At 72.7% G+C, this 57671-nt stretch carries 51 protein-coding genes (2 of these 51 running past the window's edge); 22 read left to right on the top strand and 29 right to left on the bottom strand.

Annotated features, from left to right (window positions below; genetic code table 11):
• The 3 genes from F8568_RS24765 to F8568_RS24775 form a co-directional block, all read left to right on the top strand.
• Positions 1–242, top strand: partial view of an aldehyde dehydrogenase gene (locus tag F8568_RS24765; RefSeq protein ID WP_151596087.1) — the 3' end only. Its footprint begins 1237 nt before the window's first position; 242 of the gene's 1479 nt are visible here — the last part of the coding sequence; its start codon lies off the left edge, out of view; it ends in the stop codon at positions 240–242.
• Positions 243–398: 156 nt separating this feature from the next.
• A complete protein-coding gene (locus tag F8568_RS24770; protein WP_151596088.1) occupies positions 399–773 on the top strand; it encodes a hypothetical protein in 375 nt (124 codons plus the stop codon).
• Positions 774–792: 19 nt separating this feature from the next.
• The gene (locus tag F8568_RS24775) at positions 793–1872 is read left to right on the top strand and encodes a phosphotransferase (RefSeq protein WP_202125301.1); all 1080 of its coding nucleotides are present in this window, start codon (positions 793–795) and stop codon (positions 1870–1872) included.
• Positions 1873–1941: 69 nt separating this feature from the next.
• On the opposite strand, the gene F8568_RS24780 is transcribed toward F8568_RS24775, so the two are convergent.
• From F8568_RS24780 to F8568_RS24795, 4 genes are read right to left on the bottom strand one after another with little or no spacing between them, the layout of a single operon-like run.
• Positions 1942–2262, bottom strand: coding sequence for a DUF4286 family protein (locus F8568_RS24780; protein ID WP_151596089.1), 321 nt, complete (start codon positions 2260–2262; stop codon positions 1942–1944).
• 32 nt (positions 2263–2294) lie between these two features.
• Complete coding sequence (locus F8568_RS24785; RefSeq protein ID WP_151596090.1) at positions 2295–5834, bottom strand: indolepyruvate ferredoxin oxidoreductase family protein; 3540 nt, start codon at positions 5832–5834, stop codon at positions 2295–2297.
• Entirely contained in the window at positions 5831–7081 is a 1251-nt protein-coding gene (locus F8568_RS24790) for an amidohydrolase family protein (RefSeq protein WP_151596091.1), read from the bottom strand. The genes F8568_RS24785 and F8568_RS24790 overlap by 4 nt, the downstream gene beginning before the upstream one ends.
• A gap of 37 nt (positions 7082–7118) precedes the next feature.
• Positions 7119–8372 (bottom strand): cytochrome P450, encoded by a 1254-nt coding sequence (locus F8568_RS24795; RefSeq protein WP_151596092.1) that lies wholly within the window; start codon positions 8370–8372, stop codon positions 7119–7121.
• A gap of 261 nt (positions 8373–8633) precedes the next feature.
• On the opposite strand from F8568_RS24795, the gene F8568_RS24800 reads away from it, so the two are divergent.
• Together F8568_RS24800 and F8568_RS24805 are read left to right on the top strand one after the other, a co-directional pair.
• Positions 8634–10136, top strand: coding sequence for an aldehyde dehydrogenase family protein (locus F8568_RS24800; RefSeq protein ID WP_151596093.1), 1503 nt, complete (start codon positions 8634–8636; stop codon positions 10134–10136).
• A 170-nt stretch (positions 10137–10306) separates the two neighbouring features.
• Positions 10307–13090, top strand: a complete 2784-nt coding sequence (locus tag F8568_RS24805) for a branched-chain amino acid ABC transporter permease/ATP-binding protein (protein WP_202125302.1) — start codon at positions 10307–10309, stop codon at positions 13088–13090.
• Between the two features lie 91 nt (positions 13091–13181).
• Here F8568_RS24805 and F8568_RS24810 read toward each other — a convergent pair whose 3' ends face one another.
• From F8568_RS24810 to F8568_RS24820, 3 genes are all read right to left on the bottom strand, one after another.
• Positions 13182–13898: an ABC transporter ATP-binding protein gene (locus F8568_RS24810; RefSeq protein ID WP_151596095.1), complete on the bottom strand. Its 717-nt coding sequence runs from the start codon at positions 13896–13898 to the stop codon at positions 13182–13184.
• The gene (locus F8568_RS24815) at positions 13895–15079 is read right to left on the bottom strand and encodes an aromatic ring-hydroxylating oxygenase subunit alpha (RefSeq protein WP_151596096.1); all 1185 of its coding nucleotides are present in this window, start codon (positions 15077–15079) and stop codon (positions 13895–13897) included. Before F8568_RS24815 ends, F8568_RS24810 begins: the two co-directional genes overlap by 4 nt.
• Positions 15080–15283: 204 nt before the next feature.
• The gene (locus tag F8568_RS24820) at positions 15284–16456 is read right to left on the bottom strand and encodes an ABC transporter substrate-binding protein (protein ID WP_151596097.1); all 1173 of its coding nucleotides are present in this window, start codon (positions 16454–16456) and stop codon (positions 15284–15286) included.
• A 214-nt stretch (positions 16457–16670) separates the two neighbouring features.
• Between F8568_RS24820 and F8568_RS24825 the strand changes: the two genes are divergently transcribed.
• Genes F8568_RS24825 through F8568_RS24835 form a run of 3 tightly spaced genes read left to right on the top strand, consistent with a single transcriptional unit; the run spans position 16671 to position 19863 of the window.
• On the top strand, positions 16671–17846 hold the full coding sequence (locus F8568_RS24825) for an amidohydrolase family protein (RefSeq protein ID WP_151596098.1): 1176 nt from the start codon (positions 16671–16673) through the stop codon (positions 17844–17846).
• A 3-nt stretch (positions 17847–17849) separates the two neighbouring features.
• A complete protein-coding gene (locus F8568_RS24830; protein ID WP_202125303.1) occupies positions 17850–19013 on the top strand; it encodes an NAD-dependent epimerase/dehydratase family protein in 1164 nt (387 codons plus the stop codon).
• On the top strand, positions 19003–19863 hold the full coding sequence (locus F8568_RS24835) for an SDR family NAD(P)-dependent oxidoreductase (RefSeq protein ID WP_202125304.1): 861 nt from the start codon (positions 19003–19005) through the stop codon (positions 19861–19863). Before F8568_RS24830 ends, F8568_RS24835 begins: the two co-directional genes overlap by 11 nt.
• Positions 19864–19890: 27 nt before the next feature.
• Here F8568_RS24835 and F8568_RS24840 read toward each other — a convergent pair whose 3' ends face one another.
• The 4 genes from F8568_RS24840 to F8568_RS24855 form a co-directional block, all read right to left on the bottom strand.
• The gene (locus F8568_RS24840) at positions 19891–20526 is read right to left on the bottom strand and encodes an EthD domain-containing protein (RefSeq protein ID WP_160573743.1); all 636 of its coding nucleotides are present in this window, start codon (positions 20524–20526) and stop codon (positions 19891–19893) included.
• A gap of 95 nt (positions 20527–20621) precedes the next feature.
• Positions 20622–21551: a VOC family protein gene (locus F8568_RS24845; RefSeq protein ID WP_160573744.1), complete on the bottom strand. Its 930-nt coding sequence runs from the start codon at positions 21549–21551 to the stop codon at positions 20622–20624.
• A gap of 200 nt (positions 21552–21751) precedes the next feature.
• Positions 21752–22681, bottom strand: coding sequence for a LysR family transcriptional regulator (locus tag F8568_RS24850; protein ID WP_151596101.1), 930 nt, complete (start codon positions 22679–22681; stop codon positions 21752–21754).
• A gap of 90 nt (positions 22682–22771) precedes the next feature.
• Complete coding sequence (locus tag F8568_RS24855) at positions 22772–24019, bottom strand: FAD-dependent oxidoreductase (RefSeq protein ID WP_151596102.1); 1248 nt, start codon at positions 24017–24019, stop codon at positions 22772–22774.
• A 206-nt stretch (positions 24020–24225) separates the two neighbouring features.
• On the opposite strand from F8568_RS24855, the gene F8568_RS24860 reads away from it, so the two are divergent.
• Positions 24226–24888: a TetR/AcrR family transcriptional regulator gene (locus F8568_RS24860; RefSeq protein WP_151596103.1), complete on the top strand. Its 663-nt coding sequence runs from the start codon at positions 24226–24228 to the stop codon at positions 24886–24888.
• A 110-nt stretch (positions 24889–24998) separates the two neighbouring features.
• On the opposite strand, the gene F8568_RS50580 is transcribed toward F8568_RS24860, so the two are convergent.
• On the bottom strand, positions 24999–25268 hold the full coding sequence (locus F8568_RS50580; RefSeq protein ID WP_202125305.1) for a helix-turn-helix domain-containing protein: 270 nt from the start codon (positions 25266–25268) through the stop codon (positions 24999–25001).
• 175 nt (positions 25269–25443) lie between these two features.
• On the opposite strand from F8568_RS50580, the gene F8568_RS50585 reads away from it, so the two are divergent.
• The 10 genes from F8568_RS50585 (at position 25444) to F8568_RS24915 (ending at position 36504) form a co-directional block, all read left to right on the top strand.
• Positions 25444–25755, top strand: a complete 312-nt coding sequence (locus F8568_RS50585) for a hypothetical protein (protein ID WP_151596104.1) — start codon at positions 25444–25446, stop codon at positions 25753–25755.
• Entirely contained in the window at positions 25752–25949 is a 198-nt protein-coding gene (locus F8568_RS50590) for a hypothetical protein (RefSeq protein ID WP_151596105.1), read from the top strand. Before F8568_RS50585 ends, F8568_RS50590 begins: the two co-directional genes overlap by 4 nt.
• Before the next feature lie 335 nt (positions 25950–26284).
• Positions 26285–26641: an ArsR/SmtB family transcription factor gene (locus F8568_RS24880; protein ID WP_151596106.1), complete on the top strand. Its 357-nt coding sequence runs from the start codon at positions 26285–26287 to the stop codon at positions 26639–26641.
• Between the two features lie 209 nt (positions 26642–26850).
• The gene (locus tag F8568_RS24885; RefSeq protein WP_151596107.1) at positions 26851–27336 is read left to right on the top strand and encodes an NADH-quinone oxidoreductase subunit B family protein; all 486 of its coding nucleotides are present in this window, start codon (positions 26851–26853) and stop codon (positions 27334–27336) included.
• Positions 27333–29408, top strand: coding sequence for a proton-conducting transporter transmembrane domain-containing protein (locus tag F8568_RS24890; protein WP_151596108.1), 2076 nt, complete (start codon positions 27333–27335; stop codon positions 29406–29408). Before F8568_RS24885 ends, F8568_RS24890 begins: the two co-directional genes overlap by 4 nt.
• Positions 29405–30361 carry a respiratory chain complex I subunit 1 family protein gene (locus F8568_RS24895; RefSeq protein WP_151596109.1) on the top strand — a complete coding sequence of 319 codons (957 nt, stop codon included), beginning with the start codon at positions 29405–29407 and terminating at the stop codon, positions 30359–30361. The genes F8568_RS24890 and F8568_RS24895 overlap by 4 nt, the downstream gene beginning before the upstream one ends.
• The gene (locus F8568_RS24900) at positions 30358–31035 is read left to right on the top strand and encodes a hypothetical protein (protein WP_151596110.1); all 678 of its coding nucleotides are present in this window, start codon (positions 30358–30360) and stop codon (positions 31033–31035) included. The genes F8568_RS24895 and F8568_RS24900 overlap by 4 nt, the downstream gene beginning before the upstream one ends.
• Complete coding sequence (locus tag F8568_RS24905; RefSeq protein ID WP_151596111.1) at positions 31035–32516, top strand: proton-conducting transporter transmembrane domain-containing protein; 1482 nt, start codon at positions 31035–31037, stop codon at positions 32514–32516. Before F8568_RS24900 ends, F8568_RS24905 begins: the two co-directional genes overlap by 1 nt.
• Complete coding sequence (locus F8568_RS24910; RefSeq protein WP_151596112.1) at positions 32513–34081, top strand: hydrogenase large subunit; 1569 nt, start codon at positions 32513–32515, stop codon at positions 34079–34081. The genes F8568_RS24905 and F8568_RS24910 overlap by 4 nt, the downstream gene beginning before the upstream one ends.
• Positions 34082–34176: 95 nt before the next feature.
• Positions 34177–36504, top strand: a complete 2328-nt coding sequence (locus F8568_RS24915; RefSeq protein ID WP_151596113.1) for a glycosyl hydrolase family 95 catalytic domain-containing protein — start codon at positions 34177–34179, stop codon at positions 36502–36504.
• 82 nt (positions 36505–36586) lie between these two features.
• Here the strand turns inward: F8568_RS24915 and F8568_RS24920 are convergent, their stop codons facing one another.
• From F8568_RS24920 to F8568_RS24975, 12 genes are read right to left on the bottom strand one after another with little or no spacing between them, the layout of a single operon-like run.
• Complete coding sequence (locus F8568_RS24920) at positions 36587–37624, bottom strand: LacI family DNA-binding transcriptional regulator (protein WP_151596114.1); 1038 nt, start codon at positions 37622–37624, stop codon at positions 36587–36589.
• Positions 37621–38697, bottom strand: a complete 1077-nt coding sequence (locus F8568_RS24925) for a Gfo/Idh/MocA family protein (protein WP_151596115.1) — start codon at positions 38695–38697, stop codon at positions 37621–37623. Before F8568_RS24925 ends, F8568_RS24920 begins: the two co-directional genes overlap by 4 nt.
• Positions 38698–38710: 13 nt before the next feature.
• Complete coding sequence (locus F8568_RS24930) at positions 38711–39589, bottom strand: amidohydrolase family protein (protein ID WP_151596116.1); 879 nt, start codon at positions 39587–39589, stop codon at positions 38711–38713.
• The gene (locus F8568_RS24935; RefSeq protein ID WP_151596117.1) at positions 39586–39933 is read right to left on the bottom strand and encodes an L-rhamnose mutarotase; all 348 of its coding nucleotides are present in this window, start codon (positions 39931–39933) and stop codon (positions 39586–39588) included. Before F8568_RS24935 ends, F8568_RS24930 begins: the two co-directional genes overlap by 4 nt.
• Positions 39930–40421, bottom strand: coding sequence for a VOC family protein (locus tag F8568_RS24940; protein WP_151596118.1), 492 nt, complete (start codon positions 40419–40421; stop codon positions 39930–39932). The genes F8568_RS24935 and F8568_RS24940 overlap by 4 nt, the downstream gene beginning before the upstream one ends.
• 4 nt (positions 40422–40425) lie before the next feature.
• Positions 40426–41691, bottom strand: a complete 1266-nt coding sequence (locus F8568_RS24945) for an ABC transporter permease (RefSeq protein ID WP_202125306.1) — start codon at positions 41689–41691, stop codon at positions 40426–40428.
• Positions 41681–43321 (bottom strand): sugar ABC transporter ATP-binding protein, encoded by a 1641-nt coding sequence (locus tag F8568_RS24950; RefSeq protein WP_151596119.1) that lies wholly within the window; start codon positions 43319–43321, stop codon positions 41681–41683. The genes F8568_RS24945 and F8568_RS24950 overlap by 11 nt, the downstream gene beginning before the upstream one ends.
• Positions 43322–43359: 38 nt before the next feature.
• Positions 43360–44349 (bottom strand): sugar ABC transporter substrate-binding protein, encoded by a 990-nt coding sequence (locus F8568_RS24955; protein ID WP_151596120.1) that lies wholly within the window; start codon positions 44347–44349, stop codon positions 43360–43362.
• A 45-nt stretch (positions 44350–44394) separates the two neighbouring features.
• Entirely contained in the window at positions 44395–45417 is a 1023-nt protein-coding gene (locus tag F8568_RS24960) for an alpha-ketoacid dehydrogenase subunit beta (RefSeq protein ID WP_151596121.1), read from the bottom strand.
• The gene (locus tag F8568_RS24965) at positions 45410–46369 is read right to left on the bottom strand and encodes a thiamine pyrophosphate-dependent dehydrogenase E1 component subunit alpha (RefSeq protein ID WP_202125307.1); all 960 of its coding nucleotides are present in this window, start codon (positions 46367–46369) and stop codon (positions 45410–45412) included. Before F8568_RS24965 ends, F8568_RS24960 begins: the two co-directional genes overlap by 8 nt.
• Entirely contained in the window at positions 46369–47727 is a 1359-nt protein-coding gene (locus F8568_RS24970; protein WP_202125308.1) for a lyase family protein, read from the bottom strand. The genes F8568_RS24965 and F8568_RS24970 overlap by 1 nt, the downstream gene beginning before the upstream one ends.
• A complete protein-coding gene (locus tag F8568_RS24975) occupies positions 47727–48500 on the bottom strand; it encodes an SDR family NAD(P)-dependent oxidoreductase (RefSeq protein WP_160573745.1) in 774 nt (257 codons plus the stop codon). The genes F8568_RS24970 and F8568_RS24975 overlap by 1 nt, the downstream gene beginning before the upstream one ends.
• 213 nt (positions 48501–48713) lie before the next feature.
• Here F8568_RS24975 and F8568_RS24980 point away from each other — a divergent pair, with 213 nt between their 5' ends.
• Positions 48714–49631, top strand: coding sequence for an NADP-dependent oxidoreductase (locus tag F8568_RS24980; RefSeq protein ID WP_151596123.1), 918 nt, complete (start codon positions 48714–48716; stop codon positions 49629–49631).
• A 148-nt stretch (positions 49632–49779) separates the two neighbouring features.
• Here the strand turns inward: F8568_RS24980 and F8568_RS24985 are convergent, their stop codons facing one another.
• Complete coding sequence (locus tag F8568_RS24985; RefSeq protein ID WP_160573746.1) at positions 49780–50394, bottom strand: MFS transporter; 615 nt, start codon at positions 50392–50394, stop codon at positions 49780–49782.
• A 159-nt stretch (positions 50395–50553) separates the two neighbouring features.
• Here F8568_RS24985 and F8568_RS24990 point away from each other — a divergent pair, with 159 nt between their 5' ends.
• On the top strand, positions 50554–51147 hold the full coding sequence (locus F8568_RS24990) for a TetR/AcrR family transcriptional regulator (protein ID WP_151596125.1): 594 nt from the start codon (positions 50554–50556) through the stop codon (positions 51145–51147).
• Between the two features lie 60 nt (positions 51148–51207).
• Here F8568_RS24990 and F8568_RS48555 read toward each other — a convergent pair whose 3' ends face one another.
• Complete coding sequence (locus F8568_RS48555) at positions 51208–51969, bottom strand: FAD-dependent monooxygenase (RefSeq protein WP_202125309.1); 762 nt, start codon at positions 51967–51969, stop codon at positions 51208–51210.
• 404 nt (positions 51970–52373) lie between these two features.
• Here F8568_RS48555 and F8568_RS25000 point away from each other — a divergent pair, with 404 nt between their 5' ends.
• A complete protein-coding gene (locus F8568_RS25000) occupies positions 52374–53081 on the top strand; it encodes a PCRF domain-containing protein (protein WP_202125324.1) in 708 nt (235 codons plus the stop codon).
• A 55-nt stretch (positions 53082–53136) separates the two neighbouring features.
• On the opposite strand, the gene F8568_RS25005 is transcribed toward F8568_RS25000, so the two are convergent.
• From F8568_RS25005 to ileS, 3 genes are all read right to left on the bottom strand, one after another.
• Positions 53137–53871: a hypothetical protein gene (locus F8568_RS25005; RefSeq protein WP_151596127.1), complete on the bottom strand. Its 735-nt coding sequence runs from the start codon at positions 53869–53871 to the stop codon at positions 53137–53139.
• A 107-nt stretch (positions 53872–53978) separates the two neighbouring features.
• Positions 53979–54620, bottom strand: coding sequence for an MFS transporter (locus tag F8568_RS47000; RefSeq protein WP_151596128.1), 642 nt, complete (start codon positions 54618–54620; stop codon positions 53979–53981).
• Between the two features lie 168 nt (positions 54621–54788).
• Positions 54789–57671, bottom strand: partial view of an isoleucine--tRNA ligase gene (gene ileS / locus F8568_RS25010; RefSeq protein ID WP_160573747.1) — the 3' portion only. Its footprint extends 318 nt past the window's final position; the window shows 2883 of its 3201 coding nt (coding positions 319–3201); its start codon lies off the right edge, out of view — the gene reads right to left on this strand; its stop codon occupies positions 54789–54791.

Consider the following 57671-nt stretch of genomic DNA (forward strand, 5'->3'; position numbering starts at 1 on the left):
ACGGGCTCTCGGGCGGCGTGTGGACGGGCGATCCCGCGCGCGGCCTGAGGGTCGCCCGGCGCATCCGTACGGGGAGCATCGCGGTGAACGGCTCGTACCCGCCCTTCCCGCTGGTGCCGTTCGGCGGCTTCAAGGAGTCCGGGCTGGGCCGCGAGCTCGGCCCCGAGGGCCTGCGGAGCTTCCTGGAGCCGAGGAGCATCGGGGTCCCTTCGTCGCTCCGCTCCCGGACCATGGCCTCCTGATCGGCTCCCCTTCCCCGCCACCGCCCCGCGATCAGCCGGATCGCGGGGCGGTGGCGCGTCCGCGAGCGGACATGGCCGGGCGGTGCCCCTGGCCCCGCGTGCCGGCCGGTGCTACGCTCTTAATGAGTGAGCATTTACTTGTGATTGGTGAGGATCATGACGCAGGCGCCCCTTCGATGCGGTCCGCGCCCGGCGGACGCGTTCCGGCCGGCCGACGCGCTGCTGCCGGCCGCGCTCGACCTGGTCCGGCCCTGCCCCGCCAGGGCCGACTTCATCGAGCTGTGCTTCACCACCCCAGAGGGACCGTTCCAGTGGTGCTTCTCCGACCCGGCGCGGGACGAGGAACCGGTCGAGGAGCACGGCGACGGCCCGCTGGCGCTGGCCATCGGGCCGTACGGCGTCCAGGCGCACCACGTGCGCGGTGGCGGCCCGGCCCTCGGCCCCGCGATCCAGCCCGGTGCCGCGCTGCCCATGATCCTGGCGGGCGCGGAAGTGCTGATCATGAGCCGGCTGGTCACCGCGAACCGCTGACCCGACGATTGGAGACCGGATGCCGAGGCGGATACCCAAGAGCTGGGAGGGCATCACCCCCGGGTGGATGACATCGGTCCTGGCCGACCACCACCCTGGTGCCGAGGTCGGTGAGGTCACCGTCGTCACGCACGACGACGGCAGCAACCGGCGGGCCCGCCTCAAGCTCGGCTACACGGCCGGGAGCGGACCCGAGACCGTCTTCCTCAAGGCCCACAACAAGGCGCACCGGATCGTCCACCTGCGCAACGGCAACCTGTGGGGTGAGGCGCGGCTGTTCGCCTCGGGCGTCTCCCTGCCGCTCGAGCATCCGACCGTCTACCGGGCCGTCGTCGACCGCCCGCACCTGGACTTCCTGCTCGTGATGGAGGACCTCAGCGCCCGCCACGTGGACCCGCGCGACTCCACCCGCCCGATGACGGTCGAGCAGGTGGCGAACGGGCTCCGCGCGCTGGCCGCCCTGCACGGCAAGTACTGGGGCCTGTCACGCGACACCCACCCCCGGCTCGGCTGGGTGAAGACCTGGAAGGCCACCAGGGGCTGGCGGACCAGCCTCGCCAAGCGCACCCCGGCGGGCGTGGAGAAGGCGGCGCCGCGGCTGCCGGCGGAGGTGACCCGCTACAGCGGAGAGCAGCTCCTCGAACTCTGGACGCGCTACGTCGCGACGCTCACCGACGGCCCCATGACCCTGCTGCACGGTGACACCCACATCGGCAACACCTACCTGCTGCCCGACGGCGACGTCGGCTTCCTCGACTGGCAGGTCGTCAGGCGCGGCAACTGGTCCCAGGACGTGGGTCACTTCCTCATCGGCTCGCTGACCGAAGAGGACCGCCGGGCCTCCGAGGCCGAGCTGATGGAGGAGTACCGGCGGGCGCTGAAGCTGCCCGCCGACCGGCTGCCCTCGGCCGAGGAGGCGTGGCTGCGCTACCGGGCGTCCGCCCTCTACGGCCTGGTCATCTGGCTGTCGACGCTCGGCTCGGTCGGGTACCAGACCGCGGAGATCTCGCAGGCGCTCGTCGAGCGGTTCGCCGCCGCGACCGCCGAACTGGACGCCGTCGCGGCGCTCGATCAGCTCGCTCTCGGCCGCACGGCCTGACGCGGCTCGGCCCGACACGGCTCGGCCCGCCGCGGACGCGAATCCGTCCGCGGCGGGCCGCTCCATCCGCTACTCGATGGGTTCGTAGAACGCGACCGCGGGCGGCGGGTCCATCCGCAGCACGTCGCTCGTCTCGATCTCGCCCGCGGCGGAGCGCCTGCGCAGCTCCTTGAGGGACTCGTCGGGCTCGTCCGCCTCGATCTCGTAGATCGCCAGGTAGGGCGGGAGCGACGGGTCGGCGTCCCCCTGGAGCTTGAACCGGCGGGCGCTGACGAAACCCGGCACGGCGCGCACCTGGGGCATGTGGGTGCCGCTGTACCACTCGTTGTACTCGTCCTCGCGCGCCGGATCGCTCGGACCGGACTGGACGACCATGATCCGCTTCGGCATGGGCCACCTCCTGAGTGTTCGGGCGGGTAAGGTCAGCCGGTCCGCCCGCCGACCGGTGCGCGGCGCAGCTCGGCCACCCGCTCGCGCCAGGCGACCACGGCGGCCTCCTTGATCCCCGCGTATCCCTTGATCGACAGCGCGGAGCCGGCGAGGCCGACGAGCGCGTCGTAGGGCAGCTCGCACGACGGCGCGACGATCTCGCCGATCAGCCGCTCGTACTCCGCGGCGACGGCCCGCTCCATGCGCCGGTCCCGATCCCAGCCGAAGACGTCCAGCGGCGTCCCGCGCACCCGCTTCATCCGGCGCAGCACGCGGAAACCCAGCGCGTACGGCTTGCCCATCGGGAGCTTCTTCTTGCGCCCGAGCCGGCGCAGGAAGGGGGGGTGGAGCTGGTAGGCCACCGAGTAGGGGCCCTCGATCCCGAGGTCGCGCGCGACCTGGTCGTAGTCGACCTTGAGGTGCAGCCGGGCGACCTCGTACTCGTCCTTGTAGGTGAGCAGCTTGAACCACGCCTCCGCGACCGCCTCGGTGAGCCGCCAGCCGTGCTCGGCGCCGTCGCGGGCGGCGGCCCGCTCCACCAGGCCGAGGAACCGCTCGGCCCGCCGCGCGTTCTGGTAGTCGACGGCCTGGGCCGCACGCCGGGTGAGAAGGTCGCGCAGCTCGTCCGGCAGGTCGCGGGCGGCGACCAGCCGGGCCGCCGTCTCCAGCGCGGTGGCCGACGGGTCGAAGACGCCCTCGGCTGCCTTCCCGTCCTCGTTCGCCGCGGCGGCGGCGAGGGCCGCCTCGACGGCCGCGGGGTCGTGCACCGCCCAGCGGCCCCACTCGAACGCCTCCCGGTTCGTCGCGGCGGCCTTGCCCTGCTTCTTGATCGCCAGCTCGACGTCGGCGAGCGCGACGGGCAGCCCGCCGAGCTGGAACGCGGCGCCGAGCAGCACCACGTTCGCCAGGAGGTGGTCGGCGAAGACGGCCTCGGCGACGCGCTGGGAGTCGAGGAGGGCGACGCGTCCCCCGGCCACCCGCTCGGTGATCGCCGCTTCGAGGCTCCCGAGGTCGGGCGGCGCGACGTCGCTCTGCAGCATCGCGGTGGTCGGCGTGACGTTCCGGTCGATGACGGCGACCGTCCGTCCGGGGCGGACCTTGGCGAGGTGGGCCGGGCCCGCGGCCTGGAGGATGTCGCCGGACAGGTACAGGTCGGCGCCGCCGCCGCTGACCGTCGCCGCGCCGAGGGCGCCGCGGTCGGCGGCCAGGTGCAGGTGCGAGACGACCGCGCCCGCCTTCTGCGACAGGCCCGTCTGGTCCATGCCGCCGATGACGAATCCGGCGGCCTCGGCGGCGGCGGCGATGATGCGGTTCGCGGTGACCACGCCGGTGCCGCCGATGCCGGTGAAGTAGATGCCGTACTGCCCGTCGACCGGCGGCGTCTCGGGCTCGGGCAGCGTGCCCGGCGGCGGCGACGGCCGGGCCGTCCGGCGTCCGGCGGGCTCGGGCGGCCTGCGCCGTCCGCCGCTCTTCGGCGTGATCGTCACGAACGACGGGCAGTCGCCCTCGATGCAGGTGTAGTCGCGGTTGCAGGACGGGTCGTGGATCTGCCGCTTCTCGCCGAACTCGGTCTCGAGCGGCAGCACCGAGAGGCAGTTGCTCTTCACGCTGCAGTCGCCGCAGCCCTCGCACACGGCCTCGTTGATGACGACCCGGCGCGGCGGGTCGGGCAGCTCGCCGCGCTTGCGCAGCCGGCGCGCCTCGGCCGCGCACCGCTGGTCGTAGATGATCGCGGTGACGCCGGGCACCTTGCGCAGCTCCTCCTGCACGTCCGGGAGCCGGTCGCGGCTCAGCACCCGGACGCCGTCGGCCCAGCGCGCCCGGCGGCCGTAGTGCCCGGGATCCTCGGCGCACACGACGATCTTCCGGACGCCCTCGGCCTCCAGCGCCCGCGTCATGGCGGGCACGTCCATCAGCCCGGTGACGTCCTGGCCGCCGGTCATGGCCACCGCGGCGTTGTAGAGGATCTTGAAGGTGACGTCGGCTCCGGCGGCGACGCTCGCGCGGATGGCCAGCGTCCCGGAGTGGCTGAGGGTGCCGTCGCCCAGGTTCTGGATGACGTGCGGCTCGGCGACGAACGGCTGCAGCCCGATCCAGGGGACGCCCTCGGCGCCCATCGGGGTGGGCGGGAGGCTGCGCATGCCCTCGTGCCGCGCCTCGAAGTACATGATCCCGTGGCAGCCGACGCCGCCGCCGACGAGCGCGCCGTCCGGCGCGACGGTCGACCGGTTGTGCGGGCAGCCGCTGCAGAAGCCCGGCGCGCGGGACGGCGGCTGGAGCAGTGGCAGGCCGATCCTCGTCGCGGATGCCGCCTTCTTCGCCTGCTTCTCCGGTGCCTTCTCGTGCCGGGGCTCGAGGTCGGGCAGCAGCCTGGTGAGGATGCCGGCGATCGCCGTCGCGTCCAGCTCGCCCACCGACGACGCCAGGGTCCGCCCCGAGCCGTCGCGCTTGCCGAGCACGGGGACGCGGCTCGCGGCCTCGTGCAGGATGCCGCGCAGCCGCGTCTCGACGAACGGCCGCTTCTCCTCGATCACGACGAGCCGCTCGACGGAGCCGGCGAACTCCAGGACCGTCTCCTCCACCAGCGGATAGGTCATGCCGAGCTTCAGGATCCGCACGCCCGCACCGGCGAGGTCGCCGGCGCGGACCCCGAGGTCGGCGAACGCCTGCACCACGTCGAAGTACGTCTTGCCCGCGCAGACCACGCCGAGCCGGGCGCCCGGCTCTGCGCCGACGACACGGTCGATGCCGTTGTGCCGGGCGTACGCCTGGGCGGCGCGGAGCCGATGCTCCACCACCAGCGCCTCCTGGCCGGGAACGGCGTGCGGGCCGATGGTGGCGAGGGGCCGGTGCCGCCACGGGCCGCCGTCGATGACAACGCCGTCGGGGAGTTCCGGGCGGTGCCGGGCGGGATCGAGGTCGACGGTGCCGACGCCGTCCGCCACCGATGTGACGATCTTCAGCCCGGCCCAGCAGCCGGCGTACCGGGAGAGCCGGAAGGCGTGCACGCCCAGGTCGAGGACGTCCTGCTGGTCCCCCGGGTACAGCACCGGGACGCAGGCGTCCTCGAAGGTGAACTGGCTGTCGCAGGCCAGCGTGGACGACTTGGACAGCGGATCGTCGCCGCAGAACATGACGACGCCGCCGTTCGGGCCCGCGCCCATCGCGTTGGCGTGCTTGATCGCGTCGCCGGCCCGGTCCAGGCCCGGCCCCTTGCCGTACCAGGCGCCCGCGACGCCGTCGACGCCGTCGTACTCGATGACGGCGCCCATCTGGCTGCCCCAGACGGTCGCGGCGGCGAGCTCCTCGTTGAGGCCGGGGCGGTGGACGATCCGGTGCTCGGCCAGGACGTCGCCCATCCGGTCCAGGGTGAGGTCGAAGCCGCCCAGCGGCGACCCCGGGTACCCGGAGACCATCGTGGCCGTCGTCAGGCCGTCCCTCTCGTCGAGCTGCTGCCTGAGCACGAGCAGGCGCGCGAGCGTGTCGACCCCGGAAAGGATCGCCTCCGCCGGGGATCGATCGGAGTCCGTCACGGAAAGACCTCGGGGTTGACGTAGGCGAAGGCGCCGTCCTTCAGGACGGCCCTACGGAGTTCCGGGCGCTGCAGGACGGTGATGTCGGCGGTGGGGTCGCCGTCGACGATCAGCAGGTCGGCCAGGCCGCCCTCGCGGACCTGCCCGGTGTCGAACCCGGCGGCCGGCCCCATGTTGCGAGTGGCGGTGTGGATCGCCTCGACCGGCGTCATGCCCGCCAGCTCGACGTACCGCTGCAGTTCGGCGGCATAGGTGCCGTGGTGGGTCCACTGGTGGCCGAAGTCGCCGCCCGCCAGGATCTTGATGCCGGCGTCCCGCAGCATCCCCATCCCCTCGACCTGGGAGCGGAACTCCTCGGGGTACCCGGCCGCCTCGACCTTCTCCGGCGCGATGCCCCACGGCTCGGCGTGACCGCTCACCATCGCGTAGAGGTAGTGCAGGCCGGGGCACACCCAGACGTCGTCGCGCCGGGCCTCCAGCGCCTTGACCGCCTCGCCGTCGAGGAAGCACGCGTGGTGGATGATGCGGACGCCGGTGCGCGCCGCCATGGCGACGCTGGCCGAGCCGCGCGCGTGCGCGGTGATGAACGCGCCGTGCCTGTCGGCCTCCTCGACGGCGGCGGCCAGCATCTCGTCGTTCATGTAGACGTCTTCGGAGGGGTACTCGGGCACGACGCCGTCGCCGGAGATGAACAGCTTGAGCGCCTTCACTCCGGTGTCGCACTGGCGGGCGACGACCTCGCGCAGGTCCTTGGCGTTCGTGACGACGTCCATCAGCCCGCCGTCGCCGCCGAGGCCGCCCTCCTCGGCGACCATGGGGCCGCTCGGGACGATCCGCGGCCCGGGGATGAGCCCGCGGTCGATGGCGTCCTTCGCGAGCAGATCGTCCTCGGGCTGGGTGACGCCCGCGCCGATGACGGTGGTGTAGCCGCTCTCCAGGAACGTGCGCGCCACGGCCGCGACGTCGAGCATGTGCTTGTTGGGCGGCGTGGTGGCGATGGCCCCGTGGTCGAACACGAAGTCCAGGGGCCAGCTGGTGTGCACGTGGGCGTCGCCGAGGCCGGGCAGCACGGTGGCGCCCTTCAGGTCGACGATCCGGGTCGACGCCGGATCGGCGTCGAGGCGGTGCGGCGCGACCTTGGCGACCCGGTCGCCCTCGATCAGGACGTCGCCGTCCCGCGGCCGCTCCTCCGGGTCGCCGGAACAGGCGAGCACGCGGGCGTTCTTCAGCAGTGTCCGCTCGGGCACCTTCGACCTCCTGGATCGGGCGAACGGTGGCTGCACACTAGGCGAGCGCCGATCCGGATCGCGGACCGGGGGCGAACCTGATCGGCAGGTCCGCCGGGGAGCGGGTCATGCCGCGGTGGTAGCGGACCTCCGCGCCCTCCTGCAGCCGGATGTCGTCGAGGCGCCGCACCAGCTCCTCCAGCGCCACGCGCAGGTTGAGCCGGGCGAGGTTGGACCCGGCGCAGCGGTGCGGGCCGACGCCGAAGCTGAGGTGCCGGTTGCGCTCGCGGTCGATGACGAAGGAGTCGGGGTCGTCGAACTCGTCGCCGTCCCGGTTGGCCGAGGCCCAGTGCAGCAGGATCTTGTCGCCCTTCTTGAGCTCGCGTCCGCCGAGCTCGTAGTCGCGCATCACGGTGCGGCCGACCGAGACGAACGAGGGCCCGAGGCGCAGCAGCTCCTGGACGGCGCCCGGGATCAGCTCGGGTCGGGCGCGCAGCGTGGCGGGGATGTCCGGCTCGTTGCAGAACCGGGCGAGCATCAGCCCGAGCGCGCCGGCCGTGGTGTCCAGCCCGCCGAGGATCAGCAGCTGGACGGTGCCGATGATCTCGTCCTCGGTGATGGGGCGGCCGTCGATGTCGGCGTTGATCACCGCGTCGACGACGTCCCCGCGGGCCGGACCGCGGGCCCGGTCCCGGATGAAGTCCTTGACCCACTGGTGCAGGCCGCGCCAGGACTCCCCGGCGTCCGGGGCGTCCGGGGTCGACGACGTGGAGGCCAGGCGGGCCACCTCCTCCAGGTCCTCGGCGGGCGCGTGCAGCACGAAGTCGAAGAACGCCAGGCTGGGCAGCGGCCGGGCGAACGCCTCCATGAAGTCGCAGGCGCCGTCCTCGATGAAGCCGTCGATGAGGCGGGTCACCAGCGCGCGGGTCCGGTCCTCGTACGCGGCGACCGCGGTGGGCGTGAAGTACGGGTTGATCAGGCGCTTGAAGATGCGCGCCTCGGGCGGGTCGGCCTGGACGGGGAGGTTGCGGATCACGGTCGGGGCGTCGGCCACCCCGAGGCCGTGGGCGGAGCTGAACACCTCCCAGTTCTGCGCCACCTCGACGACGTCCTCGTACTTCGACACCACCCAGAAGCCCTTGTGCTCCTCGCTGTGCGCCACGGGGCACAGTTCCCGCATCCGCGCCATCGTGGCGGGCAGGGTGGCGGCCAGGTCGGCGGAGAGGTGGTCGAAGTGGCGCAGGCACCAGTCGGCGGGCAGGGCACCGCCTTCACCGGGTAGGGCACCGCTCGGCGGCGTCGTCTCGTCCATCGTCTCCCCTGCCTGGTCGGCGGTCCGAACGTCCGCCCCGGGCCGCGGACCCAGGACATTTCGCACTCTAACAAGGTGAGTGATTACTTTCTAGGCTGGACCATGCGCCTCCCGGCTTTGGTAAGTGAACACTCTTTTATCTTGCGGTGAGCGTCGCTACAGTGTCGAAACATGGAGGTCACCCGCCCGGAAGCCGCCCGTCCAGGCGGCGTCGAGGGCTCCGGCGCGGCCCCGTCCCTGCCGATCTGACGAGGAGTATCCATGTCGACGCTCTCCCCCACCGGCCCGCCGGCACCGGCCATCCTCGACGGCCGCCCCAAGAGGCTGCTGATCGGCGGGGAGTGGGTGGACGCGGCCGGCGGCGGAACGTTCCCGAGCGTGAACCCCTCGACCGGCGAGGTGATCGCCGAGCTGGCCGAGGCCGGGCCGGCGGACGCCGACCGCGCGGTCGCCGCGGCCCGCGCGGCGTTCGAGGGCCCCTGGCGGCGGACCAAGCCCCGGGACCGGCAGGACCTGCTGTGGGCGTTCGCCGACGCCCTGCAGGAGCACTACGAGGAGCTCCGCGTCCTGGAAGCCGTCGACATGGGACTCCCGGTCGGCCGCACCCGCTCCACCCCCCGCGCGGCCTGGGAGGCGGAGGTGCTGCGGTACTACGCCGGCTGGGCCACGAAGATCCACGGCGAGACCCTGCCGAACTCGCTGCCGGGCTCGGTGCTCAGCTACACCCTCAAGGAGCCGGTCGGCGTCGTCGCCGCGATCGTCCCGTGGAACCGGCCGATCAGCAACGCCGTCTGGAAGATCGCGCCGGTGCTCGCCACCGGCTGCACGATGGTGCTCAAACCGGCCGAGGAGGCGAGCCTGGTCGCCCTCCGCCTCGGCGAACTGCTGCTCGGCATCGGCCTGCCCGAGGGCGTCGTCAACATCGTCACCGGCCACGGCGAGGGGGTCGGCGCGGCGCTCACCGGGCACCCCGGCGTCGACAAGGTGGCCTTCACCGGGTCCACCGAGACCGGGCGCCGGATCGTCCGGGCGTCCGCGGGGAACCTGAAGCGGCTGTCGCTGGAGCTCGGCGGCAAGTCCCCCGACGTGGTCTTCGCCGACGCCGACCTGGCCAAGGCGATCCCCGGCGCGGCCATGGGGGTGTTCTACAACTCGGGCCAGGTGTGCTGCGCGGGGACGCGCATCTTCGTCGAACGTCCCGTCTACGACGAGTTCGTCGACGGCGCCTCGGAGTTCGCCAAGAAGCTGAAGGTCGGCAACAGCCTCGACCCGGAGACCAAGATCGGGCCGCTGGTGTCGGCGGTGCAGCTCGAGCGCGTCACCGGCTACCTCGGCATCGCGCGCGAGGAGGGCGTGCGCACCACCGCGGGCGGGCACCGGGTCGAGACGGGCGAGCTGGCCAACGGGTACTTCGTGGCCCCCACCGTCTTCGCGGACGTGCGCGACGACATGCGGGTGGCCCGCGAGGAGATCTTCGGTCCCGTCGCGTGCGTGCTGCCGTTCGACTCCCTGGAGGAGGTGGCCGCCCGCTCGAACGACACCGAGTACGGGCTCGCGGGCGGCATCTGGACCCGCGACGTGGGCAAGGCGCACCGGCTGGCGCAGGAGCTCCAGACCGGAACGGTCTGGGTCAACACGATGCTGCTCATGGATCCCGCCGTCCCGTTCGGCGGCTACAAGAGCAGCGGATACGGCCGGGAGATGGGAGGGGACTCGCTGGACGAGTACCTCAACGTCAAGTCCGTCTGGATCGACACCGCATGAGCTGACACGGCTTGAGCTGACACGGCTTGAGCTGACACGGCTTGAGCTGACACGGCTTGAGCTGGCACGGCTTGAGCTGGCACGGCCTGAATCGGCACGGCCTGAACTACACCGCCTGAGCTGACACGGCGCTGAGAGGAACCACATTGTCGGAACTATGGCAATTCGCCTTGGTCGGTCTGGCGGGAGGCGGCGCGTACGCGCTGGTAGCCCTCGGTATCGTCGCGGTCTACCGCGGCTCGGGGATCCTCAACTTCTCCCAGGGCGCCATCGGCATGGCCGCGAGCTATGTCTTCTGGGACCTGTACAAGGAGGGCGACGGCTCCCTGCCGGTGGTGCCCGCGGTGGTCATCGGCGTACTGGTCGGAACCGCGCTGGGGGTGGCCTTCTACCTGCTGGTCGTGCGCTTCCTGCACAGCTCCTCCGAGATGGCGAAGGTCGTGGCCACGCTCGGGTTCATGCTGCTGCTGCAGAGCGCGGCCGTGAAGATCTACGGCACCCAGCCGCACCTGCTCAAGCCGCTGTTCGGCGACGGCAAGGTGACCGTCTTCGGCGCCTTCATGACCTACGACACGCTGGCGATCCTGCTCATCACGATCGCGCTCGGGATCGGGCTGACGCTCCTGTTCCGCCGCACCAGGCTCGGCATGCGGGCCACCGCGCTGTGGGAGAACCCGCAGGCCGCCGCGGCCATCGGGGTCTCCCCGCTGCCGACGGGCATCACCACCTGGGCGCTCGGCGGCGCCATGGCGGCGTTCGGCGGCATCCTGCTCATCCCCATCACCGGTCTCACGCCGAGCACGCTGACGCTGCTGGTCATCCCGGCCATGGCGGCCGCGCTCGTCGGACGGTTCACGGGCATCTGGCCCACCATCGGGGTCGGGCTGGCGCTCGGCGTCGCAGAGTCGCTGATGCGCAAGTACGAGATCAACAGCGGTGTCATCTCCTCTGTGCCGTTCGCGGTGATCATCGTCGTCGTGGTGCTGGGCGGGACCGCGCTGCCCGGCCGCGGCGAGGTACTCCTCCGGCGGCTGCCCCGGGTGAGCGCCGGACGGGTCAAGCCGGTGTCGCTGGTGGTCGCGGCCGTCGTGGGCCTGGTCATCGCGGGCTCGTCCCCCACCTGGGGATCAGCGATGATCAACACGACCGTGTTCGGGCTGCTGGCGCTGTCGGTCCTCGTCGTCACCGGATACGCGGGGCAGATCAGCGTGGCGTGCGCGGCGCTGGCCGGGTTCGGCTCGTTCGTCGCCGCACGTGCCAGCAGCGACCTGCACCTGCCCTTCCTGCTCTGCCTGCTGGCCGGCACGCTTGCGGCGGTCCTGCTCGGCCTGCTGATCGGCGGCCCGGCGGTGCGGGTGCGCGGGGTCAACCTCGCGATCATCACGCTCGGCCTCTCGCTGGCGGTGGAGAACCTGATCCTGCTGCAGCCCTCGATGACCGGCGGCAGTGACGGCATGGTGGTGGAGAGCCCCACCCTGCTCGGGCTCGACCTCAACCCGTCGGCCTATCCGAGCCGCTACGCCGTCGTGTGCGTGGTGGTCCTCGCGATCGCGGCGGTGGCGGTGCTCAACGTGCGGCGCGGCGAGTCCGGCCGCCGGTACCTGGCGGTGCGGGCCAACGAGCGGGGCGCGGCGTCGGTCGGCGTCTCGGTCGCCGGCGCCAAGCTGGGCGCGTTCGCCACCTCGGCCGCACTGGCCGGCCTGGCGGGCGCGCTGTCGGCGTTCCGGTTCACCATCGCCGACTTCACCGGCTACGGCGTGTTCAACTCGATCACGACGCTGGCCTTCACCGTGGTCGGCGGCGTCGGCTTCGTGGCGGGCGCCGTGTTCGCCGCCGTCACCTCCCAGGGCGGGCTGTTCGCCAACTTCGTCAGCAACGTGCTGGACCTGACGACGATCGACGCCTGGCTCGCCATCTTCTCCGGCCTGTTCGTCATGGACATGATGATCCGGATGCCGGACGGCGTGATCCTGCACATGTCCTCGCTGAAGGACCGGACCGGCCGGCTCCTCGCGTCCGCGCTGCCGGTCGGCGCGCGCGCCCGGCGCGACCGTCCCGACACCGCCCGTGCGGAAAGCGGGCGGGCCGAGCCCGCGGCGGCGGAGCCGGACGCATCGAAGCCGGCCGAGGCCCCGGTGACGCTGCCGCACGTGTCGGGCGTCGAACCCGGCTCGACGGTCCTGGCCGCCCGCGACGTCCGGGTGACCTACGGCGGCATCGTGGCGGTGAAGGACGTCTCGCTGGAGCTCGCCGCGGGCAAGGTGGTCGGCGTGGTCGGGCCGAACGGCGCCGGCAAGACGACCCTGCTCGACGCGCTGACCGGCTTCGCCCCCTCGGCCCTGGGCGCGATCGAGCTGCGCGGCCGCGACGTCGGCCGGCTGAAGGCGCACGCCCGCGCCCGGCTCGGCATGGGCCGGACGTTCCAGAACCTGGAGCTGTTCGACGACCTGTCGGTCCGCGAGAACATCCTCACCGGGCTGGACGGCCGGGGCCGCGCGGCCTACCTGCGCGACCTGGTCCGCCCGCGCCGCGGCACGCTGAACGAGGCCGCCCGCGCGGCGGTCGTGCTGCTGGACCTGGAGCGCGACCTCGACACGGTCGTCGCGGACCTGCCGCAGGGCCGCCGCCGGATGGTCGCCATCGCCCGGCTCGTCGCCCAGCAGCCGGCGGTCGTCCTGCTGGACGAGCCGGCGGCCGGGCTGAACGGGGCCGAGCGCCGCACCGCGGGCGAGCTGTTCCGGGCCCTCGCCGACCAGCTCGGCGCGGCGGTGCTGCTGGTCGAGCACAACATCGACGTCGTCGCGGCGACGTGCGACCACGTGATCGTCTTGCACAACGGCGAGGTGCTCTCGTCCGGTCCGCCCGCCGAGGTGCTGCGCGAGCAGGCCGTCCGCGACGCGTACCTGGGCCGCCTGACTCCCGCCGAGCAGGTGCCCGAACCCGAACGGCACTGACGGACCCTGAAGAAAGGCACCGTAAAGCGCTCGGCGGGAACCCGGTCACCATCCGGGTTCCCGCCGAGCGCTTGGCTTCGGTGCTCTCCGCTCAGGCGGCGTCGTCGAGGCCGCCCAGGTAGATCCGTTCGATCTCCTCCTCGCGGGCGATCAGCTCCGCCCCGGGCATCTCGGCCCGGATCAGGCCCTCGTTCATGATCAGGACGCGGTCCGCCACGCCGGCGGCGTAGTGCACGCCCTGCTCGACGAGCAGGATCCCGGCGCCCGTCGACTCGGCCACCGACCGCAGCCGCGACAGCAGCCGCTCGCAGACCGTCGGCGCCAAACCGAACGACAGCTCGTCGATCAGGATGGCGGACGGGTGCCGGCCCACCGTGCGGGCCAGCGCCAGCATCTGCTGCTCGCCTCCGCTGAGCACCCCGGCGCGCAGCCGCAGCTTCGGCTTCAGCTCGGGGAACATCTCGGTCGCCACGTCCGGGTCGACGCTGGCCAGGTCGAGGTTCTGCCGCGTCGTCAGCGACGGGAAGACGCTCCGCCCCTCCAGGAGGATCCCCACCCGGCCGCGGCTGCGCTTGTGCGCGGGACCGCGCAGCGGCGTCCCGTCGACCCGCACCTCGCCCTCGTGCTTGCCGAGGAAACCGGCGATGGCCATCAGCGTGGTCGTCTTCCCGGCGCCGTTGCGGCCGAGCAGCCCGACGATCTCGCCGTGCCCGACCGAGAGCGTCACGTCATGGACGACGGCCATGCCGCCGTAGCCGGCGGTCAGCCCGCGCACCTCCAGCGCCGGCGCGGCGCCGTCACCGGTCATCGCCCGGCCTCCGCTTCGTCCCGGGACGTGCCCGCCGCGGCGAGCGCCGCGGCGAACCCGCGGTGCAGGTGCTGGGGCGCGGGCTCGTTGCGGCCGAAGACGACCGTGTCGAGCAGTCCGGTGCGGACGCCGGGCTCGGTACGGCCGGCGACCCAGAAGTCCTCGCCGTCGACGACCGTCTCGCAGATCCACGGCGCCTGCTCGACGAACTTCTTCCGCTCCTCCTCGCTGAGCCCGGGCCGCATGTACGAGGTGTGCACGACCTCCGACGTCGCCTCGTCGACCGGCAGGATCTGCCACAGCTCCACGTGCCGGCTGTCGAAGGTCAGCTGGGTGTTGGGGAACAGCGCGTACTGGTAGCTGAAGTGCGCCGTCACGTCGCCCCATTCGCTCTCCGGCTTGCCCCGCAGCACGTCGATGGACCGCAGCGCCGAGCAGTTGCGCAGGTGCGGACCGAAGGCGTCGAAGGTCAGGACCCCGCCGTAGGCGTACGCCGCGAGCGTCGTCCGGTGCAGGTAGTTGAAGTGGTAGTTCTCGCGGAAGGTGTCCAGGGTGACCTTCCAGTTGGCCTTGACCGGGTGGACGTGCGGGTCGCTGAACGGCTCCCAGTCGGCGAAGTCGAGCATGGCGAACTCGTCGATGAGCCCCGGGCCGAGGAACCCGTCGAGGTCGAGCGGGGGGCCGCCGGGGCGCAGGCGGCCGATGACCAGCCCGTAACCCTCGGCGACCGGCAGTTCCACCAGCCCTTTGTCCTCCTTGCACATGCCGGCGAAGGCGTCGTCGACGGGGACGCGGGTCAGCCGACCCTGAAGGTCGTAGGTCCAGGAGTGGAAGGGGCAGGTGAACTTCTTCGCCTGCCCGCCGCCGTCGGCGACCCGCACGCCCCGGTGCCGGCAGGCGTTCGCCAGCGCGTGCACCTTCCCCTGCTCGTCCCTGGTCAGCAGGATCGGCGTGCCGCAGATGTCGACGGTGCGGAACGTCCCGGGCCCGGGGAGCGCGCCCGACAGGCAGAGGACCTGCGGATGGTTCCGGAACAGGACCTCGACCTCCCTGGCATGGTGCTCCGCCGAGTAGATGTCGGTCGACAGCTCCATCACGTCGTCGGCGAGATCGGTGGTGCGGTTCTCGATGTGGTGCAGCAAGCGGCGCGCGAGACTGCGCTCGAGTGCTTCCCTGTCCACGGTCTCCTCCTCGTCGGCCGTCGGCCGTCGGCGACTGGACGGACGGTCGGTTAGGGATGGTCAAGGTGAACGGCTCCGGGCCGGTGGCGGCCGGCGCCTGCGCTCGCCAACGAGCCTAGATAGTAACCACTCACTCTGCAATGGGCGGCGCCGCCTGCGGTAACGGCGCTTCGCGGGTCGCGCCCCCAGGGGACTGCCGGAGGGCTAAGGAGTCTTGATGGTGTAAGGCTTGGGCTCGGTCACCACCGGCTCGCCGTTCTCGTACACGCCCTTGGTCGCCGAGGTGTTCTTGATCCGCGGCATCGCGGGCACCGGCGTCGCGGTGAAGTCGATCGGAGCCGTCGCGCCCATGGTGTCGAACGCCTTCTGCCCGTCCAGCCAGGCTTTGATCTTCTCCGCGTCCGGCCCGCCCGCCGCCGGGATGATCTTCGTGAGCAGCTTCATCCCGAGCCAGGCGTTCAGCGCGCCGTCGGCGATGGGGTTGGTGATGCCGCCCACCTTCGGCCCGTACTTCGCGATGTCGGCCTCGAACTCCTTGCGCACGGTTCCGCCGTAGGCCAGGACTCCGAGGTTGGGCTGCCGCAGATCCGTCAGCGTCCTCACCACCTGCGGCGAGACCTCGATGCTGGGGATCACCCAGCGGAGCCGGGTGAGGCCGACCTGATGGCAGGCCTGGATCAGCGACGGACTCTGGCCCGCGCTGATCGCGAGCACGGCGGTGTCCGCGCCCGTCTCCTTGATCTTGAGGCAGGTGGGCTGGAAGTCGGCGGTGGTCGCGGGCAGCGTCACCGAACTGACCCCGATCGACTTGGGGTAGTAGGTGGTCGCGCGCTTCCGGCTCTCCTGGGCGATGACGCTGTCCGAGGACACGTACGCGACCTTCCTGGTGGTCGGCGGGAGCATCTGCGGCACGATCCAGTACTGCACCAGCACCGGCTGCAGCACGTAGACGCGATCGTTCTTCAGCGAGTCCAGGCTCGACCCGAGGCTGGCCCACGAGATGCTCTTGGCGGCCTTGAGAGCCGGGACGAGGCCCGCCTCCATGTTGCCGTCGTCGCCCACCATCATCAGGACCCTGTCCTGCGTCAGCAGCTTCTGCGCACACAGCGCGGCACCCTGCGGGGTGCCCTTGTCGTCGCAGACGACGACCTCCACCTTGCGTCCGCCGATCCCGCCCGCGCCGTTGATCGCCGCGGCCGCGATCTTGGCCCCCTGCGGTACCCAGGGATGGGAGTAGGAGCTGGTCTGCAGCCCCGCCATGATGCCCAGCTTGATCGGACCGTCGCCGTCCGCCCCGCCTCCCCCGGCCAGTCCGCACCCCGAGCCGGCCAGCGAGACCGCCGCGAGCGCGGCCGTGAACCGATGACTAATGCGCATGTCACTCCAGAGAGCAAGGGCCCGGGCGTGCCGGCCGGACCACATCCCCGACCTGGGCTGGAGCGTAGTCAGTAATTACTCACTCCGCAATGCCTCCGCCTCAGGAGACACGGAGGGCGACTACGATCAATCAGAGTGAACATTTACTAATCAAGTGCGGATCGCTAGGGTGAGGGCGAGAGCCCGTGGAGTTCCGCCGCCTTTGGAGGAGAAGATGGTGAAGCTGGCCGAAGGTGTCCGGGTCATTGACGCGGACGCCCACCTGACCGAGCGGCACGACCTGTTCACCGAGCGGGCACCCAAGGGGTATGAGGACAAGGTCCCCCACGTCGTACGGATCGACGGGGTGGACATGTGGGTGCTCGAGGGCAAGACGTTCGGAAAGGCGGGATCCGGCGGCACCATCGACCCCGAGGGCAAGAAGCATCCCTTCCGGACCTCCCAGGGCGGGTCCTGGGGCATCGACGACGTCCACCCGGCGGCGTGGGACACCAGGGAACGGGTCCGCCTGCTGGACGACCTCGGTATCGACGCGCAGGTGCTCTACCCCAACTCCATCGGTATCGGCGGCCAGAACCTGTACAACTCCGTCAAGGACAAGACGGCCGTCCGGCTCTGCCTGCAGCTGTACAACGAGGCCATGGCGGAAGTGCAGGAGGAGTCGGGGAACCGGCTGCTGCCCATGCCGATCATGCCCGCGTGGGACATCGAGGCGTGCGTGCGCGAGGCGAAGCGGTGCGCCGAGATGGGCTTCCGGGGGGTCAACATGACGGCCGACCCGCAGGACTCCGGCTCCCCCGACCTGGGCGACCCGGCATGGGACCCGTTCTGGGAGGCGTGCGCCGGCCTCAATCTGCCCGTCCACTTCCACATCGGCGCGAGCCAGACGGCCCTCTCCTACTTCGGCACCACCTACTGGCCCAGCCAGGACGACTACGTGAAGCCGGCCATCGGCGGCGCGTCCCTGTTCCAGAACAACTCGCGGCTGCTGCTCAACAGCGCGTACTCGGGGATGTTCGACCGCCACCCGAACCTCAAGATGGTCTCCGTCGAAAGCGGCATCGGGTGGGTGCCCTTCATGCTCGAAGCGATGGACTACGAGCTCGAGGAGAACGCCCCGGAGTGGTTCGACAAGCTGCAGAAGCTCCCGTCGGAGTACTTCCGCGACAACTGGTACGCGACGTTCTGGTTCGAGACCGGCCGCGGTGACCTGCAGCATCTGATCGACGCGGTCGGCGAGGACAACGTCATGTTCGAGACCGACTTCCCGCACCCCACCTGCCTGCATCCCGACCCGGTCGAGAAGGTGACCGAGAAGATCGCCACCCTCCGGCCCGAGTCGCAGCGCAAGGTCATGGGCGGCAACGCCGCCAAGCTGTACAAGCTCTAGGGCGTGCTCGGCAAGCGCCTTCGTCCCGCCCGGTCGGGCGCTGAATCGGGGATGGACGCGATGCGGGTGCTGGTGGTGGGAGGGACCGGACCGACGGGCCCGCACGTCGTGCGGGGGCTGCTGGAGCGCGGCCACGACACCACGATCTTCCACCGCGGCGCCCATGAGCCGCCGGAGCTCGCCGGTGTCGAGCACATCCACGGCGACCCCCACTTTCGCGCGTCGATCGACGACGCTCTCGGGTCGCGCCGGTTCGACCTCGTCATCGCCATGTACGGGCGGCTGAGGCACCTGGCCGCGGCGCTGGCCGGCCGGTGCGGCCGCGTGGTCGGCATCAGCGGGGTGCCGATCTACCGCGGGTACTTCCCCGGCGACGGGTGCGGGCACCTGCCGGTCCCCGTCACCGAGGACCACCCGGTCGCCGACGACGCCTCCGCCGGTCCGGCCGCGCGGTTCTCCCTCAGGCTGGCGGAGGCGGAGAAGGCGCTGTTCACCCACCACCCGGAGGCGACGGTCCTGCGCTTCCCCATGCTCTACGGGCCCAACAACGCCCGGCCGCACGAATGGTCGGTGGTGCGGCGCGTCCGCGACGGCCGCCGCCACATGATCCTTCCCGACGGCGGCCTCCAGATCCACACGCGGTGCGCCGCGCGCAACGCGGCCGCGTTCGTGCTGGCGGCGATCGACCGGCCGGACAGCGCCGCCGGACAGGTCTACAACTGCGGGGACCCGGCGAACTGGTCCCTGCGCGAGTGGGCCGAGACGATCGTGCGCCTGCTGGGAGCCGACCTGGAGATGGTGGCGGTGCCCGGAGAGATCGCCGTCGAGGCCGCGACCACCCTGCTCCCGCTGGGCGGCACGACGGCGGCCCATTGCGTCCTGAGCACCGAGAAGGCGCGGCGCGAACTGGGCTACCGGCCCGCCGTCGACCCGATCGAGGCGCTGGAGGACGTGCTCGCCTGGTACGAGACGCAGCCCGATTTCGACGCGGCCGCGTACCCGTCCTTCACCGATCGCTTCGACTACGAGACGGAGGACGCCCTGATCGCCGAGTACAGGGCCGGGGTCCGCCGCGCGGCCTCCGCCGTCCGCCAGCGCCCGGCAGCGCCGGTGCACAGCATGCCGCACCCTCGAACCCCTGGGACGGTGGACCATCGTGGACGCTGAAGACGGGCAGGTCGTCGTGGTGACGGGCGGCGCCGGCGGGATCGGCCGGGCGGCGGTGCTCCGCTTCCTCGAAGCGGGCGCCCGCGTGGTCTTCGGCGACCTGAACGCGGAGAACGCGGAACGGCTTCTCGACGAGGCCGATCGGTCCCGGGTCGGCTTCGTCCCCACGGACGTCTGCGACGAGGACCAGATCGCGGCGCTCGTCGGCGCCGCGGTCGACCGCTTCGGCCGGCTCGACGTCATGTTCAACAACGCCGGTGTGGGCGGCGCGTTCGGCCCGCTGACGGAGATCGACGCCGCCGACTGGGACCGGACCTTCGCGGTGATCAGCCGCGGGATGTTCCTCGGGACCAAGCACGCGGCGCGGGCGATGATCGCGCAGGGCGGCGGCGGGACGATCGTCAACAACGCGTCCGTGGCGGGCCTCGGCGGCGGTGGCGGGCCGACCGCGTACTCGGCGGCCAAGGCGGCCGTCATCAACTTCACCGCCAACGCCGCCGTCGAGTTGGCCGCGCACCGCATCCGGGTGAACGCCGTGTGCCCGGGCCTCGTCAACACTCCGCTGGTGATGGGAAAGGACGAGGCCTCGATCCGCGAGCGGATGCCGCTGTTCCAACCGTGGCCCGACCTCGGCCGGCCAGAGGACATCGCCGGGCTCGTGCTGTACCTCGCCGGGCCGGACAGCGCGTTCGTGACCGGGGAGGCGATCCGGGCCGACGGAGGCATGGTCGCCTGGGGGCCGCGCATGACCGGTGTCGCCGACCCGCGAGGACTGACCAGCCGGTACGCCGGGTTCGCCGACGGATCGACGGGCCGGCCACCGACCAAACGCCCCATAACCGGCGCCTGACCCCGGCCCGGATCCCACGGCCGGCGGTTACAGCACCTCCTCGCGGACGGCGACGAACCAGTGCTCCCCGACCAGGTCGTCCTCGCCCGTCCCGTCGACGTGCTCGGCGAACCAGGCGATGCGCTCGCGCAACCCGTCGAGGTCGTCGAAATAGACCTCGTTCACGGCATCGAAGGGCCAGGTGCCCTCGCTCTTCGGCAGCGGATGGTTCTGCACGTAGGCCTGCCCCCGCGCGCGTGCGGGTATGGCCACCGCGCCGACGCGGCCCGCCCGGTCGCGCCACCGGTCGGAGAACTCGTCCGGCGTGAGGTGCTCGGCGCGCCGGGCGATCGCCATGTGCTTCAGTCTCGCGCCGCCCTCCCGCCACCGCCGCTCGAGCCATTCCGCGCCGCGCAGCGGGTGCTCGCGGACGACGACGACCTGGCCGCTCCCCGGTTCGGCGGCGCCGTCCGGTGAGGCGAGCCACGACGCGAACCGCGTCAGATGGGCGGCGTCGGCGAACCATTGGAGGCTGATCGCAGCGAACCGGGGCCCGGGGAGGACGTCGGGCAACGCGGTGCACAGCACCGTCCGGACAGGACGGACGTCCTGCGGGGCGGGAAGCGCGGCAGCGGCGCCGTGATCGGCGGTGGTGTGGTCCATCAGGCGGATGCGTTTGATCACGATGAGGCGATGATAGCAAATACTCGCTTACTTAGCGTCCCCAGTGCGGCGCTTGGCGTTGTTCGATCTCACAATCGAGTCCTTGTGCGGCACGGTCAGCGCGCCTTGTAGGGGCGGACGGTCTCGTTGGGCTGCATGGTGAAGTGATGGCCCCACATCTCCGGCCTCTTGCCCTTGCGGAGATCCACGTACTCCACGGAACGGGGATCGGACTCCTTGATCGGCAGGCCGTCCCAGCCGTACTCGATGAAGAAGCCGGCCGGGGTGTGGATGTAGTAGGACACGGTCTGGTCGCCGACATGGCGTCCCAGCTTCATCAGCAGGTCGGTGTTCCCGTCTCCTCCGAGGACGTCGTAGTAGGAATAGCCGACGTCGTCCAGCGACCGGCATTCGATGTAGACATGGTGCAGCCCGAGCATGCCCGGCATCTCCAGGAAGGCCACGTTGTGGTGGCGCGGGTTGGCCCGCAGGAACCACATCTCTCCGAGCGGCTCGTTGAGCCGGACGATGTCGCTGGGCTTGAATCCCAGGACGTCGATATGGAAGTCCACCGCCTCGCGCGCGTCCGGGACGATGAACACGATGTGCCCGAGGCCCTGCTCGCCGGTGACGAAGCCGTCGTGGGGCCGCGGCGGGTCCCAGAGCCTGTAGTCGGCGGACTGGTAGCAGTACGCCTCGTACGGCTGCCCGAAAGGGTCCTCGAAGGTCACCAGGTCCAGCACACCGCGGGACTCGGCGAGCTCACGCGACGCCCGCCGCGGGTTCGCGCCGGCCTTCTCGAGCTTGGCGGCCAGGGAGTCCAGATCCCGGTGGGACAGGACCTCCCAGCCGACATAGGCCAGTTCATGCTCGTCCCCGGGGTGGATCGACAGGCGGTAGTCGAAGTCGTCCAGCTTGACCCGGACGGCGCCGTCGTCGCCGTCGGGGCCGAGCATGCAGGCGAAGACGTCGGGCGCCCAGGTGCGCCACTGCTCGTAGGAGGGCGACCTGACGCCGACGTACCCCAGCTTGGCGATCTCCTGCATGTCATCACCCTTCCTTCTCAGTCGAGGCGGGCCGGCCGCCTGCGCGGCGTTCCCCGCCGTCAAACCGCCGAATGCGGCCATTCTCCGGCGCCGGTTCCGCGTAGCGGAGAAAACCGAATTGTTTCCACCATGTATTTCCAGCGATGCTAGGAGCAGAGCCGCCGCTCTGAGAAATTGATGTGACTGATAGCAGGTATGGATCATCGGTCACCGGGGGCCTGGGCCTGGGCGACGGCGAAGAGCTGTTCGCGCAGCCACACATGGCCCGGGTCGCCGTCCCGGCGGACGTGCCAGTAGGCCAGCTGGCGGAGCGGGCGCAGTGGCGACTCCAAGGGCAGGACGACGAGTTCCGCCGCCTCGGCGACGCGCAACGCCAGCCGCTCGGGGATGATGGTGATCAGCGGCGTCCCCGTCACCATGAACGGCATCGCGGCGAAGCTGCTCGCCCCCGCCTCGACGTTGCGCGTGATCTGCAGGCCGTCCAGCTCCTCCTCGACGAGGCTCGTCCCCTCGGGTGGCACGTAGGCCAGGTAGGGCCGGCCGGCGAGGTCCGCGGTTGCCAGCCGGCCGGCCGCGGCCAGCGGATGCTCCCGCCAGACGGCGCCCACGAAGCGGTCCTCGATCACCGTCGCGCTGGAGCAGTCCGGCAGGTCGCCGGGGCCGACCAGGCGGTCCGGGATCACGGCGACGTCGATCTCGTCGCGCTGCAGGTCGGACAGGTAGCCCAGGGGCGGCGGGCTCAGGTCGACGCGCAGCCCGGGCGCCTGCGCACCGAACCGGGCGAGCAGCGGCCGGATCAGCATGATCCCCACGTAGTCGCTGGCCACCAGCGAGAACGTGCGGGCGTCGGCGGACGGATCGAAGCCCGGAGGCCGCAGGACCGACTGCTCGACGGTCGCCAGCACCTCGCGCACCGGCCCCGCCAGCGCCTGCGCCCGAGGCGTGAGGACCAGCGCCCGGCCGTGCTTGACCAGCAGGGGATCGTCGAGGTTCCTGCGCAACCGGGCGAGGGCCGTGCTGACGGCGGGCTGGGAGAGATGCAGCCGTTCGGCGGCCCGGGTGACGTTCTGCTCGCGCAGCAGGGTGTCCAGGACGACCAGCAGATTGAGGTCGAAGCCGCTCAATTCCATTCTGGTCCTCCTCCTAAGGGAAGACACGAGGTCCTCAACGCCGCGATAGGCGCGTCCCTTGAACGAAGCCCCGGATGCACTGGGAAACGGTCACGGTTCCGTTCGCGGACGGCGAGTTGCGGCGAATGCGCGCTCCGCCGTGTCGATCTCGGCGAGCTGCTTGAGGATCTCCCTCGGCGAGGATTCTCCTACGACCTTCTGCAGCAGCGGGGTGTGGTCCAGGATCGCGTCGCGCACCGCCTGCAGGGGACGCGGCGCGTGGTGGAACAGCTGTCCGAGGATGTAGGCCTGCTGGGACTGGCGGGCGGTGTGGGGTTTGCGGGGCTCCTCGTAGGCCTGCAGCGCCGTTCGCACGGCGGCGGGGTCGGTCAGATCCACTCCGGCCAGCCGCCGGCCCAGGAAGTAGCCGTCCTCGGTCGCCATCCCCGCACCGTAGGCCGCGTACGGCGAGGTGGAGTGGGCGGCGTCCCCGGCCAGTGTCACGCGGCCCTTGGACCACTGCTTGAGCGGTTTGCGGTCCCGCAGCACCCAGCGCTGCACATTGCCCGGGTCGGTGGCCGCGATGAGCTGCGGCAGCGGCGCGGCGAATCCCTCGGCCAGCCTGGTAGCGGTCGCGTGGAGGTCGCCGGTGAACTCGGTGCGTCCGTCGTGGGCGGTGAGCACCCACCACTGGAAACCGTCGCGGCCCTTGTGCCGGATGGACGTCCAGGACCCCTGCACCGTGCGGTCGTGCGAAATGATGCACAGGCCCCGATCGGCGCCGGCGTCCTCGGCGAAGGTGAAGCCGCCGAAGATGTGCAGGTTGTGCTCCCGTTTCGGGAAATCGCCCCACAGCGTGCGGCGCACCATGGAGTCGATGCCGTCCGCGCCGACCAGCACGTCGGCCTCGTGCACCTCGCCCCCGTCCAGGTGCACCCGCACGCCCGACCCGTCCTGCTCGAAACGCTCCACCCGGCTGTTCACCCGCAGCGTCCCGGACGGCACAGCGGCCAGCAGGCGCTCGTACAGCTCCGGGCGCAGCAGGCCGATGAACCCGCCGCCGTAGTCGCGGACCACGTCCTCCGGCAGATCGATCGCCACCCGCCGGCGCCCGTCGACCCGCCGAAACTCCGAATGGCAGGGCGCGCCCAGGTCCTCGACGTCCACGCCCATCAGACCGAGCGCCTTGATGGGCGGCGGCCACAGGTTGAGGATGTTGCCGGCCGGACGGGCCTGCGGGTACCGCTCGAACAGCACCACCTCGTGCCCCGCTTGATGCACCGACAGCGCGGTCGCCAACCCGGCGGGACCGGCACCGATCACCGCGACGCGCCCGCGCCTGCTCGAGACGGCTTCCATGAGCTCTCCCTTGATGAGCGGGCCGGATCAGATCCGCCGCGGCCTGATGGCCCTGGCCGGGGAAGGGCAGTGGAGGGTCACTGGATCCGGCCGACGAAACCGTAGTGTGCACTACCGTTTGATAGGAGAATGGAGCCGACCGCCGCCGATGTCAAGCGCCGGACGCCGCGAACCGCCTGGTCAGCCGATCGAGCAGAATGAGGCCCATGAGCACCCGCGAGCCGCCCGCCGACCTGACGATCCGGCCGCCGCAGCAGCGGCGCAGCCGCGAGGCGTGGGCACGGGTCCTCGACGCCGGCGTGGCGATCATCGAGGAGGGCGGCTACGAGGCCTTCACCATCGCCGCCGTCTGCGAACGGGCACAGGTCGCACCGCGGGCGATCTACGCCCGCGCCGACACCAAGGACGCCCTCTTCCTCGCCGTCTACGAACACGGCATATCCCGCATACGAGCCGATCAAGCGGTCTTCGACGACCCCGACCGCTGGACGGGCCTGCCGCCGCACCGTGCGGTCGGTGAGGCGATCCGGGAAATGGCCCGGATCTTCACCCGGCACGCCCGCTTCCTCGGAAACATCGTGCTGATCGCCGGCGCCCACCCCGAAGTCCGCCGGCGCGGCGGCGTCAACGCCCGAGCACTCGGCGACCAGTTCGCCTCACTCGTGCTGACGCACCGCGACCACATCACTCACGACGACCCCGAAGAGGCCGTCCGCACCTGCTACAACACCATCTTCTCGACCCTGGCCATCCGGGTCGCCTACGGTCCCGGCTTCGTCGCGCCCGCCACCGACGACGCCGCCTTCGCCGACCAGCTCGCGGACGTCGCCGCACGCTTCCTCCTCGGGGCTCCGCAGCCACGGCCCTGACGACCAGGGGACTTCGTCCTCCGGGCGGTGACGGCCGCGGGGCCCGCTCCAGCCGCGGATCAGTATGCGGTGGTGGCGGGCGGCCTTGCGGCGGTGCCGTCTCGAGGTCGTCATCTCGGGGGTCTGTTGCGTCTTCTGTATTCCGTGGGGGTCAGTCCGACGAGGGTCCTGAAACGCCGGGCGAAGTACGTCGGGTCGTCCCAGCCGACGGCGGCGCCGACGCGGGCGGCGGGCAGGGGCGAGTTCACCAGCAGCGCCGCCGCACGCTCGGCCCGAAGCCGGGCCAGGAAGCCCCTCGGCGTCGAGCCGGTGCACTGCGCGAACAGGCGGCCGAGGTAGGCGGGGTCCAGGTTGACGGCGCGCGCGAGGCCAGCCGCCACGGCTCGGCGGGCGCGGCTTCGAGCCGCGCGATGGTCGCGGCCACCGCGGGGTGGACGGCCGGTGCGTCCACGCGGCGGTCGGCGGTGAGGGCGGCGCCGACGCCGTCGGCGTCCGGCACGCCGCCAGGGCGCGGAGCCTCGCCACCGCCGCGTCGGCGTCCGGGTCGCCGACGCCGTGGCGCGGCGCCGGACCGACCGCGACGACGCGCCCGCCGGCCTCGGCGAACACGGCGAGCCTGCGTGCCGTCTCCCCTTCGAGCACCGTGCACGCGGGAAGGAGGACGGTGCCGTACGACTCGTCCGCGACCTCCAGGCGTCCCCGCGCGACGTCGGCGCGCTGCACGGAGTCGTCGTCCACGACGTCGGCGTCGATGCCCAGCCGGTCGAGCACGCCGGGCAGCCCGCGGAGACCTGGCCGTCGGCATCCGCGACGGACGCCGCGCGCTCGGCGGCACGGCACCGAGCGCATGGGCGCAGCAGGCGGTGAGCCGCCTCGAAGCGATCGCGGCCCCGGTGTTCGCTCAGCAGGAGCCGCTCGCGCCCCGCAAGGCCACCGCGATCCGGCCGCTGGCCCTGTGCCTGGCCCGCGAGGCGGAGGCCGCCCGCGCACCCGCCCTCGGCGACCCGTTCCGCGGCGTCGCCGTCGGCATCACCCTGCTGGAACGAGACACCATCGACTGAAGCCCCCTCCACCCCCGTCGTGACCCGCATCGGCACGTCGCGCCCGTGCGCCGAACCGCCACACAGACCGGGCTTTTCCGGCACGTCTCCGTTATTCTAAAGTTAGCAATTGCCTAGGTCGGCAGTTCGGAGCGCACTCCGGACGGCGCGTCGATCAGGCGCGGGCGTTGAGGCTCGTGCATCACGGCGTACGGTGGGGCTCGGTGGATGTCCGGGCATTGGTCATGACGGTGGGACGGGCCGGGCGACCGGGCCTCGGCGGACGGGCGGGCACGCCGCACCAGGCCGCCTGATGGCGGTGCCGGCCCGGAGCCGGTGAAGGGAGATGGGGCACTGTGAGCGCGCCGCTGTACCAGTTGAAGGCGGAGTTCTTCAAGACGTTGGGGCATCCGGCCCGGATCCGGGTGCTGGAGCTGCTCAGCGAGCGCGACCACGCGGTGTCGGAGATGCTTCCCGAGGTGGGGATCGAGCCGGCGCACCTTTCGCAGCAGCTGGCGGTGCTGCGGCGGGCCGGTCTGGTGGTGTCGCGCAAGGAGGGGTCGACGGTGATCTACTCGTTGACCAGCCCGCGTGTGGCGGAGTTGCTGGCGGTCGCCCGGGCGATCCTGACCGGGGTGCTGTCCGGGCAGGCCGAGCTGCTGGACGATCTGCGGGCGGCCGGCGCCGGAGCCGGGGGATCCAAGCAGGCCTGAGGTCGCGATGCGGCGCGGGTGATCTCTCAGGTCACGCCGCGGTCGTCTCGCTGAGCCCGCCTGAGGATGCGCAGCGGTATCCCGCCGGGCTGAGGGGCGCTCCCGGGCGAGGGAGCCGCCTGTTGTTGAGTTGCTAACGTTGGCAATTGCGCAGGACGGTAGTATTCCTGCGGGTCGGTGCCCTTTGGGCTCTTACATAGAGGACGTACGTGAAAGATCTGCTGCGCAAGATCCTCAAGACCGGCCGGGTGGCCGAGGACGCGCCCGACCGCCCTGAGGCGGCCTCGCCGGACCGGACCCGTGCGCTGGGCGGATCGGTGCAGGTCCGGCACGTCGACGCGGGGTCGTGCAACGGGTGCGAGGTGGAGATCGCCTCGGCGTTCGGACCGGTGTACGACGCCGAACGGTACGGGGCCCGGCAGGTGGCCTCGCCGCGGCATGCCGACGCGCTGATGGTGACCGGGCCGGTGACCCGCAACATGGAGATGGCGTTGCGCCGCACCTATGAGGCCGTGCCGGAGCCGAAGGTCGTGGTGGCGGTCGGTGACTGCGCGCGCAACTGCGGAGTGTTCGCCGAGGCGTACGGGGTGGCGGGCGCGGTGGGGGACGTGGTTCCGGTGGACGTCGAGGTGCGCGGTTGCCCTCCGGAGCCGGAGGCGATCGTGGCGGCGCTTCGGGGACTCACCGGCCGATGAGCCTGACGGGCGCCGCGTTCGCGGTGGCGATGGGGTCCAGTGCGCTCGCCGCGGCGGCAGGGGCGGCGCTGCCGCGGCGAGCCCGCCGCATCACCGCCGGCGCGGGGACGCTCGCCGCCGGCGGGGCCGCGGGGGTGGCGGGGGTGGCGGCGATGGCGGGCCGCTCTTGGGGGACGTGGCTCCCCGACGTGCTTCCCCTCGCGGGGGTGCGGTTGGCGCTCGATCCGCTGAGCGGAGTGTTCCTCGCGGTCACGGGCGCTGTCGCGGTGTGCGCGGCGGTGTACGGCGTCGGGTACGCCCGCCCGGGGAAAGAAGCCGCCGGCCACGGCCCGGGCGGTCTCGGGGTGGACGGCCGGGTCGCTCAGGCGATGGTGCCGCTGTTCGTGGCGGCGATGCTGCTGGTGCCCGCGGCGGCGAGCGTGAGCACGTTCCTGGTGGCCTGGGAGCTGATGGCGCTGGCCTCGCTGCTGCTGGTGGCGGCCGAGCATCGGCGGCGGGCGGCGGTCGCCGAGGCCGGACTGTGGTACGCGGTGATGACGCATCTGGGCTTGGTGGTCGTCCTCGCGGGACTGGCGGCGTTCGCGGCCGAAGCGCACGGCGAGACGTTCGCCGCCATGCGGGCGGCCTCCGCCGGCCTGTCGCCGGCGGTCCGCGGGGCCGTGTTCGTGGCGACCTTCGCCGGGTTCGCGTCCAAGGCGGGCATCGTGCCGCTGCACGTCTGGCTGCCGCGCGCTCACCCGGAGGCGCCGAGCCATGTGTCGGCGCTGATGAGCGCGGCGATGGTGAACCTGGGCGTGTACGGGATCGTGCGGGTCGGCCTGGACCTTCTGGGCGGCGGACCGGCCTGGTGGTGGCTGCTGGTGCTGGCGGCGGGCGCGGTCTCGGCGGTGTACGGCATCTTGCAGGCGGCGGTGGCCGCCGATATCAAGCGGCTGCTGGCGTACTCGACCTGCGAGAACATGGGTCTGGTGCTGATCGGTGTCGGCGCCTGCGGGTTCTTGCGGTCCTCGGGTGCGGGTGCGCTCGCGGCGCTGGCGCTGACCGCCGCGCTGCTGCACGTGGTCAACCACGCGGGCTTCAAGACGCTGCTGTTCCTGGCGGCGGGATCGGTGCTGCACGCCACCGGGACCCGCGATCTGGACGCGCTCGGCGGGTTGCGGTCGCCGATGCCGGCGACGACCGCGCTGTTCGGGGTGGGGGCACTGATGGCGTCGGCGCTGCCGCCGGGCAACGGGTTCGTCTCCGAATGGCTGCTGCTGCAGAGCCTGATCCACGCCCTGCCGTCGGGAGGGACCCTCGCCGCGGTCACGATGCCGCTGGCGGTGGCGGCGGTGGCGTTGTCGGCGGGGCTGGCGATCGCCACGTTCGTCCGGGCCTTCGGGGTGGGCTTCCTGGCCCGGCCGCGCACGCCCGCGGCCGGGCGGGCGCATGAGAGCCCGCCGTCGATGGTGACGGGCATGGCGGTGGCCGCCGTCTGCTGCGTCGTGCTGGCGCTGGTCCCCGGCCCGGTGGCCGGCGGGCTGTCGCGCGCGGTGGCGGTCGCGGTGCCGGGGCCCAAGGCGGTGACCGGCCCGGCGGCGGACGCGGGGACGCTGCATCTGGCGGGGCTACCGAGCACGATGTCCCCGCTGCTGATCGTCGGCGCGTTGCTGGCGGCGGTGGTCGCGCTGGCCGCCGTGCTGCGCGGTGCCGCCTTGCGGCGCACCGAACGGCTCGCGCGGAGGCGGGCGCGGCCGTGGGACTGCGGGGCGGGGCCGATGTCGGCGCGGACGGAGTACACCGCGACCTCGTTCGCCGAGCCGTTGCAGCGGGTGTTCGACGACGTGCTGGCCCCCGAGACCGATGTGGACGTCACACCGGTGGCCGAGTCGGCGTATCTGGTGGACAGCGTGACCTACCGGGCCCGGGTGGGCGACAGGGTGGAGCACCGGCTGTACCGGCCGGTACTCGCCGCGGTGGCGTGGGCGGGACGGGCGGCCCGGCCGCTGGCCAACGGCAGTGTCCACCGCTACGTCGGGTACGGCTTCTACGCCTTCACCGGCGTGCTGGTCGCTCTGGCGGTGCTGCGATGAGCGTGACGGTCGCCGGTTCGGTCGGCGCGGCCGCGCAGGTGGTGCTGGTGGGGGCCGGGGCGCCGCTGCTGGTGGGGCTGATGCGGCAGGTGCGGGCCCGCTTGGAGGGACGCGCCGGGGCCGGCGTGCTGCAGCCGTGGCGGGACCTGCGCAAGCTGATGCGCAAGCAGCCGATCACGCCGGACGGGACGGGCCCGGTGTTCCGGGTCGCGCCGCTGCTGCCGGCCGCGACGGCGCTGGTGATCGCCGCGGTGATCCCGATCGCGACGACGGCGTCGCCGCTGGACGGCGCCGCGGACCTGTTCGCGGTGACGGCGCTGCTGGCGCTCGGCACGGTGGCGCTCGCGCTGGCCGGGCTCGACACCGGCACCGCCTTCGGCGGGATGGGCGCCAGCCGCGAGACGACGGTGATGGCGCTGGTGGAGCCCACCATCCTGGTGTCGGTGTTCGCGCTGTCGGTGCGGGTCGGCTCCACCAACCTCGGCGCGATCGTCACCTCCACGCTGCACGAACCGCAGCGGGTGATCTCCCCCGTGAGCCTGCTCGCCGCCATCGCGCTGGCGGTGGTGACCATCGCCGAGACCGGGCGGATCCCGGTCGACAACCCCGCCACGCATCTGGAACTGACGATGGTCCACGAGGCGATGGTGCTGGAGTACTCGGGGCCGGACCTGGCGCTGGTGGAATGGGCGTCGGCGATGCGGCTGACGCTCCTGCTCGGCCTGGTCGCCAACCTGTTCGCCCCCTGGGGCGTGACCGGCGCGTCGATGGCGATGCTGCCGCTCGCGGTGGCGGCCTACGCGGCGAAGGTCGCGGTACTGGGCGGCGTGCTGGCCGCCGGTGAGGTGTTCATGGCCAAGCTGCGCATGTTCCGGGTGCCCGAACTGCTGGCCGGCTCCTTCGTCCTGGCCCTGCTGGCCGTCGCCGCCTCCTTCTTCCTGGTGGGTACGTGAACGACACCCTGTACGTGCAGCTTCTGGACCTGGCGTGCGGCGCGTTCCTGCTCGCGGGCGTGCTGGTGCTGTGGCGCCGCGACCTCGCCGCGATCGTGCGGCTGTTCGCCGTCCAGGGCGCCGCGCTGGGCGTGCTGGTCGCCGTCCTCGGCGTCCACGACGGCGACACCGAAGTGATCGGCCTCGCGGTGGGGATCGGGCTGCTGCGCGCGGTGCTGCTGCCCTGGCTGCTGCGGCGCGCGCTGGCCGCGAGCGGCGGCGCGGCCGGTCCCGCGGCGAACCGGGAGACCGCGCCGCTGGTGAACGTGGCCGCCTCGCTGGTGGTCGCGGCGCTGCTGGCGCTGCTCGCCTACGCGGTGACCCGTCCGGTGGTGGCGCTGGACCCCTCTCCGGCGGCGCACGCGGTACCGGTCGCGCTGACCGTGGTGCTGATCGGGTTCTTCGCCCTGGTGACCAGGCGGCGGGCGCTGTCCCAGGTGGTGGGGTTCCTGCTGGTCGACAACGGCATCACCGCGGTGGCGTTCCTGACCACCTCGGGGGTGCCGCTGATCGTGGAGGGCGGCGTGTCCCTGGACGTGCTGCTGGCGGTGCTGGTGCTGCAGTTGCTGACGGCCCGGATCCGGGCCGCGTTCGGCGACACCGACCTGGACGGCTTGCGGGAGTTGCGGGACTGATGACCGTGATGTTGATCGTCCCGATCGGGGCGCCGATCGCCGCCGCGGGCGCCTACGCGGCACTGGGTTGGCGGCGCGCCACGGCCTGGCTGGGCGCCGTCGCCGCCGCCGTGGTGCTGGCCTCCGGAGCCGTGCTGGCCGCCTCGACCGATGACCGTCCGCCCACCGCCCTGGACGGGCTGCTGCGGGCGGACGCGCTGAGCGCGTTCATGCTGATCGTGATCGGCGCGGTGGCGCTGCTCGCCATGCTCGCCAGCCCCGGATACCTGGCCGCCGAGAAGGCCGCCGGGCATGCCACCGGCCGCGACACGCGCCGCTACGGCGTCCTCACCCAGGGATTCGTCGCGGCGATGGCGCTGGGCGTGCTGGCCGCGAGCCTCGGCGTGCTGTGGGTCGCGGTCGAGGCCACCACGATCCTGACGGCGTTCCTGGTCGGCCACCGCCGCACCCGCAACGCCACCGAGGCCGCCTGGAAGTACGTGGTGATCTGCTCCACCGGCATCGCGCTGGCGTTCCTGGGCATCGCGCTGCTGCATTTCGCCGCCCGGCACGCCCAGGTCCCCTCCTCGGGATCGCTGGACTTCACCCAGCTCACCGCGTACGCCGGACGGCTGGACCCCGGCGTCACGCGGATCGCCGTCGCGCTGCTGGTGCTGGGCTTCGGCGCCAAGGCGGGCCTGGCGCCCCTGCACGCCTGGCTGCCGGACGCGCACAGCCAGGCGCCCGCGCCCGTGTCCGCGCTGATGTCGGGTGTGCTGCTGTCGGTGGCCTTCTACGCCGTGCTGCGGGTCAAGGTGATCGCCGACATCGCGCTCGGCGCCGGGTTCGTCCGGGTGCTGCTGCTGATCATCGCGCTGGCGTCGCTCGCGCTGGCCGCGGCGCTGCTGCTCGCCCAGCGCGACTACAAGCGGATGCTCGCCTACTCCAGCATGGAGCACATGGGCCTGCTGGCCCTCGGCGCCGCGATCGGGTCGCGGCTCGCCGTCGCCGCCGTGCTGCTGCACGTCCTCGGGCACGGGCTGGCCAAGTCCGTGGCGTTCCTGGCGTCGGGGCAGATCCAGCAGGCCGTCGGCGGCAGCCGGATCGACGCGGCCCGCGGACTGGCCGCCCGCGCCCCGCTGGTGGCCGGCGGGTTCGGCGCCGCCGTCCTGGCGCTGCTCGGCTTCCCGCCGTTCAGCCTGTTCGCCAGCGAGATCGGGATCTTCCGCGCCGGCTTCGACGCGGGGCTCGGCTGGGCCGTCGCCGCCGCCCTGGCGCTCCTGCTGCTCATCACCGCGTCCCTGGCCGCCCGGACCGGCCGGATGCTGCTCGGCGCCCCCAAGACCGGCCCCGGCGCCGCCACCCTCCCCTTCCGCCCCGCCGCGGCGGCCGGAGCGGCCCTCGTCGCGGGGCTGGTGGCCTGCGCCGCGCTCGGCATCACCATCTGGCCGCTGCACAGCCTGCTGGACCACGCGGCCGCGATCCTGGAAGCACACGGATGAACTCGCCCGACGACACCCCTCCCGACCGGCCCGCGGGACCACCGGTCGATCCGCCGATCGATCGGCCCGAACGCGTGGCCGCCGAGGTCGACACCCGCGTCCTGCCCGACCGGGCCGCCGCACTGCTGGGCGACGGGTTCCGGCTGGCCCTGGCCGCGGCCCACCAGGACCCGGACGCGCTGCGCGTGGTGTACCTGTTCACCAAGGCGAGGCACGGCAGGGACGATCCCGAGCGCCGTACCGAACTGCACGTGCGGCTCGACCCCGCCGACCCGGTGCTGCCGAGCCTGGCCCGCCTCAGCTTCCCCGCCGGCCGGTTCGAACGCGAGATGCACGACCTGTACGGCATCGTCCCGCAGGACCATCCGCTGCCGCGCCGCCTGGTCCGCCACCACCACTGGCCCCGCGGCTGGTACCCGATGCGCGACGACGCCGGCGCGCCGCCCCGGTTCGGCGACCCGGAGGGCCCCTACCCCTTCGTCCAGGTCGAAGGCCCCGGGGTCTACGAGATCCCGGTCGGGCCGGTGCACGCGGGAATGATCGAGCCCGGCCACTTCCGGTTCTCGGTCGTCGGCGAGACCATCCTCAAGCTCAAGGCCCGGCTGTGGTACGTCCACAAGGGCCTGGAGAAGCTGTTCCAGGGAAGGTCTCCGGCCGCCGCCCTGCCGATCGCCGAACGCGTCAGCGGCGACACCACCGTCGGCCACGCCCTGGCCTTCTGCCTGGCCGTCGAGGACGCCCTCGGCCTGCGGGTCTCCCCCGGCGTGCAGCGCATGCGGGCGATCCTGCTCGAGCTCGAACGGCTCTACAACCACGTCACCGACCTGGGCGCCCTGTGCAACGACGTCGGCCACTCCATCCTCAACGCCCAGTTCGGCCGCGTCCGCGAGCAGCTCCTGCGCCTCAACGCCCAGGCAACCGGGCACCGGCTGCTGCGCGGCGGAGTCGTCCTGGGCGGCGCGGTCCTGCGCGCCGTCCCCGACCCGGACGCGCTGCGTGCGCTCGAGGCCGACATCGCCGAACTCGCCGACCTGGCGCTCGGCCACACCGTGGTCGCCGACCGCTTCACCGGCACCGCCCCGCTGACCGCGCAGGCCGCCCGCGACCTCGGCACCCTCGGCTACGTCGCGCGCGCCAGCGGCATCGGCGCCGACGCCCGCCGCGACCACCCGTTCACCGACCTGCGCCCGGCGCTGACCGTCCCGACCGCCGCCACCGGCGACGTCCTGGCCCGCTTCCAGATCCGCGCCCGGGAGATCGCCGCCTCGATCGCCGTCGTCAGCGACCTCGCCTTCGGCATGTCCCCGGGCGCGACGTCCTACTGGCCGCCGCTCACCCCGCCGGCGGAGCCGGCGTCCGGCGTCGGCATCGTCGAGGGCTGGCGCGGCACCATCGTCCACCGCGTCGAGCTCGCCCCCGGCGGCACCCTCACCCGCACCAAGATCGTCGACCCCTCGTTCTTCAACTGGCCCGCCCTGCCGGTCGCCCTGGCCGGCGCGATCGTCCCCGACTTCCCCCTGGTCAACAAGAGCTTCAACCTCTCCTACGCCGGCAACGACCTGTAAGCGGCCCGTCCCGATCTTGTCCGGGTGACGGTGGCATGGGACAATCTAGTCAAACGATTGACTAGAGGGGAGCAGGGCTTGACGGGACTGAGAACGTGAGGCGCGGCTGGAAATGCGCGGCGGCGGTCGCCGGGGCCGCGGTGCTCGTCGCGGCGGGCGCGCCGGCGCTCGCACAGACGGCAGAGCCCGCGCGGACGACGGCCTGGCGGAACGGAGCGCTGCGGGTCGACACGGCCGGGGTGGTGTCGCGGTCGGACTTCGTGCTGGCGAAGCCGTCGTGGGAGTCCTACCAGAGCATGCCGCTCGGCAACGGCAGGCTGGGGGCGGCCCTGTGGGCGCAGGACGGGTTCAAGGCGCAGCTCAACCGCGCCGACACGTTCCCGAACCTGAAGTCGGCGGGGCAGCTCACCGTCCCGGGGCTGCTCCCGCTGATGCGGGCGCCCGACTACCGGGGACGGCTGCGGCTGTACGACGGAGAACTGGCGCAGCAGGGCGGCGGCATGTCCGCCCGCAGCTACGTCCGGGCGGACCGGGACCAGTTCGTCCTGGAGGTGACCGGAGCCGACCCGGACAAGGCGCAGACCGCCGACCTGCGGCTGTGGCAGGGGCGCACGCCGGCCGCCTACGCGCGGCAGGGCGTGGCGGCGCTGGCCGAGACGTTCAAGGACGCCGCGTCCGGAAGCCTGACCGGCGCCGTCGCGGCGATGACCGCGGACGGCCGCGGCGTCACCGCGAAGGTCGTCGACGGCCTGACGGTGCGTCTGACCTTCAGGCCGAACAAGGACGGGAGCTTCCGCATCGTCACCGGGGTCCCCGCCTACACCGGCGGCGACGTCGGCAAGGCGGCCGGCGCGGCGCTCGCGGGGGCGTCGGACGGCGCGCAGCGGACCGAGGCCTACTGGCACCGCTTCTGGCAGGGCGCGGCGCCCATGCGGATCAGCTCGCCGGACGGGACGGGCGAGTACATGGAGCAGTTGCGCGCGCAGCAGCTGTACATGACCGCGGCGACCATGCGCTCGGCGGTGCCGAGCAGCCACGGCGGCGTGATCAACATGTTCTCCCCCTGGCAGGACGCCGTGCACTGGTCGGCCGACTACTGGTGGCACTTCAACCTGCGCCAGCCCGTCTACACCAACCTCGGCGCGGACACCGAGGAGTACAACACCCCCTACTTCCGGCTCTATCTCGACCGGCTGAAGCAGATGCGGGACTGGACGAAGGGCCACTGGGCGGGGGCCGAGGGCGCCTGCGTGGCTGAGTACCTGCGCTACGACGGCACGGCGGAGGCCTGCGACAGCGAGCGGCCGCCGGACTGGCTGAACCGGATCGTCTCGACGGGCCCGGAGGTCGTGCACAACCTGTGGCTGCAGTACCGCTACACCCGCGACGAGTCCGTACTGGACGAGGCGTACCCGCTGATGCGGGACGTGGCGCGCTTCTACCTGTCGATCCTGCGCGAGGGCGGCGACGGGAAGCTGCACCTGGAGCATGTGAACGCGCTGGAGACGCAGTGGGACACCTCCGACCCCACCCCCGACCTCGCCGCCATGCGGGTGATCTTCCCGATCATCGCGGCGCAGGCGGACCGGCGCGGTGATGCGGCGCTCGCGCGGGACCTGCGCGCCGCACTGCCGAGACTTCCGGACTTCCGCACCGTCACCCGCAACGGCGAGCAGGTCATCGCGTGGTCGGGGACGGACGAGGCGTCGCACAACACGCAGAACCCCGACACCGAGCCGCTGTTCCCATGGGGCCTGTACGGCGCGGACTCGCCGCTGATGCAGGCGACGTTCCGCAACCGGGTGTTCGTGCAGACGCGCGAGTGGTCGGAGGACGCGCTGCTGGCCGCCAGGCTCGGCCTGGCCGGCGAGATGCGGAGCCTGCTCGTCCAGGGCACGAAGGACTTCCAGATCTTCCCGAGCGGGTTCGGCTCGCACGGCAAGAACGACGACCCGGCGAAGAGCACGAACTACTACAACGGCTGGAACGCGGTGGTCGGGTCGTCGCTGCAGGAGGCGCTCGTCCAGTCGTACCAGGGCGTGGTGCGGGTGGCGCCGGCGTGGCCGAAGGACTGGGACGTCGCCGGGTCCGTGCAGGTCGAGGGCGGCCACCGGGTGAGCACCGAGGTGCGCGGCGGCGAGCCGAACGTGGTCGGGATCCAGGCGGCCGGTGACGACACGCTCCGGATCGCCAACCCGTGGCCCGGGCAGAAGGTGCGGGTCGTGGACGGCGCCACCGGGCGGGGCCGGCCGCTCGCCGGTCCGACCGCCGCCGGGGTGATCCGGCTCGCGGTCAAGGGCGGGCACTCCTACCTGCTGGAACGGGTCGGCGAGCCGTACGCGTCGTTCCGGTTCCAGGGCGTCGGCGGGCAGCCGGCGACCGAGGTCAGGAGGCTCGGCGACCGCACCCTCGGCGTCGGCTGACCGAGCTTCGGCTGACCGAGCCCTCGCACGAGCGACGGCCGCGGTGCCCGGAGGGGCGCCGCGGCCGTCGCGTTTCGTCCGGCTACTTCGGCTTGGCGGTGGACTGCCGCATGACCAGCTCGATCGGCTCGCGCACGACCTCCTCCACGGGATGGTCGGCGGGCACCGACAGCAGCAGCCGGGTGGCGCGGGCGCCGAGGGCGCGCAGCGGCATCCGGACCGTGGTCAGCGGCGGGATCAGGTACTCGGCCAGCGGCAGGTCGTGCACGGCGACCACCGACATCTCGCCCGGCACCGCGACGCCGTGCGCGCGCAGCGCGCTGAGGACGCCGATCGCGGAGGTGACGTTGGCGACGAAGAGCGCGGTCGGCGGCTCCGGGCCGTCCAGCAGCCGGTGCACCGCCTGGGCGCCGCCCTCGGGCCCGTAGGTGCCCTGGACGAGGAGCCGCGGATCCTCCTCGACGCCCGCCGAGCGCAGCGCGGTGATGTAGCCGTCGCGGCGGCGGTGCGCGGTGTCGGCGCCGGCCGGCCCGCCGACGTGCGCGATGCGGCGGTGGCCGAGGTCGAGCAGGTGCTCGACGGCCATCCGGGCGCCGAGCACGTCGTCCAGGATGACGTGCCGGCCGGCGGCGGGGCCGCGGCGGTTGACGAACAGCCACGGCAGCCCGCGGTCGGCGAGCGTGGCCTGCTCCTCGTCGGTGATCGCGCCGCCGGCCAGCAGCAGCCCGTCGACGCGGCCCTGGCCGAGCAGGTCGAGGTAGCTCTGCGCGCCGCCGCGCCCGGCGGTGGACGAGCCGACCATGAGGGCGCAGCCCCGCTCCGCGGCCGCGGTCTCCGCTCCGGTGATGATCTCGGTGTAGACCGGGTTGGCGAAGTCGGGGATGAACAGGCCGACGGTGCCGGCCCGCGAGGTGCGCAGGCTGCGGGCGGCCGCGTTGGGCCGGTAGTCGAGCTCCTTCAGGGCGGCGAGCACCCTGGCCCGGGTCTCGGGGCGGATGTTCAGCAGGGGGTCGTCGTTGACGACGCGGGACACGACCGCCTTGTCGACGCCGGCCCGGCCGGCGACGTCGGCGAGCGTCACCCGGCGCGCGCGCCGGCCGCCCCCGGTGGACTGGGTCACAGTGGACGCGCCTCACCGCTATCGATGGATTCGTACAGTGCCTCGACCAACGCAAGCGTACCGAGATTGTCGCGCGCGGCGGTGGGAGACGGCTCGTCCTCGGCGATCCAGCGGAGCAGCCCCGCCATGGGCCCGGCGAACGCGCCGGGGATCCAGCGTTCGGTCACCGGGTAGGCCACCCAGCCGTCGGTGGGCGCGACGGAGCTGCTGACCTCCAGGGTGTCGGGGCGGCCGTGCGGGTAGTCGTACAGCAGGCCGAGCGTGCCGCGGATCGCGCCCTTGTCGCCGTCGATGCGGAACTCGGCGCGGAAGTCGCCGGTGCGGTTCTCGTGGTTGACGTGCAGGACCGCGCGGGCGCCGCCGTCGAACAGCAGCGTGCTCATGGTGCGGGACTCCCCCGCCTCGGCCTGGCCCGGTGTGCGGGACGCGGCGCAGAAGACGCGGGACGGGTCGCCGAGGATGCTGCGGACCGCGTCCAGGTAGTGGATCGAGTGGTACATGATCTCCAGCCGCTCGGAGCGGACGAGCCACGGCCAGCCGCTCCAGTCGGTCTTCACGTCCACGGTGAACGACATCGCGGTGGGGGTGCCGATCCAGCCGGCGCGGACCATGGCGCGGGCGGCGGCGATCCCCTCGTCCCAGCGGAGCTGCTGGTTGACGGCCAGGCGGCGGCCGCGCGCCTCGGCGAGCCCGGCGATCTCGCGGGCCTCGGCGAGGGTCGGCGCGAGCGGCTTCTGGCACAGCAGGTGCTTGCCGGCCTCCAGCGCCGCGCGGGCGATCGGCGGCTGCGCGGTCGGGACGACGGCGATGTCGACGACCTCGACCTCGTCGTCCTTCAGCAGGTCGTCGAGGGAGGCGTAGACGTACGGGACGCCGTGCCGGGCGGCGACGTCCTCGGCGCGGTCCCGGTCGAGGTCGTAGATGCCGCGGACGGGCAGGTCGTGGGAGCGGTAGGCGGGCAGGTGCGCGACGTCGACGATCGCGCCCGCACCGACGACGGCGATGGGGCGGCGATGGCGGCCGGGCACCGAGATCCGGGTCTCGGCGGCGATCGGGGCGAACAGGTCGAGCATGGGGCGGCTCCGGTCAGGCGGGTGTCGGGACGGCCCCGGGCCGGGCGGGGCCGGGGATGCGGTAGACGTCGGCGGCGGTGCCGCCGAGGACGCGGGCGCGGTCGCCGGGCGTGAGGGCGAGGTCGTCGAGGACCTTGGCGGTCTCGTTCCAGACCTTGCGGTAGCCGCCGGCGAGGACGGAGATGGGCCAGTCGCCGCCGAACATCAGCCGCTCGGCGCCGAACAGCTCGAGCGCGTGCTCGACGTAGGGGCGCAGGTCGGCGGCCGTCCAGGTGCCGTGGTCGGCGGCGGTGTTCAGCCCGGACACCTTGGCGTGGACGTTGGGGAAGGCGGCGGCGCGGGCGAGCAGGTCGGCCCAGGGGCGCCAGCCGCGCTCGGCGATCGGCGGCTTGGCGAGGTGGTCGATCACCAGCCGCAGGCCGGGGTGCCGCTCGGCGAGCATCGGCACGTGCTCCAGGTGGCGGGGCAGGACGGCGACGACGTCGAAGGTGAGGCCGCGCTCGGCCAGCGCGTCCAGCCCGTCGCGCAGGACGGGCTGCAGCAGCCAGTCGGGGTCCGGCTCCTCGTGGATGAGGTGCCGGACGCCGGCGTAGCGCGGGTCGCGCCGGTAGCGGTCGAGCGCTTCGGCGGCCTCGTCGGGGCGGGTGAGCGGGACCCAGCCGACGACGGCGCGGACGCGCGGCCAGCGGTCGGCGACCTCCAGCATGAAGTCGGTGTCGGCGTAGGAGTCGGCGGACTGGACGAGCACGGTCCCGTCGACCCCGCAGGCGTCCAGGTGCGGTCGGAGGTCGCCTTCCTCGAACGTGCGGTGGATGGGTCCCTGGTCGGGTGTCAGCCACGGGTAGGCGACCCGGTCCAGGTTCCAGAAGTGCTGGTGGGCGTCGATGATCACGGATGCTCCTCGGCTGCGGGCGGCGACTGCTGCTCCCGGAGGTTCCACACCTTCGCCAGCGCCCCGGTCCGGTCGTCGTCGCCCGGTTCGAAGCGGTCGACGAACGCGGCCATGTGCCGCTGCCACGCCTGGTCGGCCGGGTCGTCGGCGAGGATCTCCAGGGCTCTTGCGAAGTCGTCGGCGTCGACGAGGTGGAACAGGTGCCGGCCGCTGCGCCAGATCGTCCAGTCCCGGACCCCGGCCCGGCGCAGCGCGGCGAGCAGGTCGTCCGGGACGGCGGCGTGCTCGCGCTCGTAGGCGGCCTCCTGCCCCTCGCGCAGGACGCTGTGCAGCGCGATCCTCATGGCCGGCCTCCCGGGAGCAGGTGCGCGCGGTGCGGCGGCGGCTGGACGAGCTCGAGCGTGATGTCGTCGGGGTCCAGGAAGTAGCAGGCGGCGCCGCCGGTGTTGGCGCCGGCGGTGATGCGGTTGGGCGGCGAGACGAACCGGACGCCGAGGCCGGTGAGCCTTGCGTGCTCGGCGGTGATGTCGGCGACCGCGAACGCCATGTGCGCGGCGCCCGGGTGGTGGCGGGCGGGGTCCTGCCGCTCGCCCCTCGGCTCGACGTACTCCACCAGCTCCAGGTCGTGGGTGCTGACGTGCTCGCCCTTCCCGGGGACGGCGAGCTGGGCCACGCGCAGCCGCGCGTCGGGGTAGCCGACGAGGGACCGCGTGTAGGCGTTGTCCTGGTCCTGGACGTGGACGAGCTCCATGCCGAGGACGTCGCGGTAGAAGGCGACGGACCGGTCCAGGTCGGCGACGTGGAAGCTGAAGTGCCAGATCGCGGCGAGCATCCCGTCATCCGTCCTTCCGGTCGGCCGCGCCCCCGTGCGCGGACGCCACCACTTTCTCAGGCTCCGGCGGCGTCCCGTCCGCGCCGGGCGGGGCGGGCGGTCCGTCCTCCCGGATGCGCCGGGTCTGGCGGCGCCGCAGCGACACCGTGTACACCCCGGCCGCGACGATCAGCACGACGCCCTCGACCAGGCCCTGCCAGTTCGCACCGAGGTTGAGGATGTTGAACCCGTTCCGCAGGGTGATCAGGATCAGCGCGCCGACCAGCGACTTGGACACGCTGCCGAGGCCGCCGAACAGCGACGTCCCGCCGAGGATGGCGGCGGCGAGCGCGGTGAGCTCGAAACCGGACAGGCCGCTGGGGTTGATCGACCCGAGCCGGGCCGCGTAGAGGACGCCGACGAACGCGGCGACCGTCCCGTTGAGCACGAACGCCACGACCTTGTACCGGTCGACGGCGATGCCCGACAGCCGCGCCGCCTCGGGGTTGCCGCCGCTGGCGTACAGCCGCCGGCCGATGGTGGTGTAGCGCAGCACCCACGCCGCAACGGCCGCGAGCACCAGCAGGTACAGCACGCGCTGGGTGATCCGGATGGTGAAGATCGCGACCGGCGAGGCGGCGACCAGGACCACTCCGGCGGCCAGCGGCACCAGCACCCGCGGCGGGCGCCACTGCCGCGACCGGACGGCCCGCCACGCGCCGACCGCGAGCACGGCGAGCCCGGCGAGCAGGTACAGGTTCGGAGTGATCCACGAGCCGCCGTCGATGGCGTGCAGGCCGTCGCGGACCGCGCCGTCGGGCGCGGTGACGGTGCGGCCGTCGGTGACGATCAGCACGAGCCCGCGCACGGCGGTCATCGTGCCGAGCGTGACGATGAAGGCGTTGATGCCGACGTACTGGACCACGACGCCGTTCAGCAGCCCGATGAGGGCGCCGGTGGCGAGCGCCGCGACGAGCGCGGGCCAGAAGCCGATGTCGTCGGCCAGGCTCAGGCAGACCGCCGCGCCGAGCGCCGCGACCGCGCCCACCGACAGGTCGAAGTTCCCGCTGATCAGCACCATCGTGGTGGTGACGACCATGAGGCCGATCAGCGTGGTCTGGTCGAGGATGTTGGCGACGTTGGTGGGTCCCAGGTAGAACACCCGGCCCTGCGCCTGCCCGGCGAGGGTCAGGACCGCCACCAGCAGGACCAGGGCGTAGACGACGCCGGCGTTGCCGAGCCGCAGCGCGGCCGGAAGCCGCCACCGTCCGGGGGTGGTCTCAGTGCTCACGGGGCACCTCTTCTTCTCGGTTCGGGTCGGACGGGCGGCCGGCCTGGGCGGACCGGCCGGCGGACGGACCGGCGGACGATCCGGCGGGCGGTCCGGGCGGCGGTCCGGCCCGCAGGCCGTGGGCCAGCAGGAGCAGCTCCTCCTCGTCGGTCCGCGACGCGTCCCGCTCGGCGACGATCCGGCCGCCGCGCACCACCAGCACCCGGGTGGCCACCGACAGCAGCTCCTCGAACTCGCTGCAGACCAGGACGACCGCCTTCCCCTGGGCGGCGAACCGGCGGACGAGCCGCAGCAGGTCGGCCTTGGCGCCGACGTCCACGCCCGCGGTCGGCTCGTCGAGCAGCCAGACCCGGGTGTCGGCGTACATCCACTTGGCGAACACGACCTTCTGCGCGTTGCCGCCGGACAGCTCGCCCGGCACGGCGTCGACGCCGGCGGTGACGATGCCGAGGTCGGCGACCGCCCGCTCGGCCCGCGCCCGCTCGTCGGCGGCGCGCGGGACGAGGCGCCCGCGCGACAGCCGGGCGAGGTCGGGCAGCGAGATGTTCTGCCAGAGCGGCAGCCCGCCGTGCAGTCCCTGGCCCGCGCGGTCCTCGGGGACGTAGGCGATGCCCGCCGCTACCGCGGCCCGCGCCGAGCGCTTCACCGGGGCGCCGGCGACGCGGACGGTGCCGGTCGCGGACGGGTCGTCGCGGAACACCGCGCGCAGCAGCTCCGAGCGCCCCGAGCCGAGCAGCCCGGCGATGCCGACGATCTCGCCGGCCCGGACGTCGAAGGAGACGTCGCGCACGCCGGCGGCCGACGACAGCCCGGCGACCTGCAGGACGGCGGGGGCGTCCGGGCCGGGGCCGTCCTCGGCCGCGGCCTCGCCCGCGTCGCGTTCGGCGGCGAGCAGTTCCCGGCCGGCGACGGCGCGGACGAGCATGCCCTCGGTGACGTCCTCGGTGGCCTCGTCCAGGACGGTGCGGCCGTCGCGGATGACCGTCGTCCGGTCGGTGAGCTCCAGGATCTCGTCGAAGAAGTGCGAGATGTACAGGAACGCCGTGCCCTGCGCGGACAGCCGGCGCACCGCGTCGAACACCACCCGCCGTTCCTTCTCCGACAGCGACGCGGTCGGCTCGTCCATGATGACCAGCCGCGCGCCCGCCGCGAGCGACTGGAGCACCGACACCATCTGCCGCACGCCGATGGGCAGGTCGCCGGCCACCGCGTCCGGGTCGACCTCGTAGCCGAGCCGGTCGACCAGCGCGCCGAACTCGGCGCGCAGGCCGCGGGTCATGCGCCAGGCGCCCGGCCGGTCCAGGAAGACGTTCTCGATCACGCTCAGCGTGGGCACCAGCGGGACGTGCTGGTGGATGGTGGCGATCCCGGCCCGGCGCGCGGCACCGGGGTCACGCCAGCGCCGGTCCTCGCCCGCCCAGCGCAGCACGCCGCCGCTCGGCGGGTGCGCCCCCGAGATGATCTTGACGAGGGTGGACTTGCCGGCGCCGTTGGCGCCTACCAGCCCGTGCACGCTCCCCGGCCGCACGGCGAGGGAGACCCCGCGCAGCGCGCGCGTCCCGTTCGGGAAGGTCTTGGTGACGCCGTCCAGGAGCAGGAGCGGCTCGCCCGCCGGGCGGCTCTCGGCCATCGGTCCCTCCTTCGCGCCCGTGCCCGCCGCGGCGTGCCTCACCATTGCGGCAGGCAGTCGCCGACGTTGGCCTTGGTGATCGACGGGGTGTCGTAGGTGACGAACTCGGCGTCGTGCTTCTTGGCGCCGGTGAGCTGCTCGTGCAGCACCTGCACGGCGCGTTTGCCGAGGTCTTCGGGCTTGTAGCAGACCGTCCCGTACAGCTCGCCGCTCTTAACGCCGTCGATGCCGAGCTTGGAGCCGCCGACCCCGATGACGGCCGCCTTCGAACCCGCGGCCTTGACCGCCTTGGCACAGCCGACGCCCATGTCGTCGCTCTCGGCGTAGAACAGCTTGACGTCGGGGTGGGCCGCCAGCATGTTCTGGCAGGCCGACTGCGCCTTCTCCGGCAGCCAGTCGCCGGGCTGGCGGGCGACGACGTTCAGCTCGACGCCCTTCTCCTTGGCGGGCGCGAGGAAGTCGCGGAACCGCTGCTGGGTCTCGGCGAACCCGGCCGTGCCCTCGACGACCGCGATCGGACCGCCCTTGGGCGCGGCCTGGACCGCCAGCTCGCCCGCCTTGCGCCCGGCGGCGTACTCGTCCTGCGTCGCCAGCGCGACCAGGCCGGGGTAGACGTCGGTCAGCTTGCGGGTCTTCGGGTCGCCGACCTGCGACGCGACCGCGACGGTCGGGATGTTCGCCCGCTTCAGGTCGTCGGCCATGCCGGTGGCGACGCCGGAGTCGACGGGCAGCAGGAGCACGCCGTCGGGCTGCTGGCCGATGAGGTCCTGGACGTCGCTGGACTGCTTCTCGGCCTGGCCCTGCGCGTCCACCTCGATCACCTTGTCGCCGAGCCGGGCCGCCTCGGCCTTGATGCCCTTGGTGATGGCGGCGGGGAAGGGGAAGCTCTGCCCCAGCGTGGACACGCCGATGGTGAGGTCCTTCTTCTTGCCCGCGGCCTCCGACTCGCCGGCCTGCCCGCAGCCCGCCGCGAGCGCGGTCGCCGCGAGCAGGGCCGCCGCGGCCGCAAGGGTCCTTCGTCGTGCCATCGCGGCACCTCCGTTCTAACGATTGACTAGCCGGGCGGGGCCCGGTCAACCCACCATCCGGGCGATCCGGGCCGCGATGCCGGCGGCGGACGGCAGCAGCGCCTCCGCCAGTACCGGCGCCGCGGGGATCCGCACGTCCGGGGCGCCGATCCGCACCGGCGCGGCGTCCAGGCCGGTGCCGGCCTCCACCGCGCGCGCGACGATCTCGGCCCCGAAGCCGCCGGTCGTGTTGGCCTCGTGCACCACGGCGAGCCGCCGCGTGCGCGCCAGGCTGCCCAGCACCGCGTCCATGTCGGCCGGGTTCAGCCAGGTCAGCTCCACGACCTCGGCCTCGATCCCGTCGGCCGCCAGCGCGTCGGCCGCCTCCAGCGCCTGCGCCGCCACCGCGCCCCAGCTCACCACCGTGACATCGCGGCCCGGCCGGCGCAGGTGCGACCAGCCCATCGGCCGCGCCGGTCCGCCGAGCTCCACCTCGGCCTTCTCGCCGAAGTACAGGCTCCGGTTCTCCACGATGATGACGGGGTCGTCGGCGTGGACGGCGGCGACGACCGCGTCGTGGGCGTCCTGCGGGGTCCGCGGCATCACCAGCCGCAGCCCCGGGACGTGCAGGAACAGCGCCTCCAGCGACTGCGAGTGCTGCGCGCACGCGCCCGGCGCGTTGCCCTGCTGGGTGCGGACGGTGATCGGCGCCGGCGCCGTGCCGCGCGAGACGTACCGGGCGTTGGCCGCCTGGTTGACGAGCTGGTCCAGCGCGACCAGGGAGAAGTCCGCCCACATGATCTCCACGATCGGGCGGGCGCCCATCAGCGCCGCGCCGACCGCGCTGCCGAGGATGGCGGCCTCGCTGATCGGCGTGTCGAACACCCGGTCGCCGAACCTGCGCCGCAGCCCGCGGGTCACGCCGAACACCCCGCCGGGCTTGCCGACGTCCTCGCCGTACAGCAGGGTCTCCGGCAGTTCCGCCAGCACCCGGGCGAGCGCCGCGTTGACGGCCTCGCCGTACTTCAGCTTGCGGGTCTCGCGCGCGGGCGCCTCGCCGGCGCGCTCCCGGACGGTGCTCTCAGGCATAGACGTGGTCCTTCGCGGTCTCGGGGTCGGCGGGGGGCGCGGCCAGCGCCGCCGCGGCGGCCCGCTCGATCTCCTCCTCGGCGCGCGTCCGCGCGTCCTCGATGGCGGCTGGATCGGCGCCGGCCTCCGCCAGCTCCCGGCCCAGCCGGGCGATCGGCTCCCGCTCGCGGGCCCGATCCAGCTCGCCCGGGCGGCGGTACTGCTCGGCGTCGCCGATGTAGTGGCCGACGAGGCGCTGCGTCATCAGCTCCAGCAGCGTCGGCCCCTCCCCCGCGCGGGCCCGCGCGGCGGCGTCGCGGACGGCGGCGCGCACGGCGGCCGGGTCGTTGCCGTCCACCCGCTCGCCCGCCATGCCGTAGCCGGCCGCGCGGCGCCACAGCTCCGGCTCGCCGACCATCTCCTCGATCGGGGTCAGCTCCGACCACTCGTTGTTCTCGCAGACGAACACGACCGGCAGCCGGAACGCCGCCGCCATGTTCAGCGCCTCGTGCGAGGCGCCCTGGTTGAGCGCGCCGTCGCCGCAGACCGTCACCGCGACGCGTCCCGTGCCGTCGAAGCGGCCGGCCAGCGCGGCGCCGACGGCGATCGGGAGCCCCGCCCCGACGATCGAGTTCTCGCCGTAGAAGCCGTACTCGGGCGCGGTGAAGTACGCCGACCCGCCGCGGCCCCCGTTGATCCCGGTGGCGCGTCCCGCGCACTCGGCGATGATCGCCTCCGCCGGGACGCCGCGGGCCAGCGCCCACCCGTGCCCGCGGTAGGTCGCGAACAGCGCGTCGTCCGGACCGAGCTCGGCGCACGCGCCGACCGGCCCCGCCTCCTGGCCGATGCTCAGGTGCACCGACCCCACGACCGCGGCCTCCGCGCCGATCCGCAGCTCGCGGACCTTCTCCTCCAGAGCGCGGATCCGCCACATGGCGTGCAGGTCGGCGAGCCGCCGCCGCATCTCGTCCATTACTCCCCTCCTTCGTTGCGCACGGACTTCCACTCGCGCAGCGCGCCCGCCGCGATCGCCGCCGCCTCGCCGAGGTAGTCCGACGGGTCCAGCGGGAGGTCGCCGAGCTGCGCGCGGGCGTCCTCGGGCAGGTCCCGCACGCAGGTCCCGACCAGGTCGCCGCCCTCCGCCCGCGCCCGGACCGCCGCCGCGTACACCAGGTCGTGGGCGCGTTCGCGGCCGAGCGCCGGGGCGAGCCGCATCATCAGCGCCTCGCTCATCAGCAGGCCGCCGTCCAGCTCCAGGTTGGCGCGCATCCGCTCGGGGAAGACCCGCAGCGACCCCGCCGTCTCCCCCGCCAGCCGCACCGCCGCGGCGGTGTACTCCGCCACCTGCGGCACCGCGAGCCACTCCACCTGCCACTCCCCCGCGCTGCGCTCGTGGCCGGCCTCCATCGCCCGCGCCAGCAGCGCGGACGCGCCCGACGCGGCGACGCCGTACCCGATCACCGCCTCCGAGGAGATCGGGTTGGCCTTCTGCGGCATCGTCGAGGACGCGCCGCGGTGGTGCCCGGCCTCCTCGCCGACCTCCCCGATCTCCGTCCGGGACAGGTCGACCACCTCCCGCGCGAACCGCACGCACGTGGCGGCCAGCAGCGAGCACGCCTGGCCGAACCGGGCGACCCGGTCGCGCGCCACATGCCAGGGCACGTCGGTGCCGGCGAGGCCCAGCCGGCGCGCGACCCCGGCGCGCACCCGCGCCGCGTCCTCGCCCATGGCCGCGCTGGTGCCGCCCGCGCCGAACAGCGACACCACGCCCACCACCGGCCGGAGCCGGCGCAGCTCGGCGAGCTCGCGGGCCACCTCCGCGAGGAACACCGCCGTCTTGGCGCCGAACGTCGTCGGGACGGCCTGCTGCGCGTGGGTCCGCGCGGCCATGACCACCTCGGCGTTCGCGGCGGTCAGCGCGGCGAGCCCGTCCCCGAGGGCCAGCGCCAGCTCGGTCAGCCGGTCGCAGGACCGGACGAGCTGCAGGGCCAGCCCGGTGTCCATGATGTCCTGGGTCGTGGCGCCGTAGTGCACCCGCCCGTCCGGGCCCTGCGGCAGGTGCGCGGCGATCTGCCGGACCAGCGGCAGGATCGGGTAGCCGACGGTCCGCGAGCCCTCCCACAGCCGGTCCGGGTCGATCAGCTCGGGACGGCAGGCGGCTTCGATCGCCGCGGCGTCCTCCCGGGTGAGCAGCCCCGCGTCCGCCTGCGCCCCGGCGAGCGCCGCCTCCACCCGCAGCCACGAGGCGATGGTCTCCTCCGGCGACCAGATGCCCACCATCGGCTCGTCGTGGTAAAGCGCGGACAGCAGCCGGAACGCATGGCCCGCCATCAGTCCATCTCCAGTCCGCCGTCGACGTTGACCGCCTGCCCGGTCACGTACGAGGCGAGGTCGCTGAGCAGGAACGCCACCACGTCGGCCAGCTCGCCCGGGCGCCCGTCCCGTTTGAGCGCGGTCCCGGCGGTCACCTCCGCCAGGTACGCTCGCCCGGCGCCGTCCCCGAACCGGCGCTCGCGCTCGGCGATGATCCCCTCCCACATCGGCGTCATGAACACCCCGGGGCACACCGCGTTGACGCGGATCGCCGGGCCGTAGGCCAGCGCCGCCGACTTGGTCAGCGACAGCAGCGCCGCCTTCGACGCCGCGTAGTGCGCCGCGTCGGGGCGTCCCGACCGCGCCGCCACCGAGGCCAGCGTGACGATCGACCCGCCGCCGGCCATCAGGGCGGCGGCCTGCTGCACCACATGGAACACCGAGGTCAGGTTGAGGTCGACGACCCGGTCCCACTCCGGCGGGGTGAGCCCCGCCAGCGGCTTGGTCTGCATGACGCCGGCGCAGTTGACCAGCCCGTCCAGCCCGCCGAGCGCCTCGGCGGCCCGCCCGGGCAGCGCGCGGGCCTGCTCGGGGTCGCCGAGGTCGGCGGCCAGCGCCACCGCGGTGCCCCCGAGGCCCGCGGCGGCCTTCCCGGCCTCGTCCTCGCGCAGATCGGCCGCGGCCACCCTGGCACCGCACTCCGCGAGGCGCCCGGCCACCGCGTGTCCGAGCCCTCCGGCCGCGCCGGTCACCAGGATCCGGCGCCCGGTCAGAGCCAGCTCCACGGTCACATTGACTCCGTTCAATCGATTGACTACGACGGAAACGTAACCGACGACCCGCACCCGCCACAACCCCCACCGGGCAAGGTTCGCGGTCGGCGGTGGCGCACCGACACCAGCGGACGGAATCACTGGGACGCGTCGGCTCCCACCGCAGTGGGGAACAACCAGTCACAGGATCAGGAAATAGAGTCGGCGAGCACGAGGGACACGGAGGTAGAGATGAAGGCGATCGTCGCGACTGATCGGACCGCGGAAGCGGCCGGCATCGAGCTCTCGGAGCGCCCCGGGCCGACGCCGGCGATCAACGACGTCGTCGTTGGAGTCCGCGCGTCGGGCTTCGTCCCGGCGGAGTGGGAGTGGCCCTCGACGTGGGTCGACCGCTCCGGCCACGACCGGGCCCAGCCGATCATCGGCCACGAGTTCGCCGGAGTGGTCACCTCCCTCGGCTACGGCACGACGGGACTCTCCATCGGCCAGCGGGTGTTCGGCATCACCGACTGGCACCGCGACGGAACCCTGGCCGAGTACGCGGCCGTGGAGGCGCGCAACCTCGCGCCGCTGCCCGGGGCCGTGGACTTCACGGTAGGTGCGAGCCTGCCGACCTCCGGCCTGACCGCATGGCAGGGCCTGTTCCAGCATGGCCGTCTTCGGGCGGGGCAGAGCGTGCTGGCGCACGGCGCCGCCGGCGCGGTCGGATCGATGGTGACGCAGCTCGCCCGGGAGTTCGGCGCTTACGTCATCGGTACCGGGCGGGCGGCGGACCGCCAGGCGGCGCTCGACTTCGGCGCGAACGAGTTCCTCGCCCTCGACGAGGGGAATCTCGACGACATCGGAGAGGTCGACCTGGTCTTCGACGTCATCGGCGGCGACGTCCAGAGGCGTTCGGCGAGCATCGTCCGCCCCGGCGGGACGCTGGTGTCGGTGGTCGGTCCCGTGGAGAGTCGCCCTGTCGACGGTCTCGCCCTCGACTTCGTCGTCGAGTCCGTTCCGAGCCAGCTGGCGGAGATCGTCGACCGCGTGCGGGACGGGCGCCTGCGCACGCGCATCGGGACCGTCGCGAACCTCGACGACGCCGTCCCCGCACTCAACCCGACCGAGCGGCGCAAGGGCAAGACCGTCATCCACGTGCGCCCCTGATCCGGCAGCCCACTAACCGAGCGGGGTTCCTTGAGGGCATCCGGCAGACCGGAAAGCGGGTCCTGCTTGCATCCGCCTTCTTCGAACTCGATGGTCAAGTTGAGCCGACATGGCACCGGAAATCGGGGGCCGGACGCAGTTCTCTGACTCACTGGACGGACACCGTGTTCTTGCGCCGTCGCGGGAGCACAACGGCGGGGATGGCGGCGACGGCGGTGAGGCCGAGCGTCCACCAGAAGGCGTTATCGAACGCGGTGACTTTGCCCGCGAGCCCTTCGGCATGGTGCGCGGTGAGTTGCGTCTGGAGGATCATGGCCATGATCGCGGCGCCGAAGGATCCGCCGACCTGCTGGGCGATGCGCGTGGCCGCGCTCGCGTGGGGTATCTGCTCGCGTTCGAGCCCGATGAAGGCGGTCGCCATCAGAGGGATCGTCACCGCGCCGAAGCCGGCGCCCCTGATGACCAGGTTGAGGAGCAGGACGTCAGAGGTGTCGGTGCCGGCCCGGGTGTAGGCGGCGGTGCCGGCGACCATGACCAGGAGCCCGCCGAGCACGACTGGCCGGGAGCCGACGCGGTCGGTGAGCCTGCCCGCCATGGTCCTGGTGAGGAGCATCCCGACTCCTTGGGGGGCGAGGAGCAGCCCCGCGTCGAGCACGGTGTCGCCGCGCAAAGTCTGGTAAAAGAGCGGCAGTAGCAGCAGGGCGCCATAGAGGGCGACGCTGGAGACGAACAATAGAACCGTCGATACCGCGAAGGTGCGCACTCTGAACAGCCGGAGTCCGGCTCAGCGGCACCGCCAGCGGGCGGGATCGCGGGCATCGTCGTCGCGCGCCGGTCCGGACGGTTGGCGGCAGGTAAAGGAATCGGGTTTTTCCGACAGGCGGCGTTGCCCCGTCCGCCAGGAGATACCGATAGTGGACAGATGTCCGCGGACAACCCCGAGGGCGCAGAGGTCTCCGCGTCGCTTCGCACCATCGCGAGCAGGCTCTTCGCCGAGGTCGGCTACGACGGCACCACCACCGACATGCTCGTCTCCGCCGGTGCCGACAGGCATGAGCTGGCCGCCGCGGGCGGCAAGAGCGGCCTGTACCGCGCGGTCATGGAGGACTTGATCGAACGCAGACGCCGTGTTTTCGAGACCGAGCTGGCCGATGCCACACCGGGCCTGGAGGGCTTCAGCCGGTTCGCCGACGCCTTCCTGGACTTCAACCTGGAGAACCCGGTCGCATCGGCGCTGTGGATGCATCGTTCACTCCACGACGCCGCCGACTTCGCCGATCTCGAAAGCCGGTACGTGGCCCCCGTCCACCGGATGATGATCGTCGAGGATGGCGACCCGGCACTGGCCATCGATCCCGAGATGCAGATGGCGACCATCGGCTGGTGCGTCATGGGCTTCCTCACCAGGGGCCTGTTCAGGGCCGACGGGAGCACGATCGGCGCCGAGGACCCCGGCACCGTCGCCCGCTTCCGGGAGCACCTGCATCATCTGATCGAGCTCATGAACGCTCCCTGACCTCGGCCCGCTGGTCGCCTCTACCGGACACGGGCGCGGACGGGCAGGCCGGAGGAACGATCACCGGCGCCCCGATGCCAGGTTCTCGCGCATGCGGAGCAGGGCACGGTGGGTGGTCTGGAGTTCGTCCGGGCTGATGCCGGCGGTCAGGAGGGCGGCGGTCTGGCCGAACACCGGCGGGATCTTCGGCAGGAGCATCCTCCCTTCGTCGGTCAGTGTGACGACGACCGAACGGCGATCGTCGGGCCTGCGCCGAGCCCGTCCGTCAGGCGATCCAGGGCGTGCCGACTTGCCGAAGAAGCCGAAGGGGCGGTTCCGGGAGGCCTCGACGGCGGCGAACCCGTAGTCGAGCATCTGGTGCTCGTAGGCCGTCTTGGCCTCCGCGACCGTCAGGTCCGAGGTGAGCAGGTCGCCGAGGAGATGGGCGTCGCGCAGGGCGATCCCGGCGCCGTCGCCCCGGCCGGGGGACATGGTGTGCACCGCGTCGCCGAGCAGCGTGACGACCGGGTCGTCCCACGGGTCCACCGGCCGGGCGGAGGTGATCGTGACGGGGAAGGTCATGGCCGCGTCCGCGCCGCCGATGATGTCCCGTACCGGCTTGGCCCAGTCCTGCACCGCCGTTACGGCGTACTCGTGCAGCCGCTCCGGCGACGCCGCATCGGGCAGTGGGCCGGTGGTGGTCAGGGTCCAGGAGAAGTAGCCGGGAATGTCGGTGAGGGCCAGGTCGGGGGCGTGCTCGGCGACGGCTTCCGGAACCGGGGTCAGCGGGCGGCAGGTGGCGACGGCCACGGCCGTCCCGTCGTCGCCGGCTGCGCCAGGCACAGGCCGCCGACACCGGCGCCGGCGATCAACACGCGTGGGCGCCGGGTGTGGAGGGAGGACATGGTGGCGAGGCTAGCGGGAAAATAGCTGTCGCGACAGCTACTGTCATGGCGGTGTGATGCGCGGCGTGGCGGTACCGGAGGCGGTTAAGGTTTCGAGGACAGCGTGTTCTCACTGATCTCCCGGACCGCCCTCGTCGCCGCGGTCGTGAGACGAGACAGCGAGTGTCGGAGGATCTCATGCACGAGCCCCACCTGCGAGCATGCCGCCTCGCGTTCGAGGAGGCCGCCGCCGAGATCGCCGCACTGCGCGCCGAAGCGCTCCGGCTCGAGCGGATCCTGGCCGATCCGGCGCATTGAAGCGCCGCCGAGGTCGCCGCCGCGCGCCTCCAGACGATCAGGCGCCTGCTCGATGATGTCGATGGCGCCCGCGACGAGTTCACGTTGCTCGCCGACCTGCTGCCCGCGGCCGACGACGTCCTCGCCGCCGAGTGCCGCACGGAACTGCGGGCCCTCACCGAACGCGTCGGGGATCTGCTCCGCCGACGCCCCGGGGACTTGGACGAACGAGAGGCCATCGTCGTCGTCCGGGCCCTTCCCTGCGAGGCACCGCGGAGAGCGGACGCCTACGAAGGAGTGCGATGGGCGGAGCTCCTTTGCTCGCAGTACATCAAAGACGCCGAGCGCGATGGACGGCCTGTGCACGTCTACAACAAGTCGGACTGCGCGGACCCGCCCGCCTTCACGGCCACCGTGCATATCAGCGGCATAGGCGCCTTTGGATCGCTGAAATCCGAGCACGGCATCCACCGATCGGAAGGCCGTCCCGTTCTGAAGGTGGCGGTCGACATACTGGCCGTCGCGGTGCCCTACGATGACATTCGTCTTGACGATGGCGAGATAGAGGCGCGGGAGTCGCAGGAGTGGACCGATTGCGGCGGACCCCTCGGATATGAGCGCAGGAGCGTCATCCTGACGCATATACCCACCGGAATCACTGCCTCCTGCTCGAAGCAGGAAAGCACCCACCTCAACAGGTCGGGCGCCCGCACCCTGCTGCGCGCCCGCCTCCTGCAACGCCGCAGAGGGGCCGCCGCGGACCAGGCGGACTAGGCCGGGCGGATCCGGTGGAGGCCGACCAGGAGAGCCGCCGTCCCGGCCACGGCCGTCAGCCGCAGGTCCAACCGGAGAAGCAGTCGTCACCGAAATGTTTCCGGCAGACTCTCAGGGTCGGCGCCATGTGCTCATGACCTCCTTTGCCTTCGATCTCGAGATACCAGTAGGCCGGATGAACCTGACAGCCAAGGCCGGTGTCATTCACGGGGAAATCTTGTACGGCCGCAGGGTCGCCTTCGGCGAGCAGGCGATCGCCGGCACCCAGCGCGAAGGCTTCGGTATGGATGAGTGCGCGCGGCCGGACCGTGGCGAAAAGCCCCGCGTCGCACACAGGCGCCACGGAAGGCGATCCCGGCTTCGGCGCAATGATCTGGCTGGGGTAATGGACCGCCACGTCCCCGGAATCGAAGGGTAGGCGCTCCACGGCCGCACACAGCTCGCGAGCATCCGATCCAGCATAGTGAACGACGAAGGTCAGCTCACCTTCGAGAACCGAGATATCCCGTTCGGTCAAGGGGGCCCCATCGGCGCCGCATCGAGACGGATCGACGGTGAGCACCCCGCCATCGGCCGACAGCCTCGGCGGCATCGGCACGCCGTCGCGAAGGTGCCTGCTCAGGATCGTGCCGAGCGAGAAGGCGCTCGGAAGGACGTCTCCGGCGAGCACGCATGCGGGGAAGCCGATAACGCCCGCGTCGAGCAGGTCGCCGAGCAGCGCGGTGAACCGACCGCGGTCCGCCGGCTCGGCCCGGCGCGGCGCGGCGGTGAAATCATGAAAGACACTCACATGCTTCTCTACCTGTTCGGTTCACCGCCCCGAGCATGACCTTCAACGCCGTCCGCGCCCCATCGGGCCCGTAAGGCTCGTCCACCAGGCACAGGGCCGTGACGCCGCTACTGGGGAGGCCCTGATGGCGGGTACGGCTGCTGATAGGGCGGTGGGGGCGGCGGCGGATATGGAGACGGGTAAGGCGGCTGATAGGGCGGCGGGAAAGCGATGCCATACGGGTTCGGCCGGGCGGTGCGACGCCTCGTGATGAGCACGATTCCGCTGATTATGCCGGCGGCCAGTGCGACGGCCAGGAGCGGCTCCGCGAGCAGGAACGTCCAGCGGAAGCTGATCGCTTCGGAGACGGCCTGGTTGACCGGCGGGGCCGCGATCAGCGCCAGGGCGCCCAGGAGCGCCATCGCCGCGGACGCCGGGCCACGCCGGCGATCGAACCGCAGCAACAGCGCTACAGTGACTCCCAGCGACGCGCCGGTACCGAGCCCGCCCAGCACGCGTCCCGCCGACAGGACGCCGGCGCTCTCGGTGAACGCGACCAGCAGACCGCCGATGGCCGAGACCGAGACGGCGGGAATCGTCACCGCCGCCGGGTGGCGGGCCCCGAGCAGGACACCGGCCGGAAGCGCCACCGCCGCCGCGATCAGGTAGGGGACGACGGCCTTCATCAGCAACGCGTGGCCCGGCAGATAGAGGGCACGCTGCATGGGGGAGAACGAGTCGGTGCCGTAGACCGCGGTCAGCAGGAACAAGCCGACGACCGTGGCGAGGCCCGGCCCAACAAGCCCCCACCAGGGTGCATCATCCGACGCTGCTACTTCCGCTTGCCGGTGACCCGGTGTGTTCGTCATCGCACATCCTCTCGACGGCTCTTCGGTGGGCAGTACAGTCACGATCATCCGTGCGCCATGAAGCGGCGGTCAGCGCAGGACGGTGACCACGACGGCGCCGCGGCCGATGTCGAACCGGCGACGTACAGCCGAAGCCGCCGCATCGCCGCCGTCGAAAGTGATCGCGCGCGCCAGGACGTCGCGGGCGATCGCCTCGCCGTGCGCGGAGAGCATCGCGCCGATCTCGCCGTCGGCGTCGGCCACGGGGGCGATGTCGACGGCGATCCGGTCGGCGAGATCGAAGCCCTCCCGCTTCCGCAGGTCGTTGATCAGCCGGACGAGCTCCCTGGCGAGTCCTTCGAGGTGCAGATCGCGGTCGATGTCCAGGTCCAGGGCCACGGCGTACGGGCCGTCGGTGGAGATCTGCCAGCCGCGCACCGGCCGCTCGACGATCCGGACGTGCCCGGCGCTCAGCGCGACGGCCTCTCCGTCCGGCTCCACGGTGAAGTGCCCCCGTGCTTCGAGTTCGGCCAGGGCCTTCTCCGCGTCGGCGCCCGCGATGGCGGCGGCGACGGCCTTGGTGCGGCTCCCGAAGTCCCGGCCGAGCGCGCGGAAGTCGGGGTGGAGGGTCCGGGTCATGGCGGCGCCGATGCCGAGCTCGACCGATTTGACGTTGAGCTCGGAGGCGATCACCTGGCGCACCTCGGGCAGCAGCCGCCGCGCGTCCGCGGGCAGGGCGACCTGGACGCGGCGCGCCGGACGGCGTACCGGGACGCCGGCCGTCGCGCGAGCGTCGCGCCCCAGCGTGACGAGCCGGCGGGCGACCGCCATGGCCTCGCACAGGTCCGGGTCCCGGGCGCTCTCGTCCGGCACCGGATAGCCGGTCAGGTGCACCGAGTCCGGTGCGCTCGCGCCGACCGAGCGGACCAGGTTCTCATGGAGCTCGTCGGCGAGGAACGGCATCATCGGGGCGATGAGGCGGGCCAGGGTCGTCAGGCAGGAGTACAGGGTGGCGAACGCCGCGCCCGCGTCCTCGCCGTCCTCGCCCCAGAAGCGGCTCCTGCTGCAGCGCACGTACCAGTTCGACAGGTCGTCGACGAAGGCGGCGAGCTCGCGGCCGGCACCCGCCGCGTCGAAGTCCGTGAGCGCCGCGTCGGTCCGCTCGGTCGCCTCGTCGAGCCGCGCGAGGATCCAGCGGTCGAGGACCCGCCGCCGCGCGATCGGAGGGACGCCCGGTCGCGGCGTCCATCCGGCGTGGCCGGCGTAGGTGACGAAAAAGTAGTAGGTGTTCCAGATGGTGAGGATCGTCTTTCGGGTGATCTCCCGGAGCCGCTCGGCGGAGACCGGCCGCGGCTGCCAGGGACGGCCGTCGGCGGCGAGCAGCCAGCGCAGCGCGTCGGCGCCGTACTCGTCGATGAGCTCCTGCGGGTCGCGCCCGCCCGCCGCGCCCGGGGACGTCCCGCGGCCGTCCGCGCCGGAGACGGGTCCGAGGCAGAGCGCGCGGCGGAATCCGGCGTGCCCGAACAGCGAGGTGCCCACCGCCTGCAGGGCGTAGAACCAGCCGCGGGTCTGACCGATCGGCGCGCACACCAGATCCGCGGGCGACCGGGCAGCGGACGGGTCCTCGCCGCCGGCCGCGTGCGGGTGGCCGAACCGCGCGAACGGCATCGCACCGGAGTCGTACCAGGCGTCGGCGACCTCGGGGACCCGGCGCCGCACGCCGCCCGGACACCGGTCACAGGGGACCGTCACCTCGTCGACATGGGGCCGGTGCGGATCGAGCCCGGTGAGGTCCCTTCCCGAGAGCCCGGCCAGTTCGGCGAGCGATCCGACGGCGATCACGTGGTCGCAGGCGTCGCAGCGCCAGAACGGCAGCGGGGTCCCCCAGTAGCGCTCACGCGACAGCGCCCAGTCGGCATTGCCGGCCAGCCATTCACCGTACTGGCCGTCGCGCACGTGCGGCGGCCGCCAGTCGATCCCGGCGTTGCCCTCGAGCATCCGGTCCCTGATGCGGGTGGTCGCGATGTACCAGGACGGCGTGGCGTAGTACAGCAGCGGAGTGGCGCACCAGCAGCAGAACGGATACGTGTGGCGGTGGGTGCCCGCGTGCAGGAGCACGCCGGCGTCCCGGAGGTCCTCGATGATGCGCTCGTCGGTGTCCCGGACGTACATGCCGGCGTAGGGACCGGCCCTGTCGTCGAACCGGCCGTCGGGCCGTACGGGTCTGACCACCGGGACACCGTGCTCGCGGGCGACCCGCATGTCGTCCTCGCCGAAGGCCGCGCCCGTGTGGACGACACCCGTCCCCTCGTCCACCTTGACGAAGTCCGCAGTCACGACGAAGCGCCAGGAGGCGGGGTCGCCGTCCGGATCGTCGGCGGACCCGGGGCCGACGAAGTCGAAGGGAGCCCTGTAGCGGGCTCCGGTGATGTCGCCGACGGGCACGTCCCGCAGCACCCGGGCTTCCTCGCCGAGGACCGTCTCGACCCGCTCCGCGGCCATGACGACAGGTCGGTCACCGGCCCGCCCGCCGGCCGCCAGCACGTATCGGATGTGCTCTCCGACCACGGCGAGCGTGGCGGGCACGAGCGTCCATGGCATGGTCGTCCAGACGAGCAGGTCGGCTCCCTCGTTCGCCAGGGGGCCGTCCAGCAGCGGGAAGCGGACGTAGACGCTCGGGTCGTCGGTCTCCGCGTATCCCTGGGCCGCCTCGTGGTCGGACAGCACGGTGCCGCACCGGGGGCAGTACGGAGCGACTCGGTCCTCGCGGTAGATCAGGCCTTCCTCGAACAGGGTCTTCAGCGACCACCAGACGCTCTCGACGTACTCGGCGGACATCGTGGAGTAGGGCCGCTCGACGCCGGCCCAGGACCCCATCCGCCGGGTGAGCCGGTCGAACTCGGCGATGGAGCGGGTGACGGTGGCACGGCACTGCGCGTTGAATCGAGCGACACCGGACGCTTCGATCCGGCT

The organism is Actinomadura physcomitrii (assembly GCF_008923205.2).
In the GTDB taxonomy this organism is placed as follows: Bacteria; Actinomycetota; Actinomycetes; order Streptosporangiales; family Streptosporangiaceae; genus Spirillospora; species Spirillospora physcomitrii.

Excerpts from the sequence above, each read along its gene's own strand:
- F8568_RS24770 (WP_151596088.1), top strand. The coding sequence starts at position 399 with ATGACGCAGGCGCCCCTTCGATGCGGTCCGCGCCCGGCGGACGCGTTC.
- F8568_RS24775 (WP_202125301.1), top strand. The coding sequence starts at position 793 with ATGCCGAGGCGGATACCCAAGAGCTGGGAGGGCATCACCCCCGGGTGG.
- F8568_RS24780 (WP_151596089.1), bottom strand. The coding sequence starts at position 2,262 with ATGCCGAAGCGGATCATGGTCGTCCAGTCCGGTCCGAGCGATCCGGCG.
- F8568_RS24795 (WP_151596092.1), bottom strand. The coding sequence starts at position 8,372 with ATGGACGAGACGACGCCGCCGAGCGGTGCCCTACCCGGTGAAGGCGGT.
- F8568_RS24800 (WP_151596093.1), top strand. The coding sequence starts at position 8,634 with ATGTCGACGCTCTCCCCCACCGGCCCGCCGGCACCGGCCATCCTCGAC.
- F8568_RS24810 (WP_151596095.1), bottom strand. The coding sequence starts at position 13,898 with ATGACCGGTGACGGCGCCGCGCCGGCGCTGGAGGTGCGCGGGCTGACC.
- F8568_RS24820 (WP_151596097.1), bottom strand. The coding sequence starts at position 16,456 with ATGCGCATTAGTCATCGGTTCACGGCCGCGCTCGCGGCGGTCTCGCTG.
- F8568_RS24825 (WP_151596098.1), top strand. The coding sequence starts at position 16,671 with ATGGTGAAGCTGGCCGAAGGTGTCCGGGTCATTGACGCGGACGCCCAC.
- F8568_RS24845 (WP_160573744.1), bottom strand. The coding sequence starts at position 21,551 with ATGCAGGAGATCGCCAAGCTGGGGTACGTCGGCGTCAGGTCGCCCTCC.
- F8568_RS24850 (WP_151596101.1), bottom strand. The coding sequence starts at position 22,681 with ATGGAATTGAGCGGCTTCGACCTCAATCTGCTGGTCGTCCTGGACACC.
- F8568_RS24855 (WP_151596102.1), bottom strand. The coding sequence starts at position 24,019 with ATGGAAGCCGTCTCGAGCAGGCGCGGGCGCGTCGCGGTGATCGGTGCC.
- F8568_RS24860 (WP_151596103.1), top strand. The coding sequence starts at position 24,226 with ATGAGCACCCGCGAGCCGCCCGCCGACCTGACGATCCGGCCGCCGCAG.
- F8568_RS24890 (WP_151596108.1), top strand. The coding sequence starts at position 27,333 with ATGAGCCTGACGGGCGCCGCGTTCGCGGTGGCGATGGGGTCCAGTGCG.
- F8568_RS24895 (WP_151596109.1), top strand. The coding sequence starts at position 29,405 with ATGAGCGTGACGGTCGCCGGTTCGGTCGGCGCGGCCGCGCAGGTGGTG.
- F8568_RS24905 (WP_151596111.1), top strand. The coding sequence starts at position 31,035 with ATGACCGTGATGTTGATCGTCCCGATCGGGGCGCCGATCGCCGCCGCG.
- F8568_RS24910 (WP_151596112.1), top strand. The coding sequence starts at position 32,513 with ATGAACTCGCCCGACGACACCCCTCCCGACCGGCCCGCGGGACCACCG.
- F8568_RS24925 (WP_151596115.1), bottom strand. The coding sequence starts at position 38,697 with ATGCTCGACCTGTTCGCCCCGATCGCCGCCGAGACCCGGATCTCGGTG.
- F8568_RS24935 (WP_151596117.1), bottom strand. The coding sequence starts at position 39,933 with ATGAGGATCGCGCTGCACAGCGTCCTGCGCGAGGGGCAGGAGGCCGCC.
- F8568_RS24940 (WP_151596118.1), bottom strand. The coding sequence starts at position 40,421 with ATGCTCGCCGCGATCTGGCACTTCAGCTTCCACGTCGCCGACCTGGAC.
- F8568_RS24950 (WP_151596119.1), bottom strand. The coding sequence starts at position 43,321 with ATGGCCGAGAGCCGCCCGGCGGGCGAGCCGCTCCTGCTCCTGGACGGC.
- F8568_RS24955 (WP_151596120.1), bottom strand. The coding sequence starts at position 44,349 with ATGGCACGACGAAGGACCCTTGCGGCCGCGGCGGCCCTGCTCGCGGCG.
- F8568_RS24960 (WP_151596121.1), bottom strand. The coding sequence starts at position 45,417 with ATGCCTGAGAGCACCGTCCGGGAGCGCGCCGGCGAGGCGCCCGCGCGC.
- F8568_RS24965 (WP_202125307.1), bottom strand. The coding sequence starts at position 46,369 with ATGGACGAGATGCGGCGGCGGCTCGCCGACCTGCACGCCATGTGGCGG.
- F8568_RS24970 (WP_202125308.1), bottom strand. The coding sequence starts at position 47,727 with ATGGCGGGCCATGCGTTCCGGCTGCTGTCCGCGCTTTACCACGACGAG.
- F8568_RS24980 (WP_151596123.1), top strand. The coding sequence starts at position 48,714 with ATGAAGGCGATCGTCGCGACTGATCGGACCGCGGAAGCGGCCGGCATC.
- F8568_RS24990 (WP_151596125.1), top strand. The coding sequence starts at position 50,554 with ATGTCCGCGGACAACCCCGAGGGCGCAGAGGTCTCCGCGTCGCTTCGC.